Genomic DNA, 44,682 nt, shown 5'->3' on the forward strand with positions numbered 1-44,682 from the left:
CGCTCTTTGTGCTCGGCGAGGATGTGCGCGGTCAAAGCCACCACCGGTGTGCGGGTTCGCTGGTTGCCGACTTCCCAGGCGCGTAGCTGCTGGGTGGCAGAGAAACCATCGAGGATTGGCATTTCGCAGACCATCAACACCAGATCGTAGCGTTGGGCTTTCATCGCCTGCAAGGCTTCCTCGCCATTGCTGGCGGTGTCCGGTTGCAGGTTGAGCTTGCCAAGCATGCCGCGAATAACCTTGGTCGAGATCGTGTTGTCTTCGGCCACCAGGATGCGGAAGTCGCTCGGGACCTTGACCGCAAGCGCGGGGCCAGTGGGTAGATGATGCGAAGCGGCCGGGCCTTTGTTGCGCTGATTCAATTCATCCGCGAGGGTGGTCTTGAGGGTGTAGCCGGCCACGGGTTTGGCGAGTATGCGTTTGATCCCGCAGTTGCGCGCAATGATCTTGCTCGGCGCATTGCTGATGCCGGTCAGCATGATCAGCAGAATGTCGTGATTGAGGCTCGGGTCTTCCTTGATCTTGGCCGCCAGTTGCATGCCGGTCATGCCGGGCATGTTCTGGTCCAGCAAGACCACATCGAAGTAATCGCGCAGGTGGGCCTTGGTGCGCAACAACGCCAGGGCTTCCTTGCCGGAAGGCACGGCACTGACGTTCAGACCCCACGTGCTGCATTGTTGCACCAGCACTTTGCGGCAGGTGTCGTTATCGTCCACCACCAGCACGCGCGCACCTTGCAGTGGACCATCGAGGTCGCAAGTCGGGTGCTCAAGTCGTTCCGGGTCCAGTGGCAACGTCAGCCACAGCGTGCTGCCCTGGTTGGCGCCCGTCTTGATGCCGAACTCGCCATGCATCAGACGGATCAGCTGACGAGCGATCACCAGCCCCAGATTGCCACCCAGACTCGTTGCCGAGAGGAAATGCTTGCTGTGCAGTTCGGCGTGCATCAGGGCATCGCGCTCTTCGGCCTCCATCGGCACACCGCTGTCCTGCACCGCGATGCGCAGCCGCGGTTGTGCACTGCGTTCATCAAGGGCGACGACAATCAGAATCTCGCCTTCGTCGGTTTTCTTCAGCGCGTTTTCCAGCAGGCTCAGCAGGGTCTGACGCAGGCGTGTCGGGTCACCGCTGATGACGCGCGGCACTTGCGGCTGGATGAAGCTGATCAGCTCGACATTCTGTTGCTCGGCCTTGGCGCGGAAGATACTCAGGCAATCTTCGATCAAGGCGTTGAGGTCGAACTGAACGTCGTCCAGTTCGATTTGCCCTGATTCGAGCTTGGAAATGTCGAGAATCTCGTTGATCAGTGTCAGCAGTTCGTTGCCGGCGCTGTGGATGGTTTGCACGTAGTCGCGCTGTTTGACTGACAGTGGCGTGCCCAATAGCAGCTCGGTCATGCCCAGGACACCATTCATGGGCGTACGGATTTCATGGCTGATTTTCGCCAGGAACTCGGCCTTGGCGTTGATCTCGGCGTTGCTGGCGGCCAGGTCGCGACTGACGCTGAAGCGATCTTCCGTGATTCTGCGCTGACGTTCGCTCAGGGCGATGCTCATCAGCAGGCCGCTGATACAGATCAACACCAGAAGCGTAGTGATCAGGCCTTGCGGCGCGACCAGCGTCAGTCCCATCAGCGCGGGTAGCATGATCAGGGAGCCAATGTTGAACACCACCATCGCCGCGACGAAAAACCGCGCCGGGCGATAACCTTTTTGCCAGTGATAGGCGCTGACGAACAACATGCTCAGGCCCGCCAAAGCAACCAGGGCGTAGGTAATGATGTTCAGCGGCAGGGTATTGACGAACAACAACAGCAGGCCGCAGACGACGATGAACAGAATGTCCGCCAGCAGCAGTTTGTTCAGCGGGTGAGGGCCGAGCGGGGCGAAGAAGCAACAGGTGAGCATCAGGCCGCTCGGCGCCGTCAGCAATAACGCGAGGTAGGCGCCAGGCGCCTGGATGGCGTGCCAGTTCGGCAACCATGGCCCGGCCAGGTTCAGCAGCAATAGCAAACTGAGCATCAACAACCCTTCACACCAGGCCAGCCACAGGCTGCTGCGCGAACGTGTGTAGGCGTAGCGCACGAAGTTGTGCAGGATCAGCATGCCGAGGCAGCCGAACAGCACGCCGTAGATCAACGTCTGGTTCTGATCGGCCGCGGTCGAGATCGCCGATTGCAGGGTGATGTAAGGCCGCAACTGATGGTCGGAGACCAGTCGCAGGTAGACGTCCAGAGGTTTGTCACTTTGTGGCAGCGGCAACATGAAGTCGCTGCTGGGCAGGGGGCGGTCAGCCTGGGGCTGCCCGTTTCCCGTGTTCAAATGATCGATCAGCTTGTCGCCGTCGAGTACGTACAGATTGAGCGCCGACAGATCGGGTGCGAACACCCGCAGCAATTGTTCATGCTTGCCGGGGGCCAGCCTGAAACGCAGCCACAACGCGCCATCGTGCTCGGCCGCCGTGAGGCGATCGAGTTCGATGGGGCTGAATTGATTGGTGTAGCGAGCGGAACGGATGTCGCTGAGCTGCAGGTCGCCCTGTTCGTCGAGCAATACCGCCCAGCCACTGCCTTGCGCGGCCTGAGCCGGGAGCATGCAGAGCAAGGTCAGCAGAGTGACGGTGAGGCTTATGGCAATCCTGAGCCAGCGCACGGCGAAATCCCTTCGTAGGTTGATGCCAGATTATAACTATGCGCGGTGCCGGAATAGTCCGGCAAGGACCAGCGGCCCTTGCCTGGCCGAATGAATGGCCTTATTCCTGGCTTTCGCCACGTTCACGGGCAATGGCACGGTAGCCAATGTCATTGCGGTAGAAACAGCCTTCCCAGTCAATTTCGGCCGCCAACTTGTAGGCCTGCTGCTGGGCTGCATCGACGCTGCCGCCCATGGCGGTGGCGCAGAGCACCCGACCACCGGCTGTCACTACCTGACCGTCCTTGAGTGCGGTGCCCGCGTGGAAGACTTTGCCTTCCAGTGCGGCAGCTGCATCCAGACCGTTGATGGCTACGCCTTTGGCGTAGTCACCCGGGTAGCCACCCGCGGCCAACACGATGCCGACGCTCGGACGTGGATCCCATTGCGCTTCGACCTTGTCCAGCGCTTGCGCCAGAGCGGCTTCAACCAGCAATACCAGGCTCGACTGCAGACGCAGCATCACCGGTTGGGTCTCAGGATCACCGAAACGGCAGTTGAACTCGATGACTTTTGGGTTGCCAGCCTTGTCGATCATCAGGCCCGCGTACAGGAAGCCAGTGTAGACGTTGCCTTCCTCGGCCATGCCGCGAACGGTCGGCCAGATCACCAGGTCCATGGCCCGCTGGTGCACTTCTGCAGTCACGACCGGGGCAGGGGAGTAAGCGCCCATGCCGCCGGTGTTCGGGCCGGTGTCGCCGTCGCCGACGCGTTTGTGGTCCTGGCTGGTGGCCATTGGCAGTACGTTCTTGCCGTCGACCATGACGATAAAGCTGGCTTCCTCGCCATCCAGGAACTCTTCGATGACCACGCGCGAACCGGCGTCGCCGAACGCGTTGCCCGCGAGCATGTCGCGCACGGCGTCTTCGGCTTCCGCCAGGGTCATGGCAACGATCACACCTTTACCGGCGGCCAGGCCATCGGCCTTGATCACGATCGGTGCGCCTTTTTCACGCAGATAAGCCAGGGCTGGCTCGATCTCGGTGAAGTTCTGGTAATCGGCGGTCGGGATCTTGTGGCGCGCCAGGAAGTCCTTGGTGAAGGCTTTCGAACCTTCCAGCTGGGCAGCGCCAGCAGTCGGACCGAAGCAATCCAGGCCACGGCTGCGGAACAGATCGACCACGCCTGCAACCAGCGGCACTTCCGGGCCGACGATGGTCAGGGAAACGTTTTTCTCGGCAAAGTCGGCCAGCTGCTCAAGGGCCAGCACGTCGATAGCGACGTTCTCGCACTTGGCTTCGATGGCAGTGCCGGCGTTGCCGGGTGCCACGAACACTTTTTGCACGCGCGGATCCTGAGCCACTTTCCAGGCCAGGGCGTGTTCACGGCCACCGCTGCCAATGATCAAAACGTTCAAAGAGAGACTCCTTCGGAGAAGCTACAAGCTACAAGCTGCAAGTTGAGAGCAATCTTTATTGCTCTGACGTGCGGCGTGTAGCTCTGAATTAGTGAGGCTGCAAGGCAGCAAGAGCGACGCAGGTCGGCTTTTACTTGTCACTTGCAGCTTGAGGTTTGTCGCTGCACTTAGTGCCTGAAATGGCGCATGCCGGTGAACACCATGGCAATGCCGGCTTCATCAGCGGCTGCAATCACTTCGTTATCACGCATCGAGCCGCCTGGCTGGATCACTGCGGTGATGCCGACCTTGGCCGCGTTGTCCAAGCCGTCGCGGAACGGGAAGAACGCGTCCGAGGCCATCACCGAGCCGGCAACCTGCAAGCCGGCGTGTTCGGCCTTGATCGCAGCGATACGGGCGGAGTTCACACGGCTCATCTGGCCTGCGCCGACACCGATGGTCTGACGGTTCTTGGCGTAGACGATGGCATTGGACTTGACGTACTTGGCCACTTTCCAGGCGAAGATCAGGTCGTTGATTTCCTGTTCGGTCGGTGCGCGCTTGGTTACGACTTTCAGGTCATCGGCGCCGATCATGCCGATATCACGGCTCTGCACCAGCAGGCCACCGTTGACACGTTTGTAGTCCCATGCAGTAGCGCGATCAGCCGACCATTCGCCGCAGGCCAGCAGGCGCACGTTGGCTTTTGCCGCCACGATGGCGCGGGCTTCTTCGCTGACGCTTGGGGCGATGATCACTTCGACGAACTGACGCTCGACGATGGCCTTGGCGGTTTCAGCATCCAGCTCGCGGTTGAACGCGATGATGCCGCCGAACGCCGATTCGGTGTCGGTGGCATACGCCAGTTCGTAGGCCTGGCGGATACCGCCTTCGGCGTCCGGGCTCACGGCCACGCCACACGGGTTGGCGTGCTTGACGATCACGCAGGCCGGCTTGACGAAGCTCTTCACGCATTCCAGCGCGGCGTCGGTGTCGGCCACGTTGTTGTACGACAGTTCTTTGCCTTGCAGTTGGGTCGCGGTGGCGATGCCGACTTCGGCAGGCTTGGCTTCTACGTAGAACGCCGCGCTCTGGTGCGGGTTCTCGCCGTAGCGCATTTCCTGGGCCTTGACGAACTGGCTGTTGAAGGTACGCGGGAACTCGCTACGACCTTCAGTGCTGAGTGTTTCAGCAGCCTGATTCACGGTGCCCATGTAGTTGGCGATCATGCCGTCGTAGGCTGCAGTGTGTTCGAAGGCCTTGAGCATCAGGTCGAAACGCTGAGCGTAGGTCAGGCCGCCGGCCTTGAGGCCTTCCAGAACGCTGGCGTAATCGCTGGCGTTGACCACGATGGCCACGTCTTTGTGGTTCTTCGCTGCAGAACGGACCATGGTAGGGCCGCCGATGTCGATGTTCTCGATGGCAGTCGGCAGGTCGCAGCCTGGCTTGTTGATGGTGGCTTCGAACGGGTACAGGTTGACCGCAACCAGATCGATCGGCTTGATGCCGTGCTCGCTCATGATGGCGTCATCGATACCGCGACGACCGAGGATCCCGCCGTGGATTTTCGGGTGCAGGGTTTTCACCCGACCGTCCATCATTTCTGCGAAACCGGTGTAATCCGCGACTTCCACTGCGGCAACGCCGTTGTCGCGCAGCAGCTTGAACGTCCCGCCGGTGGAGAGGATCTCGACGCCCAGGGCTTCAAGCTCCTTGGCGAATTCGAGGATCCCGGTCTTGTCGGAAACACTGATCAAGGCGCGGCGGATCGGCAGGCGGGTAGTCTGGTCGGTCATCTCAATTTCCATCAAAAGCAAAGGWGTCAGCAAAAAAGGCGACCGGTTTTACGCGGGCGCCTTTCTGGTTTGATTGAATGCTTACAGCAAATCGTATTGCTTGAGTTTCTTGCGCAGCGTGCCTCGGTTGAGCCCGAGCAGCTCGCTGGCCTTGGTCTGGTTGCCCTTGACGTAGTTCATCACGCACTCGAGCAGGGGAGCCTCGACTTCGGAGAGCACCAGGTTGTACACATCCGTGACGGCAGCGCCCTCAAGGTGGGCGAAATAATTGTGCAGCGCCTTCTCGACACTCCCGCGAAGGGTCTGGCCTTCTTCGCTGGGCGTATTGAGGTGCTGTTTCAAATTTACGTTGTCGCTCACGGGTGTAGTTCCACTCACTAAAGTCTCGGTCATCATCGTCATGCGGCCACCCCTTTTTCGTCCCCTGTCAGGCTCTTGTAACGTTCGGCGAAGAAGCCCTGAACGTTGGCGCATTGTGCTTCCGTATCTTCCAAACGATTGAAGTGGGCGCGAAACTCCCTGGCGCCCGGCAAGGTTGCGAGATACCAGCCCACATGCTTTCGAGCGATACGGACACCCATGACATCGCCATAGAAGACGTGCAGGGCGGCCAGATGCTCTAGCAGAATGCGTTCCACCTCGATCAATTCCAGCGCCGGGAGTTTTTCGCCGGTACGCAGGAAATGCTCGATCTCACGAAAAATCCATGGCCGCCCCTGGGCAGCCCGGCCTACCAACAAACCATCGGCACCGGTGGCGTCAAGCACGTACCGGGCCTTCTCCGGCGAATCGATATCGCCATTGGCGAAGACCGGAATCGACACTGCCCGCTTGATCGCGGCAATGGTGTCGTACTCGGCTTCACCGGTGTACAGATCGGCACGGGTGCGGCCATGGACCGCCAACGCCGTAATGCCTGCCTGCTCGGCGATCTTTGCCACCGTCAAGCCATTCTTGTTGTCCCGGTCCCAGCCGGTACGGATCTTAAGGGTCACCGGCACATCAACCGCAGCCACCACGGCCTGCAGGATCTCGGTGACCAATGCTTCATCCTTCAACAGTGCAGAACCGGCAGCCTTGTTGCAGACCTTCTTCGCCGGACAACCCATGTTGATATCAATAATCTGCGCRCCCAGCTCGACATTGGCCCGGGCCGCGTCTGCCAGCATCTGCGCATCACCACCGGCGATCTGTACCGAGCGTGGCTCGGGATCACCTTCGTGAATCATGCGCATCCGCGATTTGCGGGTGTTCCACAAACTCATGTCGCTGGTGACCATTTCCGAGACAACCAGCCCCGCGCCCAATCGCTTGCACAGCTGACGAAAGGGTTGGTCGGTGACTCCCGCCATCGGGGCGAGAATCAAGCCGTTTTGCAATGTGTATGGACCGATGCGTACCGCCGACATAGGACTTCCCTGTTGTGGGGCCGGATCATTAGAGTTCGAAAAAGGGTGGGCATGATACCCGCTCTCGATGACTGGATAAAGGCTGAATTGAACAAAATCTGAACAGTTATTCTGTTATTACCAGCAGTTAGGTATAGACGGTCCCAGTCAGAAATCTGCCGCCAAGTCTGATAACGGTAAAGCGTTTCACTCGGGGGAGTGGAAGCTCAGGCTGTAGTTCACCGCTTTGGCGCCTGGGTCGAGAATATCCAGCGCGATGTGGATTGGCGTTTGCGGTGGCATTTCCGCCATGCCTTCGAGGTCGCCGTTGAGGTACTCGCCGGGTTTGAAGCGACGGCTGGCAATCAAATGGCCATTAAGGTCGGCGAAGCGCAGTTCCAGCAACGGGAAGGGCTGGGAGAAGGGGGCGCGGTTGTAGATGATTGCATCGACCACCAGGGCGCCACTGAATTCCGGGTGGCTGCGGACAATCAGGTTGCTGCTCTTGATTTTGGCAATGTCGACTTTGGACGGCACTGTGCAGCCGATTTTCGGGCACAGTTGCTGGAACCAGGGGCGGTACTGGTCCTGGCGGGCCAGTTCGTCGAATTGATAGGCAATGTATTGGCCCGCGAGTGCGGCGGCACCGAGCAGGACCAGCAGTAACCAGAACAACCGCCGGCCCCAGGGGGATCGACGTTTTTGCCAATCCAGTTGCAGAGGGTCGTCGGTCAGGTCCTGCAATACCTCGGCGCGCACGCCCGGTTCACTGCGCTCGCGACGTTTGCGTAACGGTTCGATGGAGGGCAGGTTGTCGTCGCGCTCTTCGGTCGCCGTCAGGCGTTCGTGGGTGAGTGGGGTGTCGAGTGGGTCGTGCAGGCGCAGATGGGGCGCCTGGGGTTCGTCGTCCAGATCAACCGGCTCCAGCGAAAACGAAGGCTCGGTGCGCGAGTGTTTGTTTGTTTCGGGTTCTGTTTCCTGCTGTTCCGTTTCTGCTGACTGGGCGCGGTCAGCGGCAGACTCGCTGAAGAGGCTGTCGGACCACGGCTCTTCGTCGTGCTCGATAGAGTCGCGACGGGCACTGAGTCCGTCTTCGCGGTGCCGGCCATACTCTGTGGTTGGCTGGATTTCCCGCTGTTCGAGCCGGGCGAGCTCTTCGTCCAGATCCAGGCTGTCCAGATCCAGTTCGGAGGCGGTCCACTGCTTTTGGCTGATAGCGCGTTGCACTGGCGGTTCAACGATGGCCGGTACTACCGGTTTGAGGGCTTCTTTACCGGCCCGTTGTTCCAGCAACTGTCTGGCGGCGTTGAATACCTGCAAGCAGGAGCCGCAACGAACCACCCCGCGGGCCACGCTCAACTGGGCATGGCTGACGCGGAAGCTGGTTTGGCAATGCGGGCACTGGGTGACGAAGCTGTCGGTCATGCGGCGATCCGGTTTATGCAGGCGTTCATTCTAGCGCCGACGGCCGGTGATGCGCACCCAGCCATCGCGATTGGCGATAGGGTCCAGATCGAAATCTTGAGCGTAGGCGGCGGCAACGTCTTCACCTTGTTCGGCGAGGATACCGGACAACGCCAGGCGACCACCCGGTTTGACCAGGCTGGACAGCTGCGGGGCCAGGGAAACCAATGGCCCGGCAAGGATGTTGGCGACCAGTACGTCCGCTTTGACCGGTGGCAGATCTTCCGGCAGATACAGCGGGAAGAGTGCTTCGGCAATGTTATTGCGCCCGGCGTTGTCGCGTGAGGCTTCCAGTGCCTGGACGTCGATGTCGGTGCCGACGGCTTCCTTGGCACCCAGCAGCAGGGCGGCAATCGCCAGAATCCCCGAGCCGCAGCCAAAGTCCAGCACGTTGCAGTCTTTCAGGTCCTGGCCATCGAGCCATTCCAGGCACAGCGCGGTGGTCGGGTGTGTGCCTGTGCCGAATGCCAGGCCCGGGTCCAGTAGCAGGTTCACGGCGTCAGGCTCGGGTGCGGCATGCCAGCTCGGGACGATCCACAGGCGCTGACCGAAACGCATCGGCTGGAACCCGTCCATCCAGCTGCGCTCCCAATCCTGGTCTTCGATGACTTCGCTGTGATGCTCAGGCAGCGGGCTGCCGGTCAGCAGCTCAAGATGGGCCAATACGCTGGCGGCTTCGGTGCCGCCTTCGAACAGGGCCAGCAGGTGCGTGTGTGACCACAGTGGCGTGGTATTGAGTTCTGGCTCGAAGATCGGCTGATCTTCGGCATCCATGAAGGTCACCGACACAGCGCCCACTTCAAGGAAAGCGTCTTCGTAGGTTTCGGCTTGTTCTGGGCTGATGGCGAGACGGACTTGCAGCCAAGGCATGGCGGGCACCTTTGAAAAATATTGATTGCAGCCTAGCGGGCTGCGAGAAGCGCGCAAGTTTACGCGAGCGCGCGGCAGAAGACGACCGGAGCGACAAAGGGAGCGCTTTTGTAGGAGCAAGGCTTGCCCGCGATACAGGTACTGTGGTTTTTCAGGTCGGACGCGTCATCGACCATCGTGGGCAAGCCTTGCTCCTACAAAAACAACAGAACTGTTGGAAAGCGGTTTTGTTGGTCTGGGTCACGGCTCATTGGCCTCCTGCATTATTGGCTGTGAGCCATTGCAGGCCTTTATTCGTCAGTCGATAGCGTTGCAGGCGGCTGTTTGGTTGTTCGGGTAGCGTCATCTCAAGCACTCCGGCAATGATCGCTGGTAATACGTAAGCCTTACGGAAATGGTCGGCGTTTTTCAGGCTCATGGCGTTTTGAAGTTCTCGCCTGCTCATCTCGCCATCAATGACCTTCAGCAGTGCAGCGACTTCCATGGTGACTTCCATGGTGACTTCCATGGTCGTTGCTTCTTGTGTCAGCGAAACAGGATGAGCGGGAAGACGTACGACGTACGAAATTCTCTCTTCGTCGGTTTCAAAGAGCGGCAATGGTGAACCATTGAGTGCCATGACCTTGAGGATTTTGGGGATGCCTGTCGAGCGACCTTCAGTCAGGCTCAGTTCTTTCAGGAACTCTCCGATTCGCCGGTTTCGGTAGCGTCGGCTAACGGCGCGACCTATTCGCAGGTCCTCCATTCGAATCGAGCGATCTGGTCCCGGGAAGCTCAAAATCACCAACTCGTCGTGGCTGATGCGAACCTCGATCGGTTCACGTTCTTCATAGGAGCGGTGATATACGGCGTTGACGAGCGCCTCTTCAATTGCAGCGAACGGAAAGTTCCAAGTGCGTGTAGCTTCGGCGCGGTCGCCATGTTTGATCACTGTTTCATGCAGGTAGTTACGCTGGATGTATGCCAGCGATTCTTTCGTGATGGTTGCCAGCGGGCCCTTGAAAATTTTTTCGTCAAAGCGATCACCGCCAGCGCCCTCGGGAAACCACAGCACGTCTATTTGCGTGCCGGGGAAGAAATGCTCGGGGGTGGAGCTAAAGAACATCAGCCCTGCATTCTTGGGCCAGGGCGACTCAGTCGGGCCACCCACGACATTCATTTGCCGCCCCAGCGCTTCGACAGATAATGCTGCTGCATCCTCTGCCAGGGCGCTTCCCACTTCTTCCAAAAAACTTTGCATTAGAGGTTTGGACAGATCACTGACACGAGCAGTCAGATTGAACCGATCATCAAAAGGCACTTTGGCGGCAAGGCTCAAGAGTTCTTGCTCGGTCTCACCCTTGGCTTCGACTGTGCTGCTGTAGCGACGAATGTAGTAGTTCAAACTTCTGTGTTTTGCCGTAACGGCCGCCGGGGCTTTGTAGGGGCGATTTTGCCCGCCGGGTGCCCACAGTACGATTAACTTTCGTCCTTCGATTTCTTCCACGCTTAATACTGGAAAGTAGGTGGGCTGAATCGATTGGCATGCTGCGAGTAGCTCGAGCTGGATTTTGTCGAGCTCCTGATCGGCAAGACCGGTTGGCGGAAAGATCGGCAGTCCATTGGCATCGAAGTCCTGCCCAATTATTACGTAACCACCGCCCAGGTTTTCAAAGTCGTTGGCGAAGGCGCAAAGCGTACGAATGATCGGGTCAGGATTCCAGCCCGTTTTGTATTCGATTCGCTCGCCCTCGACTGTCCTCTGACGCAAGAGGTCGTTGAGATTGATTGGCAGTTTTTCAGGCATGGATGCGCTCTGTAAAACATAAAAGACTACGCGTCCAAAGTAGCTKATGGAGGCGTTAGATAGTTGGGGGATGATGCCTTCTTCAGGGGGCGGCTGTCTTGCGAGAAGTGTGGCCTCGTTATACGTGATCCCACCAGAATCGTTGTTCTCAGAAACAACAAAGCCGCCCGAAGGCGGCTTTGTTGATCGGGTCGAAGCTTAGTGCTTCTCGCCTGCCAGCTTGTGCTCGAGGTAGTGAATGTTCACGCCTCCCTTGCAGAAGCCTTCATCACGGACCAGGTCGCGGTGCAGCGGGATGTTGGTCTTGATCCCGTCGACAACGATTTCGTCTAGCGCATTGCGCATGCGCGCCATGGCTTCTTCACGGGTTGCGCCGTAGGTGATCAGCTTGCCGATCAACGAATCGTAGTTCGGCGGAACGGCATAGCCACTGTACAGGTGCGAATCGACGCGAACGCCGTTGCCGCCTGGTGCGTGGAAATGCTTGACCGTGCCTGGGCTCGGCATGAAGGTTTTCGGGTCTTCGGCGTTGATTCGGCATTCCAGGGCGTGACCGCGGATCACCACGTCGTCCTGGGTGTACGACAACTTGTTGCCAGCGGCGATGCTGAGCATCTCCTTGACGATGTCGATGCCGGTGACCATTTCCGAAACCGGGTGTTCCACCTGGACGCGAGTGTTCATCTCGATGAAGTAGAAATGGCCGTTCTCGTAAAGGAACTCGAAGGTGCCGGCGCCACGGTAGCCAATGTCGATGCACGCCTTGACGCAGCGAGCGAGGACTTCCTGGCGTGCTTTCTCGTCGATGCCCGGTGCCGGCGCTTCTTCGAGAACCTTCTGGTGACGACGTTGCAGCGAGCAATCGCGGTCGCCCAGATGGATGGCTTGGCCCTGGCCGTCGGAAAGTACCTGGACTTCCACGTGACGTGGGTTGGTCAGGAATTTTTCCAGGTAGACCATCGGGTTGCCGAACGCCGCGCCTGCTTCGGTGCGGGTCAGTTTTGCAAAGGAGATCAGGTCTTCTTCTTTGTGCACAACACGCATACCGCGACCACCACCGCCGCCAGCGGCTTTGATGATCACCGGGTAACCGACTTCGCGACCGATGCGCAGAGCGGTTTCTTCGTCTTCAGGCAGCGGGCCGTCGGAACCCGGAACGGTTGGAACGCCCGCAGCGATCATGGCGTGCTTGGCCGATACCTTGTCGCCCATCAGGCGAATGGTCTCGGCTTTCGGGCCAATGAAGGCGAAGCCGGAGTTCTCGACCTGTTCAGCGAAATCAGCGTTTTCCGCAAGGAAACCGTAGCCTGGGTGAATGGCGGTGGCGCCGGTCACTTCAGCTGCGGCGATGATTGCCGGGATGTGCAGGTAAGAGTGCGCGGCCGATGCCGGACCGATGCAGACGGATTCGTCTGCCAGGCCCAGGTGCATCAGTTCTTTGTCGGCCTTGGAGTAAACGGCGACAGTCTTGATGCCCATCTCTTTGCAGGCACGCAGGATCCGCAGGGCAATCTCACCGCGGTTGGCGATCAGAACTTTTTCCAACTTCGCAGTCATCAAAGTTTCTCCGCGGTTCAAACGATGGTGAACAGCGGTTGGTCGTACTCAACCGGCTGGCCGTCTTCGACGAGGATGGATTCGATCACACCGCTGGTTTCAGCTTCGATGTGGTTCATCATCTTCATGGCTTCGACGATGCACAGGGTGTCGCCTTTCTTCACGGTCTGGCCGACTTCAACGAAGGACGGCGAGGATGGCGAAGATTTGCGATAGAACGTACCGACCATCGGCGAACGGGCAACGGTGCCGTTCAGCGCAGGCGCGGCTGGAGCAGCCGGTGCAGCAGCGGCAACCGGAGCAGCAGCAACAGGCGCTGGTGCCGGAGCGTGCATTGGAGCCGGTGCGTAGTATTGCTGAGCCGGGGTTTTGCTATGACGGCTGATGCGTACGGACTCTTCGCCTTCCTTGATCTCGAGTTCGTCGATGCCGGACTCTTCCAGCAGTTCGATCAGTTTCTTAACTTTACGGATATCCATGAATCATCAACTCCCAAGGGTCGGTCAGGGGCGTATAGCTTGTTGTTCAAGCTGCTCTAGTGCAGCCTCCAGGGCCAGTCGATAACCGCTGGCGCCAAGGCCGCAGATCACTCCCACCGCTACGTCGGAGAAGTAAGAGTGATGGCGGAAAGGTTCGCGTTTGTGCACGTTAGACAAATGCACTTCGATGAATGGGATGCTCACCGCCAGCAGCGCGTCACGTAATGCGACACTTGTGTGCGTAAAAGCTGCTGGATTGATCAGAATGAAGTCCACACCTTCGCCGCGAGCGGCATGGATGCGGTCGATCAATTCGTACTCGGCGTTGCTTTGCAGGTGCAGCAAATGGTGGCCGGCTTCACGGGCTCGGCGTTCCAGGTCCTGGTTGATCTGCGCCAGTGTCGTAGCGCCGTAGGTGCCCGGTTCACGGGTGCCGAGCAAGTTCAGGTTAGGGCCGTGCAGCACCAATAGGGTTGCCATCTGCTGTTCCTTGTTATCTGTGGGCAATTGTCAGAACCCGGCGACTATGCCGCAAAGCCTTTGTGACTGTCCAGTTCTATGCAATAGCCAGCACGATAGCCGATGTTTGCGCGAAATATGTGACCGGGTGTTTAAATCTGGTCATTTGCACGTGCAACACGTTCAACGAAGTCTTTGGCGTTGATCTCGCCGATGATTCGCACATCGGCGCGTTCAACTCCGTCCTTGCCAAAAAACATCAAGGCCGGAGGACCGAACAGCTTGTAACGGTCGAGCAGGGCGCGTTGTTCGGCATTGCTGGCGGTGATGTCGAAACGGACCAATCGATAGCCTTGCAGACGTTCGACGACTTTGGCGTCCTTGAGGACTTCGCGTTCGATCACTTTGCAGCTGATGCACCAGTYGGCGTACCAGTCGAGCAACAGCGGGGTTGCGGAAGCTTGAGCATCGGCGAGCACGCGGTCCAACTCTGAGGGCGTGCTGATCGTTTGCCAGGTTCCGGTGTTTGCCGCGGGTGTGTTACCCGCAATCACGCGTGATTGGCCAATCGGGTTGAACGGATCGGTCTGGCCGCTGAAGGCCCCGAACCAGCACGCCAGCGCGTAAAACAGCAGGAACATCCCGAGCAACTGGCCGAGGCGTTTTCGAGGGGGCTTGTAGACGAACTCCAGTGCGCCCATGAACAAGCCGACACCGGCGGCCAGCAAACCGATCAGCAGCAAGGTGATCTGGCCTGGCAGTACCCGGCTGAGCAGACCGATCGCCAATCCCAGCAACAACACCCCAATGGCATTTTTCACATACACCATCCACGGCCCGCTTTTCGGCAGCCAGGCCGCGCCGCCGGTGGCCACCAGCAACAGCGGCGCCCCCATGCCGAGGCCGAGCATGAACAGTTTCAGCCCGCCGCCCAACGCATCGCCACTGGCGCTGATGTACAACAGCGCGCCGGCCAGGGGGGCAGAAACGCAGGGCGAAACCAACAGGCTGGACACCACGCCCAGCACCGCCGCGCCCCACAGCGAACCACCTTCAGTGCGGCCGGCGATGCGATCCAGGCGACTGCTGATGGCCTGCGGCAGCTTGAGTTCGAATACGCCGAACATCGCCAGGGCAAACAGCGCAAAAAACATCGCAAACGGCACCAGCACCCAGGCCGATTGCAAGCGTGCCTGAAGATTGAGCTGCGCGCCGAACATCCCCATCAGCGCACCGAGCAGGGCGAAGCAGGCGGCCATCGGCAGTACGTAGGCCAGGGACAGGTTGAAGCCGCGCAAACCACCGACCTGACCACGCAGTACCACGCCGGACAGAATGGGCAGCATCGGCAGCACGCAAGGGGTGAACGTCAAACCCAAACCGGCGAGGAAGAACAAGGCAAGCTCGCGCCAGCCAACGCTTTGCGCGGAGGTTGGGGCGCCAATGCCATCAATGCTCAAACGCTCGGTTTCCGGTGGATAGCACAGGCCTTTGTCGGCGCAGCCCTGATAGGTCACGTCGAGTGTGAAAGCGCGTTGATCGGTGCGCGGAATTTCTACGTCAACAACGCCGTGATAAACCTCGACATCGCCGAAGTACTCGTCGTGCTTCTGCTCGCCCTTGGGCAGTATTGCGGCGCCCAGACTTATATCGGCCGGCTCAGCCCGAAACTGGAATCGATGGCGATAGAGGTAATACCCCTCGGTGGCGACGAAACGCAGCTTGATAGATTGCGCCGTGCTGTCTATCAGGCTCAATTGAAAGGCTTCGCGCACCGGCAAAAAGTCGGCGCTGTTGTTGATCACGCCCAGGGTGGAACTGGGTCGGGTGTCCGGCAACCCGGCGGCGGTGGCCGGCAGGGCGAGCACTAGAAGCAGCAGGCAGAGCAAACGGCGCATGACAATCTCGCGTATCGGAATTGGGGGCATGATAGCGGACGGCGGGCGGGTGTGCAGGGCGGGGCGTTCGATGGTGTTCGATGCACTCTTGGCGGCAGCGTCGAGCAGCGGCAAGCCGCCCAGCCACTTCGCCTTCGACGTCGGCGTCCAATTCGCTGCGGTAAGCGTCTGGATGTATTGCATTTGTATTACAGGGTTATGGCGGAATCGGTGGGTTTTGATGAAAAAACAGCACTTTGCCGCGATGTTCGCGCCGCCTGAACACAGTTGCGTCCGGCATCCTTGGCGCGGTACAGCGCCTCATCCGCCTGACTGGTCATCATCAGGCTGTCAGAGTGTTCGCACAACTCCACCACGCCGGCACTGAATGTGCACCAAAGGTCTTGAGGCTGGGCAGGGTAGTGAATTTCGGCAAAGCGCTGACGAATTTCATTCAGCACTGTGTAAGCCGATTCGAGGTCAGTGTCCGGCATGACGATCGCGAACTCTTCGCCGCCATAGCGGCCGATGAAGTCGGTCTTGCGCAAGCGTTGCTTCAAGAACAGCGCCAGGTTTTTGATTACCCGGTCGCCCATGGGGTGGCCGTGGCTGTCATTGACGCGTTTGAAGTGGTCAATGTCGAGCATCGCAAAGCACAGCGGCTTGCTCTCGCGGCGGGAGCGGAAGCAGCAGTCTTCAAGCAATTGCAAAATGTGCGTGTGGTTATACAGGCCGGTCAGGCTGTCGCGGATCATTCGGGCTTTCAGATTACGCGCCCGTGCCGCGCGGTTGCGCACGGTGGTGATCAGGTGGCGCGGCTTGATCGGTTTGGTCAGGAAGTCGTCGCCGCCTTCACTCATGGCGTCGAGTTGCTTGTCCAGATCGTCTTCGGCCGACAGGTAAATGATTGGCACGCTGACATAGCGGTCGTTGTGACGGATCACCTTGGCCAGTTCAGTGCCGGTGCAGGTCGGCATGTACATGTCGAGGATGATCAGGTCAGGTTGAAAGTCCGAGAGTTCGGCCATGGCCTGAATCGGATCGATCAACGTGCGTGTGACGATCCCGGCGCTGTTCAACAGGCGTTCGGTGTGCAGGGCCTGGGCGCGTGAGTCGTCGATGATCAGCACTTTATAAGGTTCGTACTGAGCGACACAGGTCAGGACTTCGATTTTCTCCAGCAGGCTCGAAGCTTCCAGCGTGCCGGTGAGAAACTCCTGGCCACCGGCACGCACGGCGGCGAGGCGGGTCGGGGTGTCGGTTTCGTTCAGGCTGAAGAACAACAGCGGCAGGCGCTGATCGAGACCTTCCTGGGCTTCGGCGGCCAGCTTCAGGCCAATACCGGCGCCACTGAAGTCCACGTCCATGACGATGGCGGCGGGTAAACGCTCGACCATCGACGCGCGAAATGCTGCAACGCTGTCCAGGGATTTAACGCTGAGTCCGAAAAATTCCAGTTGTTTGGCCAGGCGCTCGGCGCGGTCGTGATCTTGCAACATCACATAGATCGGCTTGCGCAAGGGCGGCAGCAACGTATGTTCGAGCTGATCGCCATGTCGCAGGCCGGTGCGCGACAAGCGTTGCATCAAGCGATTGAGATCGGTAATCAGCCCGCTGCTGAGTCGTCCGCGATTGGCGTCGACAGCCTCCAGCGACTGGCCGATGTGGCGCGCCAGTTGCGTATGTTCCGGTTGCTCGAAACGCTCGGCAAACCGCAGCAGGCGCAGGTTGGCCTCGCTCAGTTCCGACAAGTCGGCGGTGGACCACTCGCTGCGTTGCAGGCGCTGCCAGATCTCAAGAATTTGACGTGCCTGATGAATCACCCGCTGGGCAAAGTGGTGCTTGAGGCGCTCACGGCTGGAGTCTTCTGGCTCGGTCATATCCTGACTACTAGTTAGGGTAAATGCTGAGGTCGACTGGTGGCTCTATGCTAGCACCTCTTTTCAATGGGATGAGAGTCGTACGTCAATAATCTGTAATGCAGCGTCATTCAGTTTGTGACCGGCCGGTCTTGTTTGGCAGGGTTGTGTTAGGCAGCCCCCCGCGTTCAGGCGGTTTCAAGAGATTTCCTTGTCGCTTAAGGGCCACTTCCTTCGCTGCGGCGAGCCTCGTCTGTCAGGGAATTCTGATTTTGCGTCGGCATGATTCGCCCGGGATTTTCGGCTGTTAGGGTTCAGGGATTCCCTTGGTAACCAACCGAAACTCATGACTCAGTGTTTTGAACAACATTCCAGCGATGACCAGCGCCTGAATCACAACAGCACCCCCCGTTGCTGACTGTGAGTGTAAAGAGGAGCGGCTTTATGGCAGCAAGACCTTGGTCACTGACGTGCCGATCCTCACGTGCTCCTGCCTTTGGCGTACGTATCAGCGCGAGGCGGAGGAGATCGTCGCCCCGAAGGGCGTATTGATTGCCGACCCGGTGGCGCGCAATCGAGCTATCAACGCGGCCTATGCCCGGCTGTGGCTGCATGACCCAAGGTTTCAGTGGGCCGGGCTGGCGGCGTTTGCCTCCAAGCAGGTGGGTTGTGGATTGCTGCATGCAACGGACAGTGTTGAACGTATTCGCGAGGAGTGGGAGGCGCGGCAGCGTTTGCGAGACGGCCGCCGTGAGTCCGGGGTTTTGACTCCGGACAGAATGTCCGAACAGGCAGATGCCTTGCGTGACTATAAAGAAGCGGATGCGCGTAATCCTGTGCCCTCAGTGGATATTCGTTTTGCCGGGGAAGACTTGTCCTTGGTACAGCAGCAGTTCCTGCATGTGCACGACATGATGGCGCTGGGGAATACCACGCTGTTTCTGGATGTTTTTCCGCTGCATGAGTTTTATGCCAAGCGTGGGTTGGAGGAGTTGAAGAAGTGCCTGGACACCCGGAAGGGAATTCACGGCCACCCGAAGTTCCCGGTGCTATGGCCAGTGGGGCAGGAAAAGCTGAAATTCGGGAGAGGCTACATCGAAATCCTTCGGGCGTTTGAGGCGTTTGAAGCCGGGAATATTGCCAGCAGTGTGGAAGACCTGGCATGGCATGAGCAGCAAAATATTCTTCAGCCCACGATTTATCAGGACCAGCAACTGGTGGCTTTACTGCGTGGCAATCATGCTTCCTACGTGACCGGTTTTCCTACGGGGGTAGCTCAAGCAATTGAGTTGACGCTCTCTAGCCAATGCCAGCGTGTTGTTGACGGTCGCACCATTGGCTTTAGTAATAGCCCGCTGGCGGACCTATCGGATATCAAGCAGCGAATGCCTTTCGTTCTTCGGGCGGCCGCACGCTTTGATGAGCTGCTCAACGACACAAACCGCAGTGTGCTGGAGCAGTCGATCACCGAGATCGCATCAGGGCAGGGAATACGATGAGTTCGCGGCAAGGTATTGGCCGCTGGCGGCTTGGGGCAGGCTTGCTGCTTCTGGCTAGCCTGATTTGGGTGGCTACAAATCAGTTAGTTGAGTCTCTGTCGCAAGAGCCGGTAATCGCATTGGAGATGGGCGGTACCTATGAAACCTTGCTCAAGCATTCTTCAGTCCGCTTCAGCCCGAGGGTGCCCGGGCATGTCTGGATGGGCATTCCCTACACGGATGCACGGCTTCGATTCATCGATCCGCAGTACGAATTCCTCACACCGAGAGCACGCTTTTTTACTGTTGTATTTGACGACAATGTCGTTGGCAGTATCCGCATGTCCCCACAGATTGAACCGTTGCTGCTCGATGACGCCCTGAAGGTCGCTCTGGATTTGCAGGATCAGTGGCGCCAGGGCGGATGGAGGGTGGCCGGGAGGACAAGTTATCCACCCTTTGCTGACACGCCTGAATGGCGAGCGCAGTTTCGAGACGTTAATAAAGGAGGAGCGGTCTACTGGAAGGCGGGTGATAAATATCAAGTCACGATGTTCATGGATCGTTTCAAATACGACAAGCGACCCAACGAAGAGCGCTACCTCATCACACTGTCGATCGGCAAGCCATGGACGCCTTTCGCGGAAGATGGGGACGAAGAAGTCGAATTGGATCAATCCAAACCGAACACCCCCTTATTCCCCACAAAAACCAAAGGAGCCCCATCATGCCAACCCCTGCCTTCATGACCCTCCACGGCGAACGACAAGGCCTCATCAGCGCGGGCGCCTTCACCGAAGCGTCAGTGGGTAACGTCTACCAATTGGGTCGTGAGGACCAGATCATGATTCAGGCTCTGAGCCATGGCATCTTCGTGCCCAAAGGGTCGGGCGCGGGGCGCCGGATGCACAAGCCCTTGGTCATTACCAAGTCCATCGACAAAGCGTCGCCACTGATCAACATCGCCTTGTGTTCCGGGGAGCTGCTCAGCAAGTGCCGCGTCGAGTGGTATCGCACTTCGGCTCAGGGAATGCAGGAGCATTTCTACACGATGGAGCTTGAAGACGCGGTGATCATCGGCGCCGAGGTGCTTTTGCCGCACTGCCAAGACGCGGGCACTGCGCACATCACCCAGTTGGAGAAGGTTCACTTCAGCTACCGACGCATTTACTGGAGACATGAAATCAGCCGTACCATGGGCTCCGACGAGTGGAACGCCGAGACGCTGGCATGAGGCTGGTCCATGACTTTCGTCTGACTGCGTGGGAGCGCCAGCATGCTTGTCCTGGCGAGGAAGCGATGGACCATGTTCGCCAGGCGTTGAACGATCGGCAAACCATTGAAGGACTGAGCGAGTTGCGCGCCAGTTTGCTGATCGATATCGACAGCGAAGTGCTCGACCAGATTGAGCGGGGTGAGTGGTGGTTGGTCAGGGCTGAAGCCGACTACGGTGACTGGGCGATTGCGAAGCAGGCTTTTGACCGCAAGGTCATGGAGCTGATGAAAAATCCACCGCCCCAGCCCTCTCGAACACCCAGGATTTTCCGCCTGATCGACAGCTTCACGGGCGAGTCGCTGGTGCAGCGCAGCTACATCGCGACCGTGGACGGGGAAGCTGTCCAGCGCACAACAGACGGCGAAGGCATCGCCCATCTTTTCATGCCGGCCGAGGTGCGGCAGGTTTCAATGGTGGTCAGGGGCCATTAAAGCAGGCATGCACACTTGAGTTCATTGGCAAGGGTGGCTGGTTTTCCTACGCCAATTTTCGGGATAAACCCAACGACGGGTGCCGGCCCAAGGCACGTTGTTGTATGGTTGTGGTCGAACCGATGAACTCAAGTGATTGAAAGGATATCGCCATGCTGGACTGGAAGAACCGCGCGGGCAGCGCACCTGAACGTGCCGCTGCACCTGAATCGGCCACCCGCAGTTACTTTGGCGGCCTGCTGTTCAGCCGGGCGCTGGCCACGCTGATCGGCCTTTATCTACTGGTTACGATTGCCCTGGGTTGGTACTGGAGTGCAGAGCCTGCGCTGTTCCCGGTCCAGCAAAATGCCCAGATCGCTGCCGAAAAAGAAGGCAAGCAGATGGTCATCGGCTACACCACGGTGGAAACCCTCAAGACCGTCGCCGGGACGTTGCTGACCAAACCGGGTGGCTATATTTCCAACGACCGTTTCCCGCCGGGCCTGTGGATGGACAACATGCCGAGCTGGGAATATGGCGTGCTGGTCCAGGTGCGCGACCTGAGCCGTGCGCTGCGTAAAGACTTCGCCCGCTCCCAGTCGCAGTCGGCCGAAGACGCCGATCTGGCCAAGGCCGAACCGCGTTTCAACTTTGACAACAAAAGCTGGGTGCTGCCTTCCAGTGAGTCCGAATATCAGGAAGGGATCAATTCCCTGAGCCGCTATCAGGCGCGTCTGTCCGATCCGAGCCAGAAAAGCGCGCTGTTCTATGCCCGCGCCGACAACCTGAACAACTGGCTGGGTGACGTGGGCACCCGACTGGGTTCGCTGTCACAACGCCTGTCGGCCAGCGTCGGCCGGGTCAAACTCAACACCGCGCTGAAAACCGAAGTCCTCGCGCCGGGGCAAGTGCCACAGGTCGACGAAGAAATCGTCGAGACCCCGTGGATGCAGATCGACAACGTCTTCTACGAAGCCCGTGGCCAGGCTTGGGCGCTGTCCCATCTGTTGCGCGCAATTGAAGTCGACTTCGCCGACGTATTGGCCAAGAAAAATGCCACGGTCAGCGTGCGTCAGATCATTCGTGAGCTGGAAGCCTCGCAAGAGGCGGTCTGGAGTCCGATGATCCTCAATGGCAGCGGTTTCGGCGTGTTGGCTAACCACTCGCTGGTCATGGCCAATTACATTTCCCGGGCCAACGCAGCGGTGATTGATCTGCGTCAATTGCTCAATCAGGGCTGAGCCATGGTCGATAGTTCCAAAGAGGCCGCCCATCGCGCGGCCTCGGATGCCGAACAGATCGCCTGGGTCGACGAACAGGACAACCTGCTCGGCGCCCTGGTCCGTTCCGATTTGCGTGAGCGCGGGCTGATCGGGCGCGGCACCTACATCATGCTGTTCAACTCGGCCGGTGAACTGTGCGTGCACCGGCGAACCCTGAGCAAAGCGATTTATCCGGGGTATTGGGACGTGGCTGCGGGGGGCATGGTGCTCGCCAGTGAAACCTACGCCGAGTCGGCCGCCCGCGAACTCGAAGAAGAGTTGGGCGTGAGCGGCGTGGAACTGACCGCCCATGATCACTTCTTCTTTGAAGACACCGGCAACCGGCTCTGGTGTTCGGCGTTTTCGGCGGTGTGGGACGGGCCGTTGACTCTGCAGCCTGAAGAGGTGCTCGAAGCGCGCTTCATCCCCGTCGATCAGGTCATGCTGGAAATCCAGCAAAAGCCTTATTGCCCGGACTCTCTGGCCGCGTTGAAGCGCTATCTGCGTGCTCAACAGGATGACGTCGCAAAAGAGCTATAAATTGGCGCCGATTGGCTCTTAGCAAGTCGGCTTTTTGCCGTTACACTGCGCGACCTTTTCAAACTGAACCAGCGTGCCCGGTTCAGTAGCGCTGCCCCTGCCTGAGTGGGGCTTCGCGGTCGATGGCCACTTCCCGAGTTGCCGCGACCAGTCTTTGTCCTCCCAAGAGGATTGCCGGTGGCCAAAAAAGCCGCATCCTTCGCCGCCCTTGGTGGCCTGGTATTTTCCACCGACGCAGGTCGTCATTGCCCGGAATGCAGTAAACCGGTGGACGCCTGTATCTGCAAACAGACCGTTATCCCGGCCGGCGACGGCATCGCTCGCGTACGTCGCGAAAGCAAGGGCCGTGGCGGCAAGACGGTGACCACCATCACCGGCGTGCCGTTGGCCGAAGACGCGCTCAAGGACCTGGCCACCACGTTGAAGAAACGTTGCGGCACCGGTGGGGCGTTGAAAGACGGGATCATCGAAATCCAGGGCGATCATGTCGAGCTACTCTTGGGCGAGCTGATCAAACTCGGTTTCAAAGCGAAGAAGTCCGGCGGCTAGCAGCCTCTGTGAAAACCACCCTCGGCTTGATCCAGTCCTGACAGTGGGTCTGGCGTCGTCTACATGGTTTTCACAGAGCCTGTTCTGATCCGGTTTCTAAACTCAAACCTGAATGTGCGGTCTATCGCCCTTGCATGCAGGCTAATCGTCATTTTCATTCTTTAGACTGCGCCGGCCTGAACTCAAGGCGACGCTCTATGACTTCTTTATAGGGGACTTCAATGTCCGTACGACGCACACGCAAAGACGATGGCAGCCAATGGACAGTTGCGGACAGCCGCAGTGTTTACGGGATTCGCCATTGGGGGGCCGGGTATTTCGCGATCAACGACGCCGGTCGTGTCGAAGTTCGTCCGAACGGTCCGACCAGTTCGCCTATTGATCTGTTCGAGCAAGTCGACCAACTGCGCAAAAGCGGTTTGTCCTTGCCATTGCTGGTGCGTTTCCCGGATATCTTGCAAGACCGCGTGCGTCAGCTGACCGGCGCCTTCGATGCCAACATCGAGCGTCTGGAATACCAGAGCAAGTACACCGCGCTGTACCCAATCAAAGTGAACCAGCAAGAAGCGGTGATCGAAAACATCATTGCCACCCAGGACGTTTCCATCGGTCTGGAAGCCGGGTCCAAGCCTGAGCTTCTGGCCGTGTTGGCCCTGGCGCCGAAGGGCGGCACTATCGTCTGCAACGGTTACAAGGACCGTGAGTTCATTCGTCTGGCGCTGATGGGCCAGAAACTGGGTCACAACGTCTTTATCGTGATCGAGAAAGAATCCGAAGTCGGCCTGGTGATCGAAGAAGCGGCGTCGCTGAAGGTCAAGCCTCAAGTCGGTCTGCGCGTGCGTCTGTCGTCCCTGGCCTCGTCCAAGTGGGCTGACACCGGCGGCGAAAAATCCAAATTCGGTCTGTCGGCGGYGCAATTGCTGTCGGTGGTCGAGCGTTTCCGCGCGGCCGGCCTGGATCAGGGCATTCGCCTGCTGCACTTCCACATGGGCTCGCAAATCGCCAACCTGGCGGACTACCAGCACGGCTTCAAGGAAGCGATTCGTTACTACGGCGAACTGCGCAACCTCGGCCTGCCGGTGGATCACATCGATGTCGGTGGCGGTTTGGGCGTGGACTACGACGGTACGCATTCGCGCAACGCCAGTTCGATCAACTACGACATGGACGATTACGCCGGTGTCGTGGTCGGGATGCTCAAAGAATTCTGCGACGCGCAGAACCTGCCGCACCCGAACATTTTCTCCGAAAGCGGCCGCTCGTTGACCGCTCACCACGCCATGTTGGTGGTGCAAGTCACCGACGTCGAGAAACACAACGACGACGTGCCGAAAATCGACAACAAGGAAGAGCTGCCGGAAACCGTGCAGTGGCTGGTTGACCTGCTGGGCCCGACCGACATCGAGATGGTCACCGAAACGTACTGGCGCGCGACGCACTACATGAGTGACGTGGCTTCCCAGTACGCCGATGGCAAGCTGACCCTGGCGCAAAAAGCCCTGGCCGAGCAATGCTACTTCGCCGTGTGCCGTCGCTTGCACAACTCGTTGAAAGCCCGTCAGCGTTCGCACCGTCAGGTGCTCGACGAACTCAACGACAAACTGGCCGACAAGTACATCTGCAACTTTTCGGTGTTCCAGAGCCTGCCGGACACCTGGGCCATCGGCCAGGTCCTGCCGATCCTGCCGCTGCACCGTCTCGACGAAGAGCCGCTGCGCCGCGCCGTGCTGCAAGACCTGACCTGCGACTCCGACGGCAAGATCAAGCAATACGTCGACGAGCAGAGCATCGAAACCAGCCTGCCGGTGCACGCGCTGAACGACGGTGAAGACTACCTGCTGGGGATCTTCCTGGTGGGCGCCTACCAGGAAATTCTTGGTGACATGCACAACCTGTTCGGCGACACCGATTCGGTAAACATCTACCAGAACGCTGACGGCAGCGTGTACCACGCCGGTATCGAAACCCACGACACCATCGAAGACATGCTGCGTTACGTGCACTTGTCGCCGGAGGAGTTGATGACCCACTACCGCGACAAGTGCGCCAGTGCCCGCATCACCGCTGCCGAGCGCACCCAGTTCCTCGACGCGCTGCGTCTGGGCCTGACCCGTTCGTCTTACCTGTCTTCTTGAGGTAAGGCACTGCTCTCATCAGGTTGTCTGAAAATGTTCCGCACGCTGCGGAAATTTCATATGACCTGGTGAGACGCGTCTTTGTTTTTCAGCGAAATGACTCACATCCACGTCTATCCATGCGATGTGGTCTTCTTTTCGCGTAGGCCGTTTCCTAAGTTGTATTTCGGCACTCTACTCGGCCAACTCTCTCGGAGAGAATCCCCGGCCGCCCCTCCTGTAGAGAATCGCCGATGTTCGATCCAGTCAACGAGCCGTCATTTCGTCTGGATGTAGAGGGTCTGCCCGATCCCTTTGAGGTCTTGGCCTTTACCGGCACTGAAGCGATCAGCCAACCCTTTGTGTTCGACATGGATCTGCTGATTGATGATCCGGCACTGGACCTGGCAAGTCTGTTGTACCGGCCGGCTTTTTTGCATTTCGGGCCTGCGGGGAACGGTATTCACGGGCAGCTGCATGAACTCGTCCAGACCGGACATGGCGCCACACCCAGGCTTTGTCGTGTAAGCCTGAGGCCGAAACTGGCGTGTCTGGCGCTGCGGTTCAGCCGGCGAATGTTCAGTGACCGTTCGGTGCCGGACATCCTCGCCCAAGTGCTCAAGGAGCATGGCATTGCGGGCAAGGATCGGCGTTTCGAGTTGACCGGCGATTACCCTTCTCGGGATTTCTGCACGCAGTACCAGGAGTCGGATCTGCAATTTTTCCAGCGACTGTGTGCACAAGAAAGACTCCATTATCACTTCGAGCACCGCTGGGGCGGTCACTGTCTGGTCATTGGTGACGGGCAGGGACTTGTTCGATGTGGCGCAGAGATGGTCTTTGCGCCCGACACCGGACAACCCGGCGTGCATCAGTTCACACTCCAGGGGCGCGGGCAGGCTGCCGAAGGCCATACGAACCTTGCGACGCTGCGCAGTGGCCAGCGGGTTCCGATGACGGGTCATCCATGTGCTGACTGGAATCGTCGTTGGCTGCTGACCCATGTCGAGCATCAAGGTGGACAGCTGCCGGAGTTTACATATGGCAACCAGGTCCGCGCGGTGACCGCAGCGTTGCCTTATGTGACGAGGAACTCGACCATTGGCCCAAGGATGCACAGCCTGCAACGGGCCTGGGTGGTCGAGGTCGATGAGCCTCAACCCGATGTGTCCAGGCCCGTCGCCGTGCAATTTGACTGGCTCTATCAGGGCGAACGGGCGGCACCCAGCCACTGCTGGTTGTCGATAGCCCCTGAATTGCGTGGCACGCTCGACCTGCCTTTGAGTGAAGGAATTGAGGTGCTGGTGAGCTTTATCGAAGGCGATCCGGATCAACCGCTGATCACCGGGTTTCTTCCCTGCACGCCCGATATCCAGGTGCCAGGCTCATCCGGGCTTCAATCGGCTTCGGTGGCGGATGACAAGGTGCCGGTCGAGGGATTGTTGCGCTTGTTGCACTCCAGYGAGCCGTTGGTGTTGCTGTGCCTGCTGCCCGGCGGGGGCAGTTTCACTCATTGCACACAAACCCTTTGCACTTGCCGGGCCGCGACGCAGCTTGGCCAGAGCGGTGCGGCATGATTGCCGTCCTGGCTCCCGAAGCAACCTCGCCTTGGTTGTTGCTCGATGTACCGGGTGAGCCTGGGGCCGGTGCAGCACTGCGGCAGCAGTTTGCCCATGCCCGCAAGTTCTGGCTGTTTGAGAACACCGAATGGCAGCCGCTGAGGGAGCGCGGACCGGTGTTGGTCGACCTCAACGGATGCCCTGCGCTGGCCGAACGGTGCCACCGCGAACCCCACCTCTGGAGCGGGTTGTGGTTGTTCAGTGAGGCGTCGCCGTCGCAGTTGCTCGAACATCTGCGTCGCATGCTCACCGTCACCGTTGGCCTGCATCACCGCGCCTTGCTGAGTTACTACAACCCCCACACGGCCAGCTACTTTTTCGATGCATGCGATGCCCAGGAGCTAAGTCGCTGGCTCGGTCCGATCAGCCAGCTGCGCTGGTTTGGTGGAACCTGGGCTGACCGGGCTATCGGCTGCCAGGGCTGGCAGCAGTTGTTCAATCCGGGGCTTGCGGTCAAACCGCTAGGCATCGAGGAAGACCTCAGTGCGCGTCAGCGCGACGCATTGCAAACCTGCCTGCTGGAACAGCACGCCTGGCGCTGGAGCCAATCCACCGGATGCAGTTACACGCGCCTGTGGGCTTATCTGCTGGAGGGACTGGCGCTGGGTTTCAGCGAGCGGCCGGTGCTCGATGGCTGGTTATGGCTACGCTTGCAGTGCCCCGGCGCAGTGCCTGAGCAGCCGTTGCCGGGAATCACCCAACAGGAACGTCTCGATAGCCTGCGCAATCGTTGGCAGAACAATCAACCCTGAACGTATTGAAGACCCTGACCTCCCATCATCCGGTGAACCAGCCGTCGTTCTTGCGCAAGTACCAGGCGAACGCGCCGAGGGTCAGGCTGCGCAACACCATGAACAGCAAAAATGTGATCCACAGTCCATGGTTGCCCAGGCCTTGCAGTGCCCAGGCGAAGGGCAGCAGCAGAATCAAGGTCAACAGCATGCCGTTGCGCATTTCCCGGGCGCGAGTGGCACCAATGAACAGCCCGTCGAGCAGGTAACTCCACACTGCAATCAGCGGCAACGCAGCGAGGTAGGGCAGGTAGATGAACGCGGTGTCGCGCACGCTCTGGATGTCCGTCTGCATCTCGATAAACAGGTGCCCGGCGAACGCAAACAGCACGGCAAAGCCCAGGCTCGCCAGCAATGACCAGCCGCAGGCGACCACCAGTGAGCGCCGCAATGCCACTCGATCACGCGCACCAATGGCGTGCCCGCACAAGGCTTCCACGGCATGCGCCAAACCGTCCAGTGCATGTGCCGTCAGCAGCAGGCCGTTAAGCAACAACGCATTAGCGGCAACGGTGGCATCACCGAGTCGCGCGCCCTGCACGGTGATCAGGAAAAACACCGATTGCAGCGCCAGGCTACGAATGAAAATGTCGCGATTGACCGCCAGCAATGGCCGCCAACTCTGCCACAGCGCCAACGCGGCCCAGACGATATGCCCCGGGTAGGAACGCAAGGCTTTGCGTGTCAGCAGCAGGCCAATCAGCGCGCCGGTCCATTCGGCAATCACCGATGCCCGGGCCGCACCGGCCACGCCCCACTCCAGCCCGAGGACGAACCACAGGTTCAGCGCGATGTTCACCAGGTTGGTGCTCAGCAGAATCGCCAGCGGCGCCCGCGCGTTCTGGGTGCCGAGGAACCAGCCGACCAGAGCATAACTGGCCAGCGCCGCCGGTAGACCGAATAACCGAGTGTGGAAAAATTCGCGGGTCAATTGATCGAGTTCGGCCGAAGGTTGCATGAAGTGCAACGCGACGCCGCTCAAGGGAACACCCACGGCGCCGAGGACAATCGCCAGGCCCATGGCCAACAACAGACCTTGCAACAAAATCTGCCGTAACGCCGCGCCATCTCCGCGTCCGGCTGCCTGCGCCGCGAAGCCGGTGGTGCCCATGCGCAGAAAACCCATGGCCCATGCCAGGAGCGTATACAAACTGGCCCCGACCGCGACGGCACCCAACTGATGGGCGTGGGGCAGATGGCCGATGACCGTACTGTCGACCAGCGCCACCAGCGGTACGGAAATGTTCGACAGAATCATCGGCGCAGCCAGCGCCCAGACCCGACGATGGGTCGGGCGGTCACGCCAGTCGGCAATCAGGTTGGACATGCAGGCTCCTTGGGGACGCCGGCATTGTAACGACAGTTGGTGGTGATCGTTCCCATGCTCTGCGTGGGAATGACTTTTGTGACGCTCTGCGTCACGCCATTAGGGACGCGGAGCGTCCAGAGCTGCATTCCCACGCAGAGCGTGGGAACGATCAGATACAGGGGGAAGGGTGGTGTCAGTGAATGATCCAGCTCAGCAACCAAAGCCCCAGCATCAACCAGATGATCCCCATGATGATCGACGCATTCATGAAGGCCCGAATCGCCGACCACAACAGCATCAAGCCCAGGATCAGCGCGATGATGCTGATGATCGATGCGTCCATCCCCAACGTCCGGGACAAGCCTTCGACAAAGTCGCCACCGGCATTGCTCAGCAGATTGAACAAGCCACTGAGGCCGTCAACGATAAAGCGGATGACTGAACCGAGCGCCTGGCCGAGCCATTCGAAAAAACCTTCTACCTGCATGGGGTTAACGTCCTGATGAAAGTGGTTGAGCCTTGGGCCATTGATCGCAGTGGCGAGTTCCCTGCAAGCATAGTGGTTTTGCAGCGCATGCCGCTTGCCTTCACACATCATCCCCCCGAAGCTATACGCCTTCAGGAGAGCCCGATGAACCTTGTTGAACTGACCGAACGCCTGCACGCCATTCGAGATCGCAATGACTGGCGGCAATTTCACAGCCCGAAAAACCTGGCCATGGCCGCCAGCGTGGAAATGTCCGAACTGGTGGAGATCTTCCAGTGGCTGAGCGAAGACCAGTCGCGTCAGCTGCCGGCCGACAAGCTCGCCCACGCCGGGCAGGAAGTGGGCGATATCGTGCTCTATTTATTGCTGCTGTGCAGCGAGTTGGGGCTGGACATGAATGAAGTCGTGCGCAGCAAACTCGCAGACAGCGAAAAGAGGTTCAGCTGATGAGCGATCGTCATTTTGATCAACTGGCGACACGCTTCGCCGAAAAAATCTACGGCGGGGCCAAAGGCGCGATCCGGCTGGCGGTGCTTCAGGCCGACCTGGCTGAAACCCTGCCAGACCGGCCGCTGCGCGTACTCGACATCGGCGCCGGTCTGGGCCACATGTCATTGTGGCTGGCCCAGCGCGGTCATGATGTCACGCTGGCCGAGCCCGCCGAGCCGATGCTCGAAGGCGCCCGCCAACGCTTTGCCGAGGCCGGGCAGAGCGCGACATTCATTCAGGCACCGTGGCAGGAGTTGCTCGGTCAGCTCACCGAACCTTATGACCTGGTGCTGTGCCATGCCGTGCTGGAATGGCTGGCCGAACCCCATGCGATCTTGCCGGTTTTGCATCAACTGACGAAGCAAGGCGGTTGGTTATCCCTGGCCTTCTACAACCGCGATGCGCTGATTTACCGCAACTTGCTCAAGGGTCACTTTCGCAAGATGCGCAAGAACGACATGGCCGGTGAGAAGCAGAGCCTGACCCCGCAACAGCCGCTGGATCCGCGCGAGCTGGCGGCGCAACTCGACGGCCTGTGGCAGGTCGAAACCCAGAGTGGCGTGCGGGTTTTTCACGACTATATGCCGGTGGAATTCCAGGCCCGCGCCGAGCTGGTGGACTTGCTCGAAATGGAGCTGGCCCACCGTCGTCACCCAAGCTTTGCCGGGCTTGGGCGCTATCTGCACTGGATCTGTCGACCGGTCTGAGCGGAGCACGAAATGAAAAGTCGTTCAGGGTTACTGCTGATCTGTCTCGGGCTGGCGGCCTGTGAGGGCAGTAACCCGTATGTGGCATCGTCCAATCCGATACCGCCAGCGCCACCCGGCGCCGCCACCACCTTCGATCACAGCGCCTACCCGGCGCCATCGCATGACTACGGGCGTTATCGCAGCTGGGCGTGGCTCGACGGTCATCTGCCGCCGGGCACCACCTGGGCAGACTCGGCGCAGGTGGCAGATCTAGTCAGCAATGCGCTCGACCAGCGCGGCTTGCGGCCGCAGCGCGATGACCGTCCGGCGGACCTGTTTGTCAGTGCCAACCTGCACCAGGAAACCCGAATGCGTCAGGTGCAGGACGATTACGGTTATTACGGCGCCGGCTATGGCGGGTATAACCACTATGGCAGCGGTTACGGCCTGTATGGCAGCGTGCCGATCATGCGCACCTATCAAGAACAAGTGGTGGTGGTACAGGTAGACATGTATGACGCCGGTACCGGTCAGCCAGTGTGGAGCGGCAGCGCTGAAACCAGCCTTCGAGGCAGCCAAAGCGAGCAAGCAGATGCCCTGCGAGAGGCTGTAGAAAAGGCAACGTCGGCGTATCCTCCTGGTTAGCTTCTGTAGATAAGAAGCATTCCGCATGTTTTGCCTGCACCTGGAGAAACATCATGTTCCGCCGTTTAGCTGTACTGGCTGTGGCCGCACTGCTCAGTGCCTGCGCCGCCAACCAGGTCAATCACGACTACGACGCCAGCCGCAATTTTGCCGCCTACCGCAGCTGGAGCTGGAAAGAACCCGCCCTGCAATATCGCCCCGATGATCCACGGATCAAGAGTGACCTGACTGAACAACGCATCCGCCAATCCGTTGCCGATCAACTGGATCAGCGAGGCTTGCGTCCGGCCGCCGCTGGCACCAAGGGCGACTTGAACGTACAAACTTATCTGATCGTCGAAGAGCGCCAGCAACAAGTCACCACCAACTATGGCGGCGGTTATGGCAACCCCTGGTACGGTTACTGGGGCGCGCCGATGTACAACGAAACCCGCAACGTCAGCTACAAAGTGGCGACCATCCAGATTGACCTGCTCGATGGCAAGGATGGCAAACTGGTGTGGCGCGGCAGCGACGAACAACTGCTCAGCGGCTCGCCGAATCCGACGGATCGCAGCAATGCGATACATGAAACCGTTGTACGGATCCTGGCCAACTACCCACCTACATTGGCCCACTGACACACTTAAACCCTGTGGGAGCGAGCCTGCTCGCGATGGCGGACTTACATTCAACATAGAGGCTGGATGTGCTGCCCTCATCGCGAGCAGGTCGAATCGTCGCACCGTCGCTCCCACATTGGATTTGCGCATCAGTACAAATTACTGCTCGCGATAGCCATCTAAATCATTCCAACGACTTATCTGTCAGCCATCAGGCTACCGGCCGCCAATGCCCGACCATGTGCTCAAGAYCCCCAGCACCCCCTAACTGAAAGTCCCCACTGGATCCCGCCGCGCTCGCCAGCAATGTCACTTCACTGGGCAACCGCACCGGTTTGCGAAACTGCACGGCAATCTCGATGTTCGCCGTTGGCAGATGATCGGCCAGCGCCGCCAGCGTGCGCGCCTTGTTCCACAACCCATGGGCGATGGCCGTCGGGAAACCGAAGAGTCTGGCGCTGACGGCACTCAGGTGAATCGGGTTGTAATCGCCAGACACTTTGGCGTACTGGCGACCAATGTCGGCGGGGGCTTTCCAGCGGGCCACTTCCATCATCTCCAGCGTGGCTGCCAGCACGTCTTCGATGGGTTCGCCGTCCAGTTTGACACCCCGGCACAGCATCTGGCTTTGCGCCTCCCAGAGTGTCCCCAATTGATCGTCCAGCGTGGTCATCAGGTCAAACGTCGCACCCTTGGCATGGGGTTGCAGATTCTGCACCTGCACGCTGACACGTACCCGGTGCACGCCGCCCATGGGCCGCAGTACTCGGATGCGGTTGCTCAGGTGAATCAACCCCAGCAGGGGAAAAGGGAATGCTTTGGCGGTGAGCAATTGCATTTGCAAGGCAAACGCCAGGATGTGTGGATAGGTTGGCGGTAGCAATCCGTTGTCGGCAAACCCACAGACGTTGCGATACGCCGCCAGGCGCTTGGGATCGACATCGACCCAGCAGTGCAAACCCGTGTCGGGCAACGTAGTACCAGTGATCTTGCGTCGCGTCGCTGCTCGCACGTACAACGCCGGCAGGCTCGGTTCGCGGTTGAGTGTGTGCCAATCGGTGATCATCACTAGGCCCCCAAGACACTTTGTCCACAGACCCGCAGCGCTTGCCCGGTAAAAGCGCCGGTGCCCGGTTGCGCCAGCCAGGCCACGGCTTCGGCGACGTCTTGCGGCAAGCCGCCCTGGCCAAGTGAACTCATGCGTCGACCGGCCTCACGCAGGCCGAACGGAATGTGTGCGGTCATCTGCGTTTCAATAAATCCCGGGGCCACTGCGTTGATGCTGATCCCACGTTGATCCAGCAGCGGCGCCCAGGCTTGTGCCAGCCCGATCAGCCCGGCCTTGCTCGCGGCGTAGTTGGTTTGCCCGCGATTGCCGGCGATACCGCTGATGGAGGCCAGCAAAATCACCCGTCCGTTGTCGTGCAAGGTGCCGCTGTCGAGCAGGGCCTTGGTCAGCACTTGTGGCGCATTGAGGTTGACCGCGAGCACCGCGTCCCAGAATTCCGGGGTCATATTGGCCAGGGTCTTGTCGCGAGTGATGCCCGCGTTGTGCACCACGATGTCGACGCCGTCGGGCAGGTGTTCGATCAATTGCGCAGCGGCGTCTTCGGCGCAAATGTCCAGGGTGATGCTGCGCCCGCCGAGGCGCGCGGCGAGGGCGTCGAGATCGGTTTTGGCCGGTGGCACGTCGAGCAGAATCACCTCGGCGCCGTCACGGGCCAGCGTCTCGGCGATCGAGGCGCCGATACCACGCGCAGCCCCGGTCACCAACGCCTTGCGCCCGGCCAGCGGTCGGGTCCAGTCCTGAACTGGCGTGGCGCACGCCTTCAACCGAATCACTTGCCCAGACACAAACGCACTTTTGGGTGAAAGGAAAAAGCGCAATGGACCTTCCAGTTGATCCTCGGCACCGTCGCCGACATAGATCAGCTGCAAGGTGCCGCCGCTGCGCAGCTCTTTGGCCAGCGAACGGCTGAAACCTTCCAGTGCGCGCTGGGCGCTGGCGGCGAATGGGTCGCTCAAGGTTTCCGGGGCGCGGCCCAGAATCACCAGGTGCGCGCTGTGATCGAGGTTTTTCATCAGCGGCTGGAAGAACTCGCGCAACTGTTTGAGTTGCCCGGTTTGCTCCAGGTTACTGGCGTCGAACACCACGGCTTTGAGTTTTGGACCGTGGCCGGGAATCCACGCGGTGGCCAATGAAGGTTCGGTGCCGTAGCTGTAAATCGCGTCGGTCAGGCGATTGGCGAAAGCACTGACTCTCGCCGCCAGCGGGCCACCGCCGATCAACAGCGCCCCTTCGACAGGCCGCAGCCGGCCTGCCTGCCAGCGCTCCAGGCGGACCGGCGACGGCAAACCCAGGGCCCCGACCAGGCGATGGCCAATGGACGAATTGGCGAAGTCGATATAACGGTCAGACATGGAACATGCTCCGGCAGCTGGGGTTCAAAGTGTGGACCACGAATGGCAATCAGTCGTTCGATCCACGAGATAAGGCCTACGCTTGAACATTGCAGAGTAGTTCGTAGCGGCAATTTCAGGGTGACCGCAACCCAGAGTTGGAATGCAAACCCTGAATTGGAATGCATACCCCTGTGGGACCGCGTTCATATTTTAATTTTCACAAGGAGCTTTTCATGACTCAGCTGCGCCGCGTCGCGATTATCGGCGGTAACCGCATTCCTTTCGCCCGCTCCAACGGGGCGTATGCCACCGCCAGTAACCAGGCGATGCTCACCGCAGCGCTCGAAGGCCTGATCGAACGCTACAACCTGCACGGCCTGCGCATGGGCGAAGTGGTCGCGGGTGCAGTGCTCAAGCTATCGCGGGACATGAACCTGACCCGCGAGTGCGTGCTCGGGTCGCGACTGTCGCCGCAAACGCCCGCTTATGACATTCAGCAGGCGTGCGGCACCGGGCTGGAAGCGGCGTTGCTGGTGGCGAACAAGATCGCCTTGGGGCAGATCGATTGCGGCATTGCCGGCGGGGTCGATACCACCTCGGATGCGCCGATCAGTGTCAGCGAAGGTCTGCGCCGGATCTTGCTGCAGGCCAATCGCGCCAAGACCACCGGCGACAAACTGAAAACGTTCCTGCAATTGCGGCCCCGGCATCTGATCCCGGAATTTCCGCGCAACGGTGAACCCCGCACCGGGTTGTCCATGGGCGAACATTGCGAGCTGATGGCGCAGACCTGGAATATCCCCCGCGAAGCACAGGATCAACTGGCGCTGGACAGCCATCACCATCTGGCCGCGTCCTACGCCGAAGGCTGGCACAACGACCTGATGACGCCCTTCCTCGGCTTGACCCGCGACAACAACCTGCGTCCGGACCTGACCCTGGAACAACTCGCCAAGCTGAAGCCGGCCTTCGAGAAGAGCGCCAAGGGCACGATGACCGCGGGCAACTCCACGCCACTCACCGACGGTGCGTCGCTGGTGTTGCTGGGCAGTGAAGAATGGGCCAAAGAACGTGGGCTGCCGATCCTCGCGTACTTACGCGATGGCGAAGCGGCGGCGGTGGATTTCGTCAACGGGGCCGAAGGCCTGTTGATGGCGCCGGTGTACGCGGTGCCGCGATTGCTGGCACGCAATGGCCTGACCCTGCAGGACTTTGACTACTACGAAATCCACGAGGCCTTCGCCGCACAGGTGCTCTGCACATTGAAGGCCTGGGAAGATCCCGACTATTGCAAAACCCGCCTCGGGCTTGATGCGCCGCTGGGCTCCATTGACCGCAGCCGCCTCAACGTCAAAGGCAGTTCCCTGGCGGCGGGGCATCCGTTTGCGGCGACCGGTGGGCGTATTGTCGCCAACCTGGCGAAGTTGCTGGATGCGGCGGGCAAGGGTCGAGGTTTGATCTCAATCTGCGCCGCTGGCGGTCAAGGCGTCACCGCAATTATCGAGCGCTGAAGAATCACCTGAGTAAACCCGGAACCTGTAGGAGCCTGCTCGCGAAAGCGGTGTGTCAATCACCTCAATGTTGGCTGAAACACCGCTTTCGCGAGCAGGCTCGCTCCCACAGGGATTATCTGCATCAAATAGATTTGTATGGATCCGTGACTTAGCCTAACGTCGGGCTTATCAGCCATCTTGCGACATAAGGCTAGTCAATGTCGACTAACGGACACGTTTCTCTCGAGCGGATCATTCCGACGTTGTCAGCGTTACCTCGTCCGCTATTCGCGCGAGTTGAAAGCCTGAACGCCGGTTCATGGACCCCACCGCACCGTCACGATTGGGTGCAGTTTTCCTACGCCATCAGCGGCGTCCTCGGCGTGCACACCGCCGAGGGCAGTTTCTTTGCGCCGCCGCAGTGGGGCATCTGGATTCCGGCGGACCTGGAGCATCAAGTCGTGACTTCGATGCGCGCCGAAATGCGCAGCCTGTATGTGCGCCGCGAGGATTGTGAGTGGGCGGACGGGCGCTGCCGGGTGCTGGAAGTTACACCGCTGGCACGGGAGCTGATCAAGAGTTTTTGCTTGCTGCCAGTGGAGTATCCGCAGGGCGACAGCCAGGAAGCGCGGTTGGTGGGTGTGTTGCTGGATCAGTTGGCGAACTTGCCCGAGGTGGGGTTTTCCCTGCCGTTGCCACGGCACGAGCGGCTGCTGGGATTGTGCAACGAGCTGATTGAACGTCCCGAGCAGAACGTGACATTGCAGCTCTGGGCGGAGCGCTTGGGCACCTCGGAAAAGACCCTGATGCGTCTGTTTCAGCGCGAGACCGGGTTGAGCTTTCGCGGCTGGCGACAGCGGATGCGGTTGTTGTCTTCGTTGAGTTTGCTGGAGGAGCGCGCCAGCGTGACCAATGCCGCGCTGGCATGTGGCTATGACTCGACGTCGGCGTTTATTGCCGCATTCAAAGGCCTGTTCGGGTTTACCCCCGGCGAACTCTTCAAGCAATAACACCACTTGACCCCTGTGGGAGCGAGCCTGCTCGCGAAGAGGGCGTCACATTCAATATCTATGTTGAATGTAAGTCCGCATTCGCGAGCAGGCTCGCTCCCACATTTGTTCTGCGGTGTTCTTGGGGATCAGGTTCTAAAGCGCCGAACCAATCCGTCCAGTTCACTCGAAAGCCCGGCCAGGCTTTGCGAGTCCAGGCGTGCCGAGTTGGCCAGTTCCGCGACCAATTGCGCATCCCCATGGATCTGGCTGATGTGCCGGTTGATGTCTTCGGCCACGCAATGCTGCTCTTCGGCCGCTGTTGCGATCTGCGTGTTCATGTCGCGGATCACGTCCACCGACTCGCGAATCAGCCCAAAGCTGTTGCGCGCTTCGCCAATGCGGTTCACCGACTGCTGCGACACTTCCAGGCTCGCATGCATCTGTTGAGTCACCTGACTGGTGCGCTTGGCAAGGTTGCCGAGCAGACCATCGATCTCCGCCGTGGAGTCCGCCGTACGTTTGGCCAGCGCCCGCACTTCGTCGGCCACGACCGCAAACCCGCGCCCTTGCTCACCGGCCCGTGCCGCTTCAATGGCCGCGTTCAGCGCCAGCAAATTGGTCTGCTCGGCGATCGAGCGAATGGTCCCCAGAATCGACTGAATATCGTTGCTGTCCCGTTCCAGTTGTTGCATCGATTGCGCCGACTGTTCGATTTCCTGGCTCAAGCGATCAACGCTGCTCACCGCCGCATCAATCTGCTGCTGACCTTCGCGGGCCTGACGCTGGCCGTTGTCGGCAGAGTCCGCCGCCTGGCTGCAAGAGCGTGCGACTTCGTTGGCGGTGGCGACCATTTCGTGGAACGCCGTTGACACCATGTCCACCGCTTCACGCTGGCGCCCGGCGGCTTCGGCCATGTCGCTGGAGACTTGGCTCGAACTCTTGGAGGTAGCGAGGATGTTGGTCGCAGCGCCGCCGATGCTTTGAATCAGGTTGCGAATCGCGGTCAAGAACTGATTGAACCAACTGGCCAGCTGCGCGGTTTCGTCGCTGCCACGGATTTCCAGGTTTCTGGTCAGGTCGCCTTCACCTTGAGCGATGCCTTCCAGACCGCTGGCCACGCTGCGGATCGGGCGCACGATGACACTGGCGAAACTCGCGCCGAGTATGGCGAAGAACCCGGCCAGCACGGCTGCGATGAGTGCTATCAGCCAGGTCAGTTGGGTGGCCGAGCTCAACACGTCGTCTTGCTTGATCAGGCCGATAAAGGTCCAGCCCAGTTGCTCCGACGGCCAGACGTTGGCCATGTAGAGTTCGCCGTTCAGCTCGACTTCCACCAGGCCTTTGCCAGCCTTGGCCAGTTGCGCGTAACCCTCGCCGAGGCTGCTCAGTGGCTTGAAGTTGTGCTCCGGTTGTTTCGGGTCCACCAGGACCGTGCCGGTATTTTCCAGCAGCATCAGGTAGCCGGTTTCACCGAGCTTGATCTGTTTGACGATTTCGGTGAGCTGCATGAGCGTCACGTCGATGCTGACTACGCCACCATTGCTGCCCAACTGGTTGTCGATGGTGCGCACGGTACTGACGTAGGTCGCGTCCTCCTGCGCCCAATAGTAGGCTTCGGTGCGGAACGGCTTGCCCGGTTTGGCCTGGGCCGCTTTGTACCAGGGGCGCTGGCGCGGGTCGTAATTGTTCAGCTTCGCATCGTCCGGCCAGGACACATAACCGCCGGCCGCGGTGCCGAGAATGGCATAGGCGTAGGAGGGATGACTGTTGCCCAGGTCCTGGAGAAGGCTGAAGATTTTTTTGTCCATCTCGCCTTGCGCAATGCTCTGGGCATTGGCGCTGATGTAGGTCTTGAGGCTGTCGTCGGAGTTCTTGATCAGGGGCTGGTTGGCCAAGTAGTCAACGTTTTGGCTGATGCCGTCGAAAAACAGTTGCATGGCGTTGCTGACCTGACGAATTTCGCGGCCGCTGCCGTCGACGAAACTCGCCTTGGCATCACTGCGCAAATTCAGCACAACGAGGGTGGCGACCAGCACCACGGGCAAGCAGGCGATGATTGCAAACGCCCAGGTCAACTTCTGTTTGATGTTCATCCACGCTCCAGATTTTCTTGTAGGCCCACGCAGTGCTCATGGCTCGCGGATAATTGCCTGTGTCTTTGAGGACTTCGGCCGCTGGCGGAGGAAATTGAGCCCGATTTGGAAAAATCCTACTGAACGGTATGAATAAAGATTTCAGCTTCTGTCGAAAATGCCCTCAAAACCTTTCGCCTACGCGTGTCGTTGCCTCAGCTATGATCTCGGGCGGTCATTGACGGCCGGCGGCGTATGAGTGATTAATCCGGCACATTGCGTGCCTCACGACGTTCATAGGTCGGCAACCCCTCCCCCGAACGACTGGATTGCCGTATAACGAATGACTTTCGCGTGTTTGGTAATAAAGGACCCACAATAAAAGCTGATGAAGACTCCAAAACGCATTGAACCCCTGATCGAGGACGGTCTGGTTGACGAGGTGCTGCGCCCACTCATGAGTGGTAAAGAAGCAGCTGTTTATGTGGTGCGCTGCGGCAACGAGTTACGTTGCGCGAAGGTCTACAAGGAGGCGAATAAACGTAGTTTCCGCCAGGCGGCCGAGTATCAGGAAGGCCGCAAGGTGCGCAACAGCCGACAGGCTCGTGCGATGGCCAAGGGCTCCAAGTTCGGCAAGAAAGAAACCGAAGACGCGTGGCAGAACGCCGAAGTGGCGGCTTTGTTCCGTCTGGCCGGTGCTGGTGTGCGGGTGCCCAAGCCGTATGACTTCCTCGAAGGCGTACTGCTCATGGAACTGGTGGCCGATGAATACGGCGATGCCGCGCCGCGTCTGAACGACGTGGTGTTGGAGCCGGACCAGGCCCGTGAATATCACGCGTTCCTGATTTCGCAGATCGTGCTGATGCTGTGTACCGGTCTGGTGCACGGTGACCTGTCCGAGTTCAACGTGCTGTTGACCCCGGACGGCCCGGTCATCATCGACTTGCCTCAGGCGGTGGATGCGGCGGGTAACAACCACGCGTTTAACATGCTGGAGCGGGACGTGGGCAACATGGCGTCTTACTTCGGGCGATTTGCGCCGGAGTTGAAAAAGACCCGGTACGCCAAGGAAATGTGGGCGTTGTACGAAGCCGGCACCTTGCACCCGGCCAGTATCTTGACCGGGGAGTTCGACGAGCCGGAAGAGTTGGCCGACGTCGGCGGGATCATGCGCGAAATCGAGGCTGCACGGCTGGACGAAGAGCGCAAGCAAGCGATCCGCGCTGCTGACGACGCGCCACCTGGGAAAGCCGAAGAACCGCCTCCGCCCTGGATGCAGTGATCAGCTAAACAAAAACCCGGCTTCGGCCGGGTTTTTTGTCCCCAATCCCCCACAAGGGATCAGCGGTGCATCAGGTGCAGCACCCCGATTCAAGATTCTTGAGAATCGGACAATCTGGGCGATGGTCGCCCTGGCAGTGCTCGACCAGGTCTTGCAGGGTGTCGCGCAGTTGACCAAGCTCGAGAATTTTCTGGTTCAGTTCGTCGATGTGCTGGCGGGCCAGGGCCTTTACGTCGGCGCTGGCGCGTTGGCGGTCCTGCCAGAGGGTCAGCAGCTTGCCGACTTCCTCCAGTGAAAACCCCAGGTCCCGGGAGCGCTTGATGAAGGCCAGGGTGTGCAAATCGTCGTCGCCGTAAACGCGATAGCCGCTTTCGGTGCGATGGGCGGCCTTGAGCAAGCCGATGGACTCGTAGTAACGGATCATTTTCGCGCTCAGGCCGCTTTGACGGGCTGCTTGACCGATGTTCATCGATTGTCCTCCAGATCCTTGGGCTTCCAGGTTTTCAACAGTAACGCATTGCTCACCACACTGACGCTCGACAACGCCATGGCCGCACCGGCCAGCACCGGGTTGAGGAAACCGAACGCCGCCAGCGGAATGCCGATCAGGTTATAGACGAAGGCCCAGAACAGGTTCTGCCTGATCTTCGCATACGTCTTGCGGCTGATCTCCAGCGCCGCCGGTACCAGCCGTGGGTCGCCACGCATCAGGGTGATCCCGGCCGCGTGCATGGCCACGTCGGTGCCGCCGCCCATGGCGATGCCGATGTCCGCCGCGGCCAGGGCCGGGGCGTCATTGATGCCGTCACCGACCATCGCCACCACGCCGGTTTTTTTCAGTTCGGCGACGGTGGCGGCTTTGTCGGCGGGCAGCACTTCGGCATGCACATCGCTGATGCCCAGGGCCTCGGCAACGACTTTGGCGCTGCCGCGATTGTCGCCGGTCAGCAGGTGGCTGCTGATGCTCCGCGCGCTGAGTTGTTGCACGGCTTGCAGGGCGCCGGGTTTGAGGGTGTCGCCAAAGGCGAAGAGGCCGAGCACTTTTGATTCCGGGCTTTGCTCTATCAGCCAGGACAGGGTTCGGCCTTCGGTTTCCCAGGCCGCTGCCGACTCCGCCAAGGAGCCCGCGCCCAACCCGCTTTCCTCTAGCATCCTGCGATTACCCAATGCCAGTCGACGACCATCGAGCGTGCCGGCAATGCCTCGCCCCGTCAGCGATTGACTATCGCTGACATTCGCAACGGTCAATCCGCGTTCGGTGCAAGCGTCCAGCACCGCCTTGGCCAACGGATGTTCGCTACCCCGTTGCAGCGCGCCAGCCAATTGCAGCAGGGCGGCTTCGTCACCGTTAATGGCCGTCAAGTGAGCAATTCGCGGTGTACCCGACGTCAGCGTGCCGGTCTTGTCGAACACCACTGCACTGACTTCATGCGCGCGTTCCAGCGCTTCGGCATCCTTGATCAAAATTCCATTACGTGCCGCCACACCGGTCCCGGCCATGATGGCTGTCGGAGTCGCCAGCCCCAACGCGCACGGGCAGGCAATCACCAACACCGCGACAGCATTGATCAAGGCTGTTTCAATCGGTGCGCCRTACAACCACCAGCCGATGAATGTCGCCAGCGCGATCAGCAGGACGGTGGGTACGAAGACCTGGCTGACTTTATCCACCAGTTTCTGGATCGGTGCTTTGGCGGCCTGGGCGTCTTCGACCAGACGAATAATGCGCGCCAACACGGTTTCCGCGCCCAAGGCCTGGGTGCGAACCAGCAATCGGCCTTCGCCGTTGATCGCGCCGCCGGTGACCTTGTCCCCCGGTTGTTTGGGCACCGGCAGGCTTTCGCCGCTGATCAGCGCTTCGTCGGCATGGCTCTGGCCTTCGACCACTTCGCCGTCCACCGGGAAGCGTTCGCCGGGTTTGACCATGACCAGATCATTGAGACGCAATGCGCTGATGGCAACGTCCTGCTCGCGGCCATCGATGACTTGAATCGCTCGCTCCGGGCGCAAGGCTTCAAGGGCGCGAATGGCGCTGGCGGTCTGGCGTTTGGCGCGGCTTTCCAGGTACTTGCCCAGCAACACCAACGCAATCACCACCGCCGAGGCTTCGAAATACAGATGTGGCATGCGCCCAGCGGCAGTGGCCCATTCGTAAACGCTCAAGCCGTAACCGGCGCTTGTACCGAGGGCGACCAGCAAATCCATGTTGCCGGCCCCGGCGCGCACGGCTTTCCAGGCGGCCACGTAAAAGCGCGCACCGAAGATGAACTGCACCGGCGTTGCCAACGCAAATTGCAGCCAGGCTGGAAGCATCCAGTGCACGCCGAACGGTTGTAGCAGCATCGGCAGCACCAGCGGCAAGGCGAGGGCGATGGCCATGATCAACGCCCAGCGCTCACGGTGCAGGCGCTGTTGTTGAGTGTCGGTTGGCGGGTGTTCGACTTCCCGGACGCTGGCGGAGTAACCCGCTTTGGTCACCGCCGCGATCAAGCATTGCGGTTCGATGTGGCCGAGCAGTTCGAGGTGGGCGCGCTCGTTGGCCAGGTTGACGCTGACGCTCTTGACCCCCGGCACCTTGGCCAGCGCACGTTCGACCCGGCCGACGCACGAAGCGCAGGTCATGCCGTCGATACTCAGTTCCAGACTGTGCTGCGGCACGCTGTAACCGGCCTGCGCAACCGCGTCCATCAACGCGGGCAAGCTGTCGCTGGGCGCCTGGACGCGGGCCTGTTCGGTGGCCAGGTTGACGCTGACGGCTGAGGCGCCGATGACTTTGCTCAAGGCTCGCTCGACACGCCCGGCGCAGCTGGCGCAGGTCATGCCGGCAATCGGCAGATCGAATGTGGTGGATTCGGACATCGGTCGCACTCCCTGTAGTAGAAGCCTACAGGATCAACCTTGCCATGCGGGCAAGGTCAAGCGCCATTATTTGTGCCTCTGCAGTACCCCTGTGGGAGCCGGCTCGCTCCCACAAGGGGTTTCTTCAGTAGTCGAGGACGGCGGGCTTGAGGTACATCCCTGCCTGCGACATCGCAATCCGGTACTTCAACACATCGCCGGCCTTGAGCTCGATGTTCTGCGCGGGCGGTACGAGCATGCCCGGGTTGCAACCCGGCACATTGCCCGGCAGCAATTTGAGGCGCAGGGACACATTGCCCGGCGGCAGGTTGAACGCGGTACTTTGCTCCTGGAACAGCCGCGCGGACAGTTCATCCTGGAGGTACACACCGATCTCGCAGGAGGTTGAAACTTCCAGGCGCTCGCGGGAAATGATCAGTACGCCATAGTTCTCCCCGGCGGCGTGAACCGAAGGTGTCGCGGCAAACAGGCTGAGGAAGCCAAACAGGCTGAAAGCTGACCAGCGCATGGCTGAATCTCCTGAAGTCGAGTCATTGATGCCCAAAGCTTGGCCGAGCGCGACGTCGATTGCCAGCCCGGCAGATTGTTGAAGAACTTGACCTTGCCATGGTGGCAAGCCCGAGACTGCTCCCAACCTCAATAAAGGAGTCACACCATGCAAGTGTTCAACGTTCAGGGCATGTCTTGCGGACACTGTGTCAAAGCCATTACTCAGGCGCTGCAAGCCAAAGATCCGGCGGCTAGTGTGCGGGTCGATCTGGCCGCCAAGGAAGTCGGGGTTGAAAGCGCATTGACGACCGAGCAAGTGATCGCCGCGATCACCGAAGAGGGCTACGACGCCAAAGTCGCCTGACCCAGCGCAATCCCCTGTAGGAGCGGGCTTGCCCCCGAAGGGGCCGGCACATTCAACATCGATATCGGCTGACATTGCGTCTTCGTCGGAACGCCGCCCGGAGCAAGCCCGATCCCACATGGATCTGCATCCATTCAGCAGTTTTTGTTAGTTAGCAAGCTATCGGAATGTTCAAGGCGTTCATGCACGGCTAGACTGTCGGCCTGACGACTCATGTCCAACTGGATGCCTGATGAACTTCCGTAGCATTTTGATTCTTGGCGCCCTGAGCGCTTTCGGTCCGCTGGCGATCGATTTCTACCTGCCGGCCTTCCCGGCAATGGCGCTGGCCTTCGGCACCGATGAAAAACATGTGCAACTGACGCTGGCGGCGTATTTCCTCGGTTTGTCGATTGGTCAATTGGCCTATGGCCCGGTGGCCGATCGTTTCGGGCGGCGTATTCCGTTGCTGACCGGGGTCGGTTTATTCACCCTGGCTTCGCTGGCCTGCGCCTATGCGCCGAACCTTGAGTGGTTGATCGGCGCACGTTTTGTCCAGGCGTTAGGCGGTTGCGCAGGGATGGTGATTTCCCGTGCAGTGGTCAGCGATAAATGCGATGCCGTGGGTTCGGCCAAAGTCTATTCGCAACTGATGCTGGTCATGGGCCTGGCGCCGATTCTCGCGCCGATGCTCGGTGGCTTGTTGGTCAACACCACGGGGTGGCAGTCGATCTTTCTGGTGTTGACCGGTTTCAGTGCCTTGGCGGGATTGGCCGTGGCGCTGGGATTGCCGGAAAGTCTGCCCGCGCATGTGCCGCGTCAGCCGTTGTCGGGGGCTTTCAGGCAGTACGGTCGCCTGTTGTCGGATCGGGTATTTCTCGGCCACGCCCTGACGGGTGGCATCGCCATCGCCGGGATGTTTGCCTAC

The 44,682-nt window shown here is 59.7% G+C and carries 39 protein-coding genes and 2 pseudogenes; 19 read left to right on the forward strand and 22 right to left on the reverse strand.

From position 1 onward, the window contains the following. The 13 genes from AC1DSG_RS04240 to AC1DSG_RS04300 all read right to left on the reverse strand — a co-directional run. Positions 1 to 2,651: hybrid sensor histidine kinase/response regulator (locus AC1DSG_RS04240; protein ID WP_477789735.1), on the reverse strand; the 2,651-nt coding region annotated here is incomplete at its 3' end. Positions 2,652 to 2,751: 100 nt separating this feature from the next. After that, positions 2,752 to 4,047, reverse strand: coding sequence for a phosphoribosylamine--glycine ligase (purD, locus tag AC1DSG_RS04245; protein WP_477789736.1), 1,296 nt, complete (start codon positions 4,045 to 4,047; stop codon positions 2,752 to 2,754). Positions 4,048 to 4,214: 167 nt separating this feature from the next. Next, positions 4,215 to 5,822, reverse strand: a complete 1,608-nt coding sequence (gene purH / locus AC1DSG_RS04250; RefSeq protein WP_477789737.1) for a bifunctional phosphoribosylaminoimidazolecarboxamide formyltransferase/IMP cyclohydrolase — start codon at positions 5,820 to 5,822, stop codon at positions 4,215 to 4,217. A gap of 81 nt (positions 5,823 to 5,903) precedes the next feature. Further along, a complete protein-coding gene (gene fis / locus AC1DSG_RS04255) occupies positions 5,904 to 6,224 on the reverse strand; it encodes a DNA-binding transcriptional regulator Fis (protein WP_007907419.1) in 321 nt (106 codons plus the stop codon). Then, positions 6,221 to 7,231 carry a tRNA dihydrouridine synthase DusB gene (gene dusB / locus AC1DSG_RS04260; RefSeq protein WP_477789738.1) on the reverse strand — a complete coding sequence of 337 codons (1,011 nt, stop codon included), beginning with the start codon at positions 7,229 to 7,231 and terminating at the stop codon, positions 6,221 to 6,223. Before dusB ends, fis begins: the two co-directional genes overlap by 4 nt. A 186-nt stretch (positions 7,232 to 7,417) precedes the next feature. Then, positions 7,418 to 8,635 (reverse strand): DUF3426 domain-containing protein, encoded by a 1,218-nt coding sequence (locus AC1DSG_RS04265; RefSeq protein WP_477789739.1) that lies wholly within the window; start codon positions 8,633 to 8,635, stop codon positions 7,418 to 7,420. Between the two features lie 30 nt (positions 8,636 to 8,665). Next, complete coding sequence (prmA, locus tag AC1DSG_RS04270; RefSeq protein ID WP_223515176.1) at positions 8,666 to 9,544, reverse strand: 50S ribosomal protein L11 methyltransferase; 879 nt, start codon at positions 9,542 to 9,544, stop codon at positions 8,666 to 8,668. A 247-nt stretch (positions 9,545 to 9,791) separates the two neighbouring features. Beyond that, on the reverse strand, positions 9,792 to 11,330 hold the full coding sequence (locus AC1DSG_RS04275; protein ID WP_477789740.1) for a Fic family protein: 1,539 nt from the start codon (positions 11,328 to 11,330) through the stop codon (positions 9,792 to 9,794). A gap of 198 nt (positions 11,331 to 11,528) precedes the next feature. Next, positions 11,529 to 12,887 (reverse strand): acetyl-CoA carboxylase biotin carboxylase subunit, encoded by a 1,359-nt coding sequence (gene accC / locus AC1DSG_RS04280; RefSeq protein ID WP_477789741.1) that lies wholly within the window; start codon positions 12,885 to 12,887, stop codon positions 11,529 to 11,531. Between the two features lie 17 nt (positions 12,888 to 12,904). After that, the gene (gene accB, locus AC1DSG_RS04285; RefSeq protein WP_401359823.1) at positions 12,905 to 13,366 is read right to left on the reverse strand and encodes an acetyl-CoA carboxylase biotin carboxyl carrier protein; all 462 of its coding nucleotides are present in this window, start codon (positions 13,364 to 13,366) and stop codon (positions 12,905 to 12,907) included. Positions 13,367 to 13,390: 24 nt separating this feature from the next. Then, entirely contained in the window at positions 13,391 to 13,846 is a 456-nt protein-coding gene (gene aroQ / locus AC1DSG_RS04290) for a type II 3-dehydroquinate dehydratase (protein ID WP_007947649.1), read from the reverse strand. 131 nt (positions 13,847 to 13,977) lie between these two features. Then, on the reverse strand, positions 13,978 to 15,723 hold the full coding sequence (locus AC1DSG_RS04295) for a protein-disulfide reductase DsbD (RefSeq protein ID WP_477789766.1): 1,746 nt from the start codon (positions 15,721 to 15,723) through the stop codon (positions 13,978 to 13,980). A 188-nt stretch (positions 15,724 to 15,911) separates the two neighbouring features. Then, positions 15,912 to 17,582 (reverse strand): diguanylate cyclase, encoded by a 1,671-nt coding sequence (locus AC1DSG_RS04300; protein WP_477789742.1) that lies wholly within the window; start codon positions 17,580 to 17,582, stop codon positions 15,912 to 15,914. A 325-nt stretch (positions 17,583 to 17,907) separates the two neighbouring features. Between AC1DSG_RS04300 and AC1DSG_RS04305 the strand changes: the two are divergent. From AC1DSG_RS04305 to AC1DSG_RS04350, 10 genes and pseudogenes are all read left to right on the forward strand, one after another. Continuing rightward, positions 17,908 to 19,060 (forward strand): annotated as a pseudogene (locus AC1DSG_RS04305) (DUF2515 family protein). Beyond that, the gene (locus AC1DSG_RS04310) at positions 19,057 to 19,788 is read left to right on the forward strand and encodes a hypothetical protein (RefSeq protein WP_477789743.1); all 732 of its coding nucleotides are present in this window, start codon (positions 19,057 to 19,059) and stop codon (positions 19,786 to 19,788) included. The pseudogene AC1DSG_RS04305 and the gene AC1DSG_RS04310 overlap by 4 nt, the downstream one beginning before the upstream one ends. After that, positions 19,767 to 20,273: an Hcp family type VI secretion system effector gene (locus AC1DSG_RS04315; RefSeq protein ID WP_477789744.1), complete on the forward strand. Its 507-nt coding sequence runs from the start codon at positions 19,767 to 19,769 to the stop codon at positions 20,271 to 20,273. The genes AC1DSG_RS04310 and AC1DSG_RS04315 overlap by 22 nt, the downstream gene beginning before the upstream one ends. Continuing rightward, positions 20,270 to 20,746, forward strand: coding sequence for a hypothetical protein (locus AC1DSG_RS04320; protein ID WP_477789745.1), 477 nt, complete (start codon positions 20,270 to 20,272; stop codon positions 20,744 to 20,746). The genes AC1DSG_RS04315 and AC1DSG_RS04320 overlap by 4 nt, the downstream gene beginning before the upstream one ends. Before the next feature lie 152 nt (positions 20,747 to 20,898). Beyond that, positions 20,899 to 21,966, forward strand: coding sequence for a DUF2333 family protein (locus AC1DSG_RS04325; RefSeq protein ID WP_477789746.1), 1,068 nt, complete (start codon positions 20,899 to 20,901; stop codon positions 21,964 to 21,966). 3 nt (positions 21,967 to 21,969) lie between these two features. Further along, complete coding sequence (locus AC1DSG_RS04330) at positions 21,970 to 22,527, forward strand: NUDIX hydrolase (RefSeq protein WP_477789747.1); 558 nt, start codon at positions 21,970 to 21,972, stop codon at positions 22,525 to 22,527. 177 nt (positions 22,528 to 22,704) lie between these two features. Continuing rightward, positions 22,705 to 23,076 carry a translation initiation factor Sui1 gene (locus AC1DSG_RS04335; protein WP_007947660.1) on the forward strand — a complete coding sequence of 124 codons (372 nt, stop codon included), beginning with the start codon at positions 22,705 to 22,707 and terminating at the stop codon, positions 23,074 to 23,076. A gap of 221 nt (positions 23,077 to 23,297) precedes the next feature. Next, entirely contained in the window at positions 23,298 to 25,211 is a 1,914-nt protein-coding gene (gene speA, locus AC1DSG_RS04340) for an arginine decarboxylase (protein WP_477789748.1), read from the forward strand. Positions 25,212 to 25,444: 233 nt separating this feature from the next. Further along, on the forward strand, positions 25,445 to 26,767 hold the full coding sequence (locus tag AC1DSG_RS04345) for a contractile injection system protein, VgrG/Pvc8 family (RefSeq protein WP_477789749.1): 1,323 nt from the start codon (positions 25,445 to 25,447) through the stop codon (positions 26,765 to 26,767). Next, a complete protein-coding gene (locus AC1DSG_RS04350; protein ID WP_477789750.1) occupies positions 26,764 to 27,561 on the forward strand; it encodes a DUF4123 domain-containing protein in 798 nt (265 codons plus the stop codon). The genes AC1DSG_RS04345 and AC1DSG_RS04350 overlap by 4 nt, the downstream gene beginning before the upstream one ends. A 25-nt stretch (positions 27,562 to 27,586) precedes the next feature. Here AC1DSG_RS04350 and AC1DSG_RS04355 read toward each other — a convergent pair whose 3' ends face one another. Both AC1DSG_RS04355 and AC1DSG_RS04360 read right to left on the reverse strand, forming a co-directional pair. Beyond that, on the reverse strand, positions 27,587 to 28,927 hold the full coding sequence (locus AC1DSG_RS04355; RefSeq protein WP_477789751.1) for an MATE family efflux transporter: 1,341 nt from the start codon (positions 28,925 to 28,927) through the stop codon (positions 27,587 to 27,589). A gap of 175 nt (positions 28,928 to 29,102) precedes the next feature. After that, positions 29,103 to 29,396, reverse strand: a complete 294-nt coding sequence (locus AC1DSG_RS04360) for a hypothetical protein (RefSeq protein WP_477789752.1) — start codon at positions 29,394 to 29,396, stop codon at positions 29,103 to 29,105. A gap of 144 nt (positions 29,397 to 29,540) precedes the next feature. Between AC1DSG_RS04360 and AC1DSG_RS04365 the strand changes: the two genes are divergently transcribed. Genes AC1DSG_RS04365 through AC1DSG_RS04380 form a run of 4 tightly spaced genes read left to right on the forward strand, consistent with a single transcriptional unit; the run spans position 29,541 to position 31,839 of the window. Continuing rightward, positions 29,541 to 29,843, forward strand: a complete 303-nt coding sequence (locus AC1DSG_RS04365; protein WP_477789753.1) for a MazG-like family protein — start codon at positions 29,541 to 29,543, stop codon at positions 29,841 to 29,843. Then, positions 29,843 to 30,592, forward strand: coding sequence for a methyltransferase domain-containing protein (locus tag AC1DSG_RS04370; protein WP_477789754.1), 750 nt, complete (start codon positions 29,843 to 29,845; stop codon positions 30,590 to 30,592). Before AC1DSG_RS04365 ends, AC1DSG_RS04370 begins: the two co-directional genes overlap by 1 nt. Positions 30,593 to 30,604: 12 nt before the next feature. Further along, positions 30,605 to 31,219, forward strand: a complete 615-nt coding sequence (locus tag AC1DSG_RS04375; RefSeq protein WP_477789755.1) for a DUF4136 domain-containing protein — start codon at positions 30,605 to 30,607, stop codon at positions 31,217 to 31,219. 53 nt (positions 31,220 to 31,272) lie between these two features. Further along, positions 31,273 to 31,839, forward strand: a complete 567-nt coding sequence (locus tag AC1DSG_RS04380) for a DUF4136 domain-containing protein (RefSeq protein WP_477789756.1) — start codon at positions 31,273 to 31,275, stop codon at positions 31,837 to 31,839. A 193-nt stretch (positions 31,840 to 32,032) separates the two neighbouring features. Here AC1DSG_RS04380 and AC1DSG_RS04385 read toward each other — a convergent pair whose 3' ends face one another. Both AC1DSG_RS04385 and AC1DSG_RS04390 read right to left on the reverse strand, forming a co-directional pair. Next, the gene (locus AC1DSG_RS04385) at positions 32,033 to 32,887 is read right to left on the reverse strand and encodes a MaoC family dehydratase (RefSeq protein ID WP_477789757.1); all 855 of its coding nucleotides are present in this window, start codon (positions 32,885 to 32,887) and stop codon (positions 32,033 to 32,035) included. A gap of 2 nt (positions 32,888 to 32,889) precedes the next feature. Beyond that, the gene (locus AC1DSG_RS04390) at positions 32,890 to 34,242 is read right to left on the reverse strand and encodes a 3-oxoacyl-ACP reductase (protein WP_477789758.1); all 1,353 of its coding nucleotides are present in this window, start codon (positions 34,240 to 34,242) and stop codon (positions 32,890 to 32,892) included. Between the two features lie 215 nt (positions 34,243 to 34,457). On the opposite strand from AC1DSG_RS04390, the gene AC1DSG_RS04395 reads away from it, so the two are divergent. Both AC1DSG_RS04395 and AC1DSG_RS04400 read left to right on the forward strand, forming a co-directional pair. Next, entirely contained in the window at positions 34,458 to 35,735 is a 1,278-nt protein-coding gene (locus AC1DSG_RS04395; RefSeq protein WP_477789759.1) for an acetyl-CoA C-acetyltransferase, read from the forward strand. Positions 35,736 to 35,935: 200 nt separating this feature from the next. Next, positions 35,936 to 36,727 carry an AraC family transcriptional regulator gene (locus tag AC1DSG_RS04400; protein WP_477789760.1) on the forward strand — a complete coding sequence of 264 codons (792 nt, stop codon included), beginning with the start codon at positions 35,936 to 35,938 and terminating at the stop codon, positions 36,725 to 36,727. 128 nt (positions 36,728 to 36,855) lie between these two features. On the opposite strand, the gene AC1DSG_RS04405 is transcribed toward AC1DSG_RS04400, so the two are convergent. Next, positions 36,856 to 37,623: a methyl-accepting chemotaxis protein gene (locus AC1DSG_RS04405; RefSeq protein WP_477789767.1), complete on the reverse strand. Its 768-nt coding sequence runs from the start codon at positions 37,621 to 37,623 to the stop codon at positions 36,856 to 36,858. A 90-nt stretch (positions 37,624 to 37,713) separates the two neighbouring features. Then, a pseudogene (locus AC1DSG_RS04410) lies at positions 37,714 to 38,802 on the reverse strand (cache domain-containing protein); the annotation flags it as partial. Positions 38,803 to 39,169: 367 nt separating this feature from the next. Between AC1DSG_RS04410 and AC1DSG_RS04415 the strand changes: the two are divergent. After that, a complete protein-coding gene (locus AC1DSG_RS04415) occupies positions 39,170 to 40,063 on the forward strand; it encodes a PA4780 family RIO1-like protein kinase (RefSeq protein WP_477789761.1) in 894 nt (297 codons plus the stop codon). Between the two features lie 70 nt (positions 40,064 to 40,133). Here the strand turns inward: AC1DSG_RS04415 and cueR are convergent, their stop codons facing one another. The 3 genes from cueR to AC1DSG_RS04430 all read right to left on the reverse strand — a co-directional run bounded on the left by cueR (position 40,134) and on the right by AC1DSG_RS04430 (position 43,430). Beyond that, positions 40,134 to 40,532, reverse strand: a complete 399-nt coding sequence (gene cueR, locus AC1DSG_RS04420; protein WP_477789762.1) for a Cu(I)-responsive transcriptional regulator — start codon at positions 40,530 to 40,532, stop codon at positions 40,134 to 40,136. After that, on the reverse strand, positions 40,529 to 42,922 hold the full coding sequence (locus tag AC1DSG_RS04425) for a heavy metal translocating P-type ATPase (protein ID WP_477789763.1): 2,394 nt from the start codon (positions 42,920 to 42,922) through the stop codon (positions 40,529 to 40,531). Before AC1DSG_RS04425 ends, cueR begins: the two co-directional genes overlap by 4 nt. A 124-nt stretch (positions 42,923 to 43,046) precedes the next feature. Next, on the reverse strand, positions 43,047 to 43,430 hold the full coding sequence (locus AC1DSG_RS04430; protein ID WP_477789764.1) for a hypothetical protein: 384 nt from the start codon (positions 43,428 to 43,430) through the stop codon (positions 43,047 to 43,049). A 147-nt stretch (positions 43,431 to 43,577) separates the two neighbouring features. On the opposite strand from AC1DSG_RS04430, the gene AC1DSG_RS04435 reads away from it, so the two are divergent. Next, a complete protein-coding gene (locus AC1DSG_RS04435; protein WP_054043979.1) occupies positions 43,578 to 43,775 on the forward strand; it encodes a cation transporter in 198 nt (65 codons plus the stop codon). A 232-nt stretch (positions 43,776 to 44,007) separates the two neighbouring features. Continuing rightward, on the forward strand, positions 44,008 to 44,682 hold a 675-nt coding region (locus AC1DSG_RS04440; RefSeq protein WP_477789765.1), incomplete at its 3' end, for a multidrug effflux MFS transporter.

The organism is Pseudomonas sp. P5_A12, assembly GCF_056400685.1.

Excerpts from the sequence above, each read along its gene's own strand:
- AC1DSG_RS04275 (WP_477789740.1), bottom strand. The coding sequence starts at position 11,330 with ATGCCTGAAAAACTGCCAATCAATCTCAACGACCTCTTGCGTCAGAGG.
- AC1DSG_RS04430 (WP_477789764.1), bottom strand. The coding sequence starts at position 43,430 with ATGCGCTGGTCAGCTTTCAGCCTGTTTGGCTTCCTCAGCCTGTTTGCC.
- accB (WP_401359823.1), bottom strand. The coding sequence starts at position 13,366 with ATGGATATCCGTAAAGTTAAGAAACTGATCGAACTGCTGGAAGAGTCC.
- AC1DSG_RS04370 (WP_477789754.1), top strand. The coding sequence starts at position 29,843 with ATGAGCGATCGTCATTTTGATCAACTGGCGACACGCTTCGCCGAAAAA.
- AC1DSG_RS04310 (WP_477789743.1), top strand. The coding sequence starts at position 19,057 with ATGAGTTCGCGGCAAGGTATTGGCCGCTGGCGGCTTGGGGCAGGCTTG.
- AC1DSG_RS04265 (WP_477789739.1), bottom strand. The coding sequence starts at position 8,635 with ATGACCGACAGCTTCGTCACCCAGTGCCCGCATTGCCAAACCAGCTTC.
- fis (WP_007907419.1), bottom strand. The coding sequence starts at position 6,224 with ATGACGATGATGACCGAGACTTTAGTGAGTGGAACTACACCCGTGAGC.
- AC1DSG_RS04400 (WP_477789760.1), top strand. The coding sequence starts at position 35,936 with ATGTCGACTAACGGACACGTTTCTCTCGAGCGGATCATTCCGACGTTG.
- AC1DSG_RS04395 (WP_477789759.1), top strand. The coding sequence starts at position 34,458 with ATGACTCAGCTGCGCCGCGTCGCGATTATCGGCGGTAACCGCATTCCT.
- AC1DSG_RS04360 (WP_477789752.1), bottom strand. The coding sequence starts at position 29,396 with ATGCAGGTAGAAGGTTTTTTCGAATGGCTCGGCCAGGCGCTCGGTTCA.
- AC1DSG_RS04350 (WP_477789750.1), top strand. The coding sequence starts at position 26,764 with ATGATTGCCGTCCTGGCTCCCGAAGCAACCTCGCCTTGGTTGTTGCTC.
- AC1DSG_RS04325 (WP_477789746.1), top strand. The coding sequence starts at position 20,899 with ATGCTGGACTGGAAGAACCGCGCGGGCAGCGCACCTGAACGTGCCGCT.
- purH (WP_477789737.1), bottom strand. The coding sequence starts at position 5,822 with ATGACCGACCAGACTACCCGCCTGCCGATCCGCCGCGCCTTGATCAGT.
- prmA (WP_223515176.1), bottom strand. The coding sequence starts at position 9,544 with ATGCCTTGGCTGCAAGTCCGTCTCGCCATCAGCCCAGAACAAGCCGAA.
- AC1DSG_RS04415 (WP_477789761.1), top strand. The coding sequence starts at position 39,170 with ATGAAGACTCCAAAACGCATTGAACCCCTGATCGAGGACGGTCTGGTT.
- AC1DSG_RS04315 (WP_477789744.1), top strand. The coding sequence starts at position 19,767 with ATGCCAACCCCTGCCTTCATGACCCTCCACGGCGAACGACAAGGCCTC.
- aroQ (WP_007947649.1), bottom strand. The coding sequence starts at position 13,846 with ATGGCAACCCTATTGGTGCTGCACGGCCCTAACCTGAACTTGCTCGGC.
- accC (WP_477789741.1), bottom strand. The coding sequence starts at position 12,887 with ATGACTGCGAAGTTGGAAAAAGTTCTGATCGCCAACCGCGGTGAGATT.
- AC1DSG_RS04405 (WP_477789767.1), bottom strand. The coding sequence starts at position 37,623 with ATGGCCGAAGCCGCCGGGCGCCAGCGTGAAGCGGTGGACATGGTGTCA.
- AC1DSG_RS04355 (WP_477789751.1), bottom strand. The coding sequence starts at position 28,927 with ATGTCCAACCTGATTGCCGACTGGCGTGACCGCCCGACCCATCGTCGG.
- cueR (WP_477789762.1), bottom strand. The coding sequence starts at position 40,532 with ATGAACATCGGTCAAGCAGCCCGTCAAAGCGGCCTGAGCGCGAAAATG.
- AC1DSG_RS04365 (WP_477789753.1), top strand. The coding sequence starts at position 29,541 with ATGAACCTTGTTGAACTGACCGAACGCCTGCACGCCATTCGAGATCGC.
- AC1DSG_RS04375 (WP_477789755.1), top strand. The coding sequence starts at position 30,605 with ATGAAAAGTCGTTCAGGGTTACTGCTGATCTGTCTCGGGCTGGCGGCC.
- AC1DSG_RS04380 (WP_477789756.1), top strand. The coding sequence starts at position 31,273 with ATGTTCCGCCGTTTAGCTGTACTGGCTGTGGCCGCACTGCTCAGTGCC.
- AC1DSG_RS04320 (WP_477789745.1), top strand. The coding sequence starts at position 20,270 with ATGAGGCTGGTCCATGACTTTCGTCTGACTGCGTGGGAGCGCCAGCAT.
- AC1DSG_RS04435 (WP_054043979.1), top strand. The coding sequence starts at position 43,578 with ATGCAAGTGTTCAACGTTCAGGGCATGTCTTGCGGACACTGTGTCAAA.
- AC1DSG_RS04330 (WP_477789747.1), top strand. The coding sequence starts at position 21,970 with ATGGTCGATAGTTCCAAAGAGGCCGCCCATCGCGCGGCCTCGGATGCC.
- AC1DSG_RS04300 (WP_477789742.1), bottom strand. The coding sequence starts at position 17,582 with ATGACCGAGCCAGAAGACTCCAGCCGTGAGCGCCTCAAGCACCACTTT.
- AC1DSG_RS04390 (WP_477789758.1), bottom strand. The coding sequence starts at position 34,242 with ATGTCTGACCGTTATATCGACTTCGCCAATTCGTCCATTGGCCATCGC.